This is a genomic window from Streptomyces sp. NPDC005195 (assembly GCF_040608315.1).
Classification (GTDB): Bacteria; Actinomycetota; Actinomycetes; order Streptomycetales; family Streptomycetaceae; genus Streptomyces; species Streptomyces kaempferi.
Genome location: NZ_JBEXHZ010000033.1, coordinates 1 through 57671 on the forward strand (window position 1 = coordinate 1; position 57671 = coordinate 57671).

Here is a 57671-nt window from a genome sequence, read left to right on the forward strand (position 1 = left end):
ACGTCGCCCGCGTCGGCCAGCCCGGCTGCAGCGTCGCCGCGGCCTCCCGGGGCCCCGCTGGACACCCCGGCCCCGCTCCGGCCGCCCACGGCCTCCCCGGGCGCCGCACAGCCCGACACCTGGGCCCCGCACACCCCGGCGGCCGGGCCCCCCGCCGCCGCTCCGTCGCCCACCCGCCCCGGCCTGTCCGTCCCCGCGCCGTACGAACCCGTGCCCGTCGCTTCCCAGGAGCGGCCCTCCGTGGCCCACCTGGGCTCGGGCCCGCCCACCTACGACGCCGAACCCACCGCGCTCCCGCCCGCCGACCCGGACGGCCTCGACGACCTGGTCTCCGACACCGTGCTGGACGGGGCGCGTTACGGGACCAGCACCCTGCGGGCGGTCTCCGTGCGCGGCGACTCCGCGCGCTACCGGGGTGAGCCGCGCCGCGACGCCCTGCTGACCGCCCGCTTCGGGACGGGGGAGGAGGCGCTGGTGCTGGTGGCGATGGCGACCGGGGCCCGTGCCACCCCCGGAGCGCACCGGGCGGCGGCCGAGGCCTGCCGGTGGATAGGACGGGCCGTCGGGCGCAGTCACGCACGGCTCGCCGAGGACATCCGGGCCGCCCGGCGCGGGGACCTGAAGTCGGGGCTGCACCGCCTCACCGACCGCAGTCTCGGCAAGCTGCGCGCGAGCGCGGCCGAGCAGGGCGTCGAGCCCGAGGACTACACGGCGAGCCTGCGCTGTCTGCTGCTCACCGCGGACCCCGAGTGCCGTACACGGGTCTTCTTCGGCGTCGGCGACGGCGGTCTCTTCCGGCTGCGGGACGGCGAGTGGCAGGACATCGAGCCGCGGACCGGCGACATCACCGGAGAGCCGGTGGTCGGCTTCGGGTCGCTGCCCCACGAGACCCCCGAGGGCGACCGGCTCACCATGGACCTGGGCATCACGACGCCCCCGAGCCCGTACGAGCCCGCCCCCGCCCCACCGCGTGCCCCCTTCCGTTTCCGTGCCTCCGTCGCCCGGCCGGGTGACACGCTCCTGTTGTGCACGGGCGGCCTCGCCGATCCCCTGCGCGGTGAACCGGGGCTCTGCGAGCACCTGACGACCCGCTGGTCCACGGGCGGCCCGCCGGGGCTGGCCGCGTTCCTGGCCGACACCCAGGTGAGGGTCAAGGGATACGCGGACGACCGGACCGCCGCGGCTGTTTGGGAGGCGTAACCGCGTTCCCTGTGAATTCATGGACCCCAGAGGACGGACTCAAGGGGTCCAGGACCACTGAGGGGTGCGTGCAGCATGGCCAAGCAGAACGTCGCCGAACAGTTCGTCGACATCCTCGCCCGCGCGGGGGTCAAGCGCCTGTACGGCGTCGTCGGTGACAGCCTCAACCCCGTCGTCGACGCGATCCGGCGCAATTCCGCGATCGACTGGATCCATGTCCGGCACGAGGAGACCGCCGCCTTCGCCGCGGGCGCGGAGGCCCAGATCACGGGCCGGCTCACCGCCTGCGCCGGCTCCTGCGGCCCCGGCAACCTCCATCTCATCAACGGCCTGTACGACGCCCACCGCTCCATGGCCCCGGTGCTCGCCCTCGCCTCGCAGATCCCCTCCAGCGAGATCGGCCTCGGCTACTTCCAGGCGACCCATCCCGACCGGCTCTTCAGCGAGTGCAGCCACTACAGCGAGCTGATCTCCAACCCGAAGCAGATGCCCAGGCTGCTGCAGACCGCCATCCAGCACGCGATCGGCCAGTCGGGGGTCAGCGTCGTCTCGCTCCCCGGCGACATCGCCGCCGCGCCCGCCCCGGAGAAGACCGTCGAGACCGCCCTCGTCACCTCCCGGCCGAGCGTCCGCCCCGGCGACGCCGAGATCGACAGGCTCGTCGCGCTGATCGACGAGGCCGACCGGGTCACCCTCTTCTGCGGCAGCGGGACGGCGGGGGCGCACATCGAGGTCATGGAGTTCGCGGAGAAGATCAAGTCACCGGTCGGACACGCGCTGCGCGGCAAGGAGTGGATTCAGTACGACAACCCGTTCGACGTCGGCATGAGCGGTCTGCTCGGCTACGGCGCCGCCTACGAGGCCACGCACGAGTGCGACCTGCTCATCCTCCTCGGCACCGACTTCCCCTACAACGCCTTCCTCCCGGACGACGTGAAGATCGCTCAGGTCGACGTCCGCCCCGAACACCTGGGCCGGCGCTCGAAGCTGGACCTGGCGGTCTGGGGCGACGTCAAGGAGACCCTGCGCTGTCTCACCCCGCGGGTGCGGTCCAAGGGGGACCGCCGCTTCCTGGACAAGATGCTGAAGAAGCACGCGGACACCCTCGAAGGTGTGGTGAAGGCGTACACCCGGAAGGTCGAGAAGCACGTTCCGATCCACCCCGAGTACGTCGCCTCGGTGGTGGACGAACTCGCCGACGACGACGCGGTGTTCACCGTCGACACCGGGATGTGCAACGTCTGGGCGGCGCGCTACATCACGCCCAACGGCCGCCGCCGCATCATCGGTTCGTTCTCGCACGGCTCGATGGCGAACGCGCTGCCGATGGCGATCGGCGCCCAGTTCAGCGACCGCGCACGCCAGGTCGTGTCGATGTCCGGCGACGGCGGTTTCTCCATGCTGATGGGTGACTTCCTCACCCTCGTCCAGTACGACCTGCCGGTGAAGGTCGTCCTCTTCAACAACTCGTCCTTGGGCATGGTCGAGTTGGAGATGCTGGTCGCCGGGCTGCCGTCGTACGGGACCACCAACAAGAACCCCGACTTCGCGGCCGTGGCCCGGGCCTGCGGCGCCCACGGGATCCGCGTCGAGAAGCCCCGGCAGCTGGCAGGCGCCCTCAAGGAAGCCTTCAAGCACAAGGGCCCCGCCCTCGTCGACATCGTCACGGACCCCAACGCCCTGTCCATCCCGCCGAAGATCAGCGCGGACATGGTGACCGGCTTCGCGCTGTCGGCGTCGAAGATCGTCCTCGACGGCGGAGTCGGCCGCATGCTCCAGATGGCCCGCTCGAACATCAGGAACGTGCCGAGGCTTTAGGGGCCCTGCCTCGCGGGGGTGTGGTGCCGACGCGGGTGACGGGCGGTCGGCCCGCTGCCGCGGCCGGACCACGTGTCCCTGTCGAGTACGGCCGGACACGCAGCCGAGAGTCGGTAGACGGGCCGAGCGCCCGCGCTCGGTACGCCGGTCCGCACAGGAGGCTCCGGGGGGCGCGCCGCCGTCAAACGCGCCGCTGTCGCGAGCCGTTCGCGCTCCGGCTCACTTCCCCCCTCACGCGCCCGACGGAGCGCGGCACGCGGAGAGGCCGCGCAGCGGTGAGGGAGGCCGGTACGGGGGCACCCCGGGCCTCGGCCGAGGCGGGCAGGACGTTCTCGTACGGAGAGCAGGGCGCCGCACCCGAGCGGGATTGCCGTCCGCCCGTGGCGGCATCCCGACCGCCCACCAGGGCTTTTTCGCCGAATCCGTGACGACCGCGACAGCCGCGACGCCCGCGGAGCGCTCGTACGCGGCCCGGAGCGCGGGCTCCACCGGTCGCCGCGTCCGGGAAGGTCCGCCGTCCCTACGACATCGACGGCGTCCGGCCCAGGCCTGTCGCCCGGCCGACCGGATCACCCCGGCGGGTGCGCGCCTCCCGAGGGTGACCGCCGGTCCCCGGAGCGCGGGCGGACCGGTCCCGGGGGCACCGGCCTGTCACGCCGGCACGCTTTCGCTCCCCCATGGCCGAGGGTTGACGAATCGACATGACTGCCGTCTCGCGTAGGAGGGCATGGATTCCCGTGAACATGTTCGATCACGAGGGGAATCGGCATCGGCATGCAGGCGGGGGTCATGAGAAGGCAGGTAAGAGGACGCGGTCCCGTTGCGATCGGGGCCTCCACGGCAAAGGCGATGATGGAGGAGACGTCCGGGAGTGCGGCGGATCATCCCGCCACCGCGCAACTCAGGCGCAGGCTGGCGAGGGCGGACCTACGGGCGGTGCCCGAGGCCCGCAGAGCGCTGAGGGAACTCTTACGGCACTGGGGGAGGCCGGGAAAGTCCGAGATAGCCGAGCTGCTGACCAGCGAGCTCGTCACCAACGCTCTCATCCACACCGATCACGACGCGGTCCTGACAGCCACCGTCCGGCCTTCCGGACTACGGGTGGAGGTACGGGACTTCGTGGGACGCAGGCCCAGGCCGCGGGTACCGGACGCCGACGACGGTACGCACGGCAGAGGACTCGTCCTCGTACAGTCCCTCGCGGACGCGTGGGGCGTCCGGGCCCACGGCGTCGGCAAGTCGGTCTGGTTCGAACTGGACGGCGGCGCGGTGTAGTCACCGCGCCGCCGTAATTCCTGTCCGGACGGAACTCCCGTCCGGGCGTCACCCTGGTCCGGGCGGAACTCCCGTCCGGGCGTCACTCGTGTCCGGGTCCGGCCGGATTCCGGCCGGACCACCGGGACTTGACCCGGGTCCCGCCAGACGGGACGTCAGCCGAACTGCTGCTCCAGGTCCTTGAGCTTGCGCTCCAGGGAGTCGAGCCGCGGCAGGGCCATGGTGTCGTCCTCCACCGTGAGGTCGACGGTTATCGGGTCAGCGCTCTTGCGGACCGGCTGCAGGGAGGGCCGCGAGCGTACGGGCAGCTCCGGCCCCGATAGAGCAGGCTCCGTAGAGGCCTGGGCGGGAGCGCGCTCCACGGTCGTCTCGAGCTGCGCCCGTGCGCTCGCGCGCCCCGGCAGGCCCCGGTGACCGCGGCTGAGCGCCTTCAGGTGCGCGCGCTCGACCCGCTCCTCGTTGCGGCGGCGCAGACGCGTCTGCTCCTTCTGGCGCTTGTCCTCGCGCACCTCGTCCACGGCCTCGTCCAGGGTGCGGACGTTCTCCAGGAGCATCAGCGACCAGGCGCTGTACGTCTCACGCGGAGCGCGCAGCCAGCGGACTATCCGGATCTGCGGCAGCGGGCGCGGGACCAGGCCCTGCTCGCGCAGCGCGGCACGGCGGGTCTGCTTCAGCGCCCGGTCGAACAGCACGGCGGCCGACAGGGACATGCCCGCGAAGAACTGGGGAGCGCCCGAGTGGTCCACGCCCCGCGGCGCGTGCACCCAGTTGAACCAGGCCGCGGCACCGGCGAAGGTCCACACGAGTATGCGGGAGCCGAGCGCCGCGTCGCCGTGACTGGCCTCGCGCACCGCGAGGACGGAGCAGAACATGGCCGCGCCGTCCAGACCGAAGGGGACGAGGTACTCCCAGCCGTCGGTCAGCCCGAGGTTCTGCTGGCCGAAGCCGACCAGGCCGTGGAAGGACAGCGCGGCGGCAACCGCGGCACAGCAGAAGAGCAGCACGTAGGAAGCCGTGCCGTAGACGGCCTCCTTGCGCCGGCGGCGCTCCTCGGTGCGCTCCCATGATTCGTCGTTACTGCTGCCCGCGCCGTCCCCGGACCGCTTGCCGCGCGCGAGCACCGCCACCGCCGCCAGCAGTCCCAGGAGCAAAACGGCGCCCGGAAGCAGCCAATTCAGCGATATGTCGGTCAGTCTCATCTGGGGTCCCTTGCATTGGGATAGGGCGTAACGCCCGCCATATTGGCCCAAGCCCGTCGCCCCTCAGGGGGTTTCGCGGCAAGAGGCCGCCAAGGGAGTGCCAAGGGATGCGCAGGGCGACATTCTGCTCGAACTGCCGCGCGAGGGACGGGAGCTGAGTGCGAATGAGATTACCCGTACGGATGGTTCAACGGAAAGTTCCTGCGACAAGTGAGGAAGTTGTGAAGTACCTGTGACCTGAGGGGTGTCTCCGTCGGAGTTGATCTTAGGGCACTCAGGACCCGGCCCGGTGACGGGGTGTCTCAACTGGCGAGGTCGGCCGTCAACTTGACGACCCGCTCCGCGTCGCAGACGCGCGGGCAGGTGGGGCAGGCGTCGTCGGGGCGCAGTGTGTAGAAGAGGCAGCAGCTCGCGCGGTCGCGGGTGGTCAGGGTTCCGCCGTCCGGGCCGGCCAGCTCACGGAACGCGGCGGACCCGACGTAGGGCCGGGTCGTGCCCGGCAGCAGGAGCTCCAGTTCGCGCAGCGCGCGCTCCTCCTCTCCGAGGAGGCCGGCGACGTACCAGAGGCCCTCGACGATCTCGTCGGTGGCCATGCCCCACAGGGCGCGGCCGCGGCGTCGCATGCGGGGGCCGAAACCGCCCAGGACCGGCTCCAGGTGCGCGGCCACCGCGGCCCGCACCTCGGCCCGCAGGGCCTCCTCGTCCGGTACGACGCGGGCGCCGGGGAGGGTGGCCGCGGGGTCGTCCGGCAGACAGGCGAACTCACCGGTCCGCACGGCCATCCGGCCGAGGGTGCGCTGGAATGTGACGTGCTCCACAGGGAACCGGGGCACGCGGCGATCCAGGAACCACGGGACGGTGATCAGGAGGCAGGCCGGCCAGGCGTACCGGTGCAGCCCGAACGTGGCGACGACGTCCGGGCGTGCCCGCCGGCCGTAGTCCCGGACGATCTGCGCCTCGTCCCAGGCGAGGAAGGCGTCGAGCTCCGCCCCGCCCGCCGCGAGCCGGTCCGCGCGGGCCCAGCCGAAGTCCTCGGGGGCCGTCTCGCCCGGGTCCAGCTCCGTGACGCTCAGCGCGGGAAGGACCTCGGTCAGCCGGCTGTAGGCGTCCGTGACTGCCGAGGGCGCCGGACGGGTGCCGGGGCGGGCCGTGGCGCCTGCGGCCAGGGCGGGAGCGGACATCCGGTGACCACCGCTTCACGATCGTTGACAGGTAAGGCTAACCTTACCCGTAATTCCGGATGTTTGAACTGGGGCCGTGTGCGCCTATGGTGCTTGACGGACGGGTAACAACCGCCGCATTGACTCCCAAGTACCACCAAGCCCGGAGGAGGCCCCCGTGGAGCAGGCCGGTTCGCTGGGCACGCACGGCTCCACCGGGCGCGGCGCCCCGGACATGCGTACGGCGGCCGTCCGGGTGCCCGCCCAGTCGCGGATGCCGGAACGGCGCCGGGAGGGCGAGCGGGACCGGGAGCGCGACGTCGCCGCGTCCACGGTCGGCGCGGCGGCCCGCGGTGAGCACACACACAGTGAGGTGCCCCTGCCGTGCCCTCCGGTGGAGAACCCGCAGCCCCGCGTGGAGGCCGCGCGCCCGGTGGTGCAGCGCGCCTCGGTCCGCGGGCAGGTCCTCGACGCCCTGCGCACCGCTCTCGTCGGGGGAGAGCTCGTCCCCGGCGAGGTGTACTCGGCGCCCGTGCTCGGCGAGCGGTTCGGTGTGTCCGCCACTCCGGTACGGGAGGCGATGCAGCAGCTGGCCCTGGAGGGCGCCGTCGAGGTCGTGCCGAACCGGGGTTTCCGGGTCGTCCGGCGCGGGACGCGCCAGCTGGCCGAACTCGCCGAGGTCCGCGCGCTCATCGAGGTCCCGGTGATGCTGCGTCTCGCGCGCACGGTGGCCGCCGCGCGCTGGGCCGAACTGCGCCCGCTCGCCGAGGCCACGGTGCGGGCCGCGTCCACCGGTTCCCGCGCCACCTACGCCGAGAGCGACCGCGCCTTCCACCGTGCCGTCCTCGCCCTCGCGGGCAACGACCAGCTCGTACAGATCGCCGAGGACCTGCACCGCCGCGCCCAGTGGCCGCTGGTCGGCGGTCCCGTCTCCCGCGGCCGCGCCGACCTGGTGGCCGACGCCGCCGAGCACGCCGCCCTCCTGGAGGCCCTGATCGTCCAGGACCTGCCCGTCGTCCAGTCCCTCGTGCGGGAGCACTTCGCGGGCTCCTAGGTGTATTGCCCTGTGAGGTTGCGAACGTCCTGCCCGCCCGCTCGCGGCCGGTATGTGGCGTTCCGGCCCTGGACGTAACGGCTTCGTACGGGCCCGGTCGCGGGCCGCGTCGGAGGGAACCCCGTACAGCCCGGTCCGCGTGCCCACCGGTACACGGCGCGAGCTGACCGAAACCGGGGGAGACACCGATGCCCGACCCGTCCTGGCAGGCGACGCAACAGGCCCAGCAGGCCCAGCGGATCCATCAGAACCATGTCCGGCACCACCGCGACCTGCACCACATGGCGCACGGCCGCCACACCGGCGCGCCGCATCCGTACCGTCCTGCGGCCCACGGCTCCGTCCAGGGAGCCCGGGGCGGCCGGGGCGGCCGCCTGAGTGGCCTCCTGCTCCTTCTCGTGGTCGTGGCCGCGGTCGTCTACGTGGCCCACGACCCCGAACTCCGCACCACCGTCGAGACGTTCGCCCGCGACCTGCTGTCGACGGTCCAGAGCGGCTAGCCGGAGCGCAGGTGGCGTCGGACGGCCTCGGTAGGGCGCGGGGAGCAGCCGCCCCCGCGCCCGCCGGCGGTGTCAGGCGGTGGCGGCTGGCGGGCTCAACTGCCGTGCCAGCCACGTCGGTACGCCCCCGAGGAGCCGGAACAGCCGTCCCGCCTCCGCGCGCAGCCGGGACGCCTCCGGCTCGGTCTCGGCGTCCGCGAGGGACGCCAGCGCCGGAGCCGTTCCCACCAGATAGCCCAACTCCTCGCGAATCCTGAGGGATTCCCCGAATCCGTGCCGGGCCTCCGCCAACTCGCCCTCCCGCAGGGCGAGTCCGGCAAGGTGCCGCCAGGTGAAGGACAGCAGCAGCGGGTCGCCCTGGGCGGAGGCGCCCGCGTGGGCGCGGCGGTAGGCGGCGCGGGCGGCCTGCGGGGACTGCGCGAGGTTCTCGGCGAGCAGCCCGCGCCGGAAGTCCAGGAGCGCGCGGCCCGGCGCCCCGGGCGCGATCAGGGCGGCGGCCCGGCCGAGCGCCGCCCGTGCCTCGTCCGCCCGGTCGCGTACCCCGAGCAGGGTGGCCGCGTAGGCGAGTTGTCCGCGCTCACAGGCCGCGGCGCCCCGCTCGTCGTCGCTGCGGGCCACCGCCTCGGCCGTGCGGAGCGCGTCCTCGGCCTCCGCCCAGCCCTGCTCGGTGTACAGACACCGCTCGACGAGGAGCGAGGCCCTCTGCAGCGACGCGTCAGCCGTCACAGGCTGGATCAGCGCGGCCGCGTCGACCCAGCAGGCGCGCGAGCGCAACCGCCATACCGCGGTCTGGAGTGGATCGTTCCCTGCGTTCGTTCCGGAACCAGACATGGCGGTATGCGCCACGTTGCCCTCCCCGAGCACGCCATTGAGCTGTTGAGTGGTGGCATCTCAGCACGGATCAAGGCACCCGGCCAAGGGGCTGGGTGAAGGATTTCACAAAGTCGTGCGACAGGGGTGCCACTTCGCGACACGCCCCGCACCGCCCCGTGACCTCAACTCATGCGCAGGGCCAGGAAGAAGTCGAGTTTGTCCTCCAGGCGGGAGAGGTCCCTGCCCGTCAACTGCTCGATACGCCCCACCCGGTAGCGCAGTGTGTTGACGTGCAGGTGGAGACGGGCGGCGCAGCGTGTCCAGGAGCCGTCGCAGTCGAGGAAGGCCTCCAGGGTGGGGATCAGTTCGGCGCGGTGGCGGCGGTCGTAGTCGCGCAGCGGTTCGAGGAGCCGTGCGGTGAAGGCCCGGCGCACGTCGTCGGGTACGAAGGGCAGCAGCAGGACGTGGGAGGCCAGTTCCTGGTGTCCGGCCGCGCAGACCCGGCCGGGGCGTGCGGCGGCGACCCGGCGCGCGTGCCGGGCCTCCTCCAGGGCGCCGCGCAGGCCCTCCGCCGAGTGCACCGCGGCGCTGACGCCGAGGGTGAGCCTCCCGTCGTCGTTCAGGCCCGCCGAGAGAGGTTCGCGGACGGCAGCCAGGAGCGAGTCCGCGAGCAGCCCGGTCTCCGGGCCGTCGTGTTCGGAGGAGACCGCCGGAAGGGGGACGAGCGCGATCGCCTCGCCGTCCGTGTGGGCGACGGCGATGCGGTCCGCGTACTCGGGGCCGGTCGCCGGCGGTTCGACGAGCATCTCCTCCAGGAGCGCCTGGGCGACCGGTCCGCCGTCCATCTCGCCGCCGTCCCACTCGACGCGGGCCACCACCACCTGCCAGTGCGGGGCCGCCCCGAGTCCGGGCAGCAGCACCGGCGCGGCGACCCGCAGCCGGGCCGCGATCTCCGCGGGCGCGGCTCCCGACTGCACCAGTTCGAGGACCTCCTGCGCGAGACGCCGGCGTACCGTGCGCGCCGCGTCCCGGCGGTCGCGTTCGACGGCGATCAGCTGGGTGACACCCTGGAGCAGGTCGAGCCGTTCCGCGGGCCAGTCCCCGGCGTCCGCCTCGACCGCGAGCAGCCAGTCGGAGAGCACGGTCTCACGCACGTCGCGCCCCGCCCCCGTGGAGCGTCCGGACGACCGGACCGGGAAGAGGGAGTACGGCGTCGTGCCCACCACGACCCGGTGCGGCCCGCGCCGTCCGGTGCGCACGGCCGCGAGGTGCTCGGCGGCCAGTCGCGCGCACACGTCGGCGGACAGCGCCGCCCCCGCCGGCTTCGAGCCCGCGACCGGCCGCCCGGTGGGCGACAGGACCCAGGCCCGCAGGTCCAGGTCGGAGCCGAGCAGGTCGAGGACCACGTCGGGGCCGCCCCCCGCCGGGCCGGACGTCATCATCCGCCGGTGCCGGTCCACCACGGCCGCCAGGTCGCCGGCGCGCTCGCCCGAGACCTGCCGTACGACGTGTTCGGTGATCGTCGCGAAGGCCACCGACTCGTTCACGGCGAACAGGGGCATCCGGTGCCGGGCGCAGGCCAGGACCAGGTCCTCGGGGATGTCACCGAGCTCCGCCTCGCCCGCGGCGAGGGCCGCGACCCCGGCGCCCGCGAGGATGCGCACGAAGGGCTCGGAGTCCGCGGCGGCGTGCCGCCAGGCGAGACCGGTGAGGACCAGTTCGCCGCCCGAGAGATAGCGGCTGGGGTCCTTGAGGTCGGTGGTCATCACACCGCGTACGGTGCGGTCGAGCTCGCCCTCGCCGCCGAGCAGCCGCAGGCCCAGCGCGTCGGTGTCCAGCAGTGCGCGCAGCCGCATTCTCGTCGCCGCCGTTCTTGTCTCGAAATCTACGATGGATCTGAAGGTGGGTAGCCGGGCGGACGCGCCCGTGAGCCGTCTTCCCAGGTCCCGGCATGTGCTGGGTGTTTCACTGGGAAACCGGAGAGGTTACTGACGCCTCCCGTTCATATGAATCTACAAGATGAGTGTCCTGGCCAGCCAACTCCTTCATGGTTTCGGTGACTGACCCCGGTGGAGGACGGCGCTGTGTACTGACCTCGATCCGCGTGAACAACTCATGAACGAGCCGGGGCCGCCGCACACGATCTGGCTTGATCGATACGACCTTCGACGAAGAAGAAGAGAGCCACTCATGGACTTCCTTCGCCCCGCCAGCTGGGAGGAGGCGCTCGCCGCGAAGGCCGAGCACCCCACCGCTGTGCCGATTGCGGGGGGCACCGATGTGATGGTCGAGATCAACTTCGACCACCGCCGGCCCGAGTACCTCCTCGACCTGAACCGCGTCGGTGAGCTGAGCGAGTGGGAGGTCGGTGAGGAGAGCGTGCGTCTGGGCGCCTCCGTCCCGTACACCCAGATCATGGAGAACCTGCGCGGCGAGCTCCCCGGCCTGGCCCTGGCCTCCCACACCGTCGCCTCCCCGCAGATCCGCAACCGCGGCGGCGTCGGCGGCAACCTCGGCACCGCGTCCCCGGCCGGTGACGCCCACCCGGCCCTGCTCGCGGCGGGCGCGGAGGTCGAGGCCGAGTCGGTACGCGGGACCCGGCTGATCCCGATCGACGCGTTCTACACCGGCGTGAAGCGCAACGCGCTCGCCGCCGACGAGCTGATCAGGGCCGTCCACGTCAAGAAGGCCGACGGCCCGCAGCAGTACTCCAAGGTCGGCACCCGCAACGCGATGGTGATCGCGGTGTGCGCCTTCGGTCTGGCCCTGCACCCGGCGTCCCGCACGGTGCGCACCGGCATCGGCTCCGCCGCGCCGACCCCGGTCCGCGCCAAGACCGCCGAGGAGTTCCTGAACGCGGCGCTCGAGGAGGGCGGCTTCTGGGACAACGGCAGGATCATCACCCCGTCGGTCGCCAAGCAGTTCGCGGACCTGTGCTCCGCCGCCTGCAACCCGATCGACGACGTCCGGGGCACGGCGAGCTACCGCCGCCACGCGGTCGGCGTGATGGCGCGCCGCACCCTCACCTGGACCTGGGAGTCGTACCGCGGCACCGCCGCGACGGAGGGAGTCGCGTAATGCGCGTCAATTTCACGGTCAACGGGCGTCCGCAGGAAGCCGACGACGTGTGGGAGGGCGAGTCCCTGCTGTACGTGCTGCGGGAACGGCTCGGTCTGCCCGGTTCCAAGAACGCCTGCGAGCAGGGCGAGTGCGGTTCCTGCACCGTCCGCCTCGACGGCGTGCCGGTGTGTTCGTGCCTGGTCGCGGCCGGTCAGGCCGAAGGCCGCGAGGTCGTCACCGTGGAGGGGCTCGCGGAGTACGCCCAGCAGCGTTCCTGCGGAACCGGCTCGTGCGGGACATCGCTGGACCAGGCCCGGCGGTGGGGCGCCAAGGGCCATGACTCGCAGACCGGCGAAGGCACCGAACTCTCCCCGGTCCAGCAGGCGTTCATCGACGCCGGCGCCGTCCAGTGCGGCTTCTGCACCCCGGGTCTGCTGGTCGCCGCGGACGAGATGCTGGAGCGCAACCCGAGCCCGAGCGACGCGGACATCCGCGAGGCGCTCTCCGGGAACCTCTGCCGCTGCACCGGCTACGAGAAGATCATGGACGCGGTCCGCCTCGCGGCCGCCCGGCAGTCCGAGGCGGTCTGACCATGGGAACCACCGGCACACCCACCAAGATCACCCAGGGTACCGAGTCCAAGGGCGGCATCGGCGAGTCCACGCTCCGCCCGGACGGCATCCTCAAGGTCACCGGAGAGTTCGCGTACTCGTCCGACATGTGGCACGAGGACATGCTCTGGGGCCAGATCCTGCGCTCCACCGTCGCCCACGCCGAGATCGTGTCCATCGACACCTCCGAGGCCCTCGCGCAACCCGGCGTCCACGCGGTCCTGACCTACGACGACCTGCCCACCGCGGTGAAGACCTACGGCCTGGAGATCCAGGACACGCCGGTCCTCGCCCACGGCAAGGTCCGCCACCACGGCGAGCCCGTCGCGATCGTCGCCGCCGACCACCCGGAGACCGCGCGCCGCGCCGCCGCCAAGATCAAGGTGGAGTACAAGGAACTGCCGGTCATCACGGACGAGGCGTCCGCGACCGCGCCCGACGCGATCCTCGTCCACGAGGGCCGCGACGACCACCACATCGGCCACGTCCCGCACCCGAACATCGTGCACCGCCAGTCGATCGTCCGCGGCGACGCCGAAGAGGCCGCGAAGAAGGCCGACTTCGTCGTCAGGGGCGAGTACACCTTCGGCATGCAGGACCAGGCCTTCCTCGGCCCGGAGTCCGGTCTCGCCGTGCCCTGCGAGGACGGCGGCGTCGAGCTGTACATCGCCACCCAGTGGCTGCACTCGGACCTCAAGCAGATCGCCCCCGTCCTCGGCCTGCCCGAGGACAAGGTCCGGATGACGCTCTCCGGCGTCGGCGGCGCCTTCGGCGGCCGCGAGGACCTGTCGATGCAGATCCACGCCTGTCTGCTGGCCCTGCGCACCGGCAGACCGGTCAAGATCGTCTACAACCGCTTCGAGTCCTTCTTCGGACACGTCCACCGCCACCCCGCGAAGCTCTACTACGAGCACGGGGCGACCAAGGACGGCAAGCTCACCCACATGAAGGCCCGCATCGTGCTGGACGGCGGCGCCTACGCGTCCGCCTCCCCGGCGGTCGTCGGCAACGCCTCCTCGCTGAGCGTCGGCCCGTACGTCGTCGAGGACGTCGACATCGAGGCCATCGCGCTCTACACCAACAACCCGCCCTGCGGCGCGATGCGCGGCTTCGGCGCGGTCCAGGCGTGCTTCGCCTACGAGGCCCAGATGGACAGGCTGGCGGACGCGGTCGGTATGGACCGGGTCGCCTTCCGGCAGCTCAACGCGATGGAGCAGGGCACCCTGCTGCCGACCGGACAGCCCGTCGACTCGCCGGCCCCGGTCGCCGAACTGCTGCGCCGCGTCAAGGCGATGCCGCTGCCGCCGGAGCGCCAGTGGGAGAGCTCCGAGGGGGCCGACGTACGGCAGTTGCCGGGCGGCCTGTCCAACACCACGCACGGCGAGGGCGTCGTGCGCGGTGTCGGGTACGCCGTCGGCATCAAGAACGTCGGCTTCTCCGAGGGCTTCGACGACTACTCGACCGCCAGGGTCCGCATGGAGGTGGTGGGCGGTGAGCCGGTCGCGACCGTGCACACCGCGATGGCGGAGGTCGGCCAGGGCGGTGTCACCGTCCACGCGCAGATCGCCCGCACCGAGCTCGGCGTCGCGCAGGTGACCATCCACCCCGCCGACACCCAGGTGGGCAGCGCCGGTTCGACGTCCGCGTCGCGTCAGACGTACGTCACCGGCGGCGCCGTCAAGAACTCCTGCGAGCTGGTGCGCGAGAAGGTCCTGGAGAGGGGCCGCCGCAAGTTCGGCACGTACCACCCCGCGTGGGCGACGGCGGAACTGCTGCTGGAGGGCGGCAAGGTCGTCACCGACGCGGGCGAGGTGCTCGCGGACCTGGCGGACGTGCTGGAGGACGAGGCCGTCGAGATCGAGGCGGAATGGCGGCACCGTCCCACGCAGCCCTTCGACCTGCGCACCGGACAGGGCTTCGGCCACGTCCAGTACTCGTTCGCCGCGCACCGCGCCGTCGTCGAGGTCGACACCGAACTCGGCCTGGTCAAGGTCATCGAACTGGCCTGCGCCCAGGACGTCGGCAAGGCGCTCAACCCGCTGTCGGTGGTCGGCCAGATCCAAGGCGGCACCACCCAGGGCCTCGGCATCGCGGTGATGGAGGAGATCATCGTCGACCCCGTCACCGCGAAGGTGCGCAACCCCTCCTTCACGGACTACCTGATCCCCACGATCCTCGACACGCCGACCATCCCGGTCGACGTGCTCGAACTCGCCGACGACCACGCCCCGTACGGGCTCCGTGGCATCGGCGAGGCCCCCACCCTGTCGTCCACCCCGGCCGTCCTCGCGGCGATCCGGAACGCGACGGGGCTGGAGCTCAACCGGACGCCGGTACGTCCCGAGCACCTCACCGGCAAGTAACCCCCGAGGGCCAGGCGGGACTTGTTCCCCCCTGCCACCCCTCCGTTCGTCTCGGGCCGTCCCCCGGGTCGTGCACCTTCCCAAATCCCGCAGCCGCAAAGGCGGTTGACCTCGGTCGCCATCGGCGGCCGACGCGGGTGCCCCTGTGAACCTTGGGAGTTGGCACCATGACCCACCAGTCCGTGGAGCCCAGGACCGTCGCCGACGACGCGGGTGCGGGTACCCGCGTCCCGGCCGGACGGTCCTGGCTCGACCGCTACTTTCACATCACCCTGCGGGGATCGACCGTCGCGCGCGAGGTGCGTGGCGGCGTCACCACCTTCATGGCGATGGCGTACATCCTCCTCCTCAACCCCCTGATCCTGTCCGGCAAGGACGCGGCCGGGAACACGCTCGGCCAGCAGGCGCTGATCACCGCGACCGCGTTCGCCGCGGCCTTCAGCACCCTCCTGATGGGCTTCGTCGGCAAGGTGCCGCTCGCCCTCGCGGCCGGACTCTCCGTCTCCGGAGTGCTCTCCTCCCAGGTCGCCCCGCAGATGACCTGGCCGCAGGCCATGGGTATGTGCGTGATGTACGGCGTGGTCATCATGCTGCTCGTCGTCACCGGCCTGCGTGAGATGATCATGAACGCGATACCGCTGGCGCTGAAGCACGCGATCACCATGGGCATCGGCCTGTTCGTCGCGCTGATCGGCTTCTACAAGGCCGGCTTCGTGCACCAGGGCAAGGCCACCCCCGTCACCCTCGGGGCGAGCGGTGAACTCGCCGGCTGGCCGGTCCTGCTCTTCGCGGTGACCCTGCTCGCCATCTTCATGCTCCAGGCGCGCGGTGTCCCCGGCGCGATCCTGATCGGCATCGTCGGCGGCACCGTACTGGCCGTGGTCCTCAACACCCTCGGCGTCATCGCACCCGGGCAGTGGGCGAGCGGCGCACCCGAACTGCACGGCGGCGCCGTCTCGATGCCGGACTTCTCGCTCTTCGGCCAGGTCGAGTTCGGCGGCTGGGGCGACGTGGGCGCGATGACGGTCGGCATGATCGTCTTCACCCTCGTCCTCGCCGGGTTCTTCGACGCGATGGCCACCATCATCGGCGTCGGCACGGAGGCGGGACTCGCCGACGCGCAGGGCCGGATGCCGGGGCTGTCCAAGGCGCTGTTCATCGACGGCGCGGGCGGAGCGGTCGGCGGGGTCGCCGGCGCCTCCGGCCAGACGGTGTTCGTCGAGTCCGCGACGGGGGTCGGCGAGGGCGCCCGCACCGGCCTGTCCTCCGTCGTCACCGGCCTGTTCTTCGCCGCCTGCCTCTTCTTCACCCCGCTGACGGCGATCGTCCCCGGCGAGGTCGCGGCGGCGGCCCTGGTCGTCATCGGCGCCATGATGATGATGAACGCCCGGCACGTCGACTGGGCCGACCGCGCCACGGCGATCCCGGTCTTCCTCACCGTCGTGATCATGCCGTTCACCTACTCCATCACCGCGGGCGTCGCGGCCGGAGTCCTCTCGTACGTCGCCATCAAGGTCGCCCAGGGCAAGGTCCGGGAGATCGGGGCGTTCATGTGGGGCCTGACGGTGATCTTCCTCGTCTTCTACGCCCTCCACCCCATCGAGAGCTGGATGGGCGTCCACTAGGCGCCCGCTGGACGCCCGCCGCGAGGCCCTCCCCGCAACCGCTGCCGAAGGAGACCGAGACATGCTGGACATCGCCGAGGAGCTGTACCGGTGGGCCGGGCAGGGACGCGACTTCGCCGTCGCCACCGTGGTGGCCGTCGGCGGCAGCGCACCCCGCCAGCCCGGCGCCGCCCTCGCCGTCGACACCGACGGCACGGCGATCGGCTCGGTGTCCGGCGGCTGCGTGGAGGGCGCGGTCTACGAACTGTGCCGGCAGGCGCTCGAGGACGGGGAGACCGTCCTCGAACGCTTCGGCTACAGCGACGAGGACGCCTTCGCCGTCGGTCTGACGTGCGGCGGCGTGATCGACATCCTCGTCACCCCGGTACGGGCGGGCGGCCGGGCCCGGGAGGTGGTGGCAGCCGCGCTGGACGCCGCCGTGAAGGGAGAAGCCGCGGCCCTCGCGCGTATCGTCAGCGGTCCCGCGGAACTGGTGGGGCGCGCGCTGCTCGTCCGCCCCGACGGCTCGTACGAGGGCGGTCTCGGCGCCCACCCGGAGCTGGACCGCACCGTGGTCGGCGAGGCGGGGGCCTTCCTGGACGCGGGCCGCACCGGGACCCTCGAGATCGGTGAGCGGGGCTCTCGTTGCGGAGCACCGCTCACGGTTCTGGTGGAGTCCTCGGTACCACCGTCCCGCATGATCGTCTTCGGCGCGATCGACTTCGCGTCGGCGCTGGCCCGCATCGGCAAGTTCCTCGGCTACCACGTGACGGTCTGCGACGCCCGCCCGGTCTTCGCGACCGCCGGCCGCTTCCCCGAGGCGGACGAGATCGTCGTGGACTGGCCGCACCGGTACCTGGAGCGCGCCCGGGTCGACGCGCGGACCGTCCTGTGCGTCCTCACCCACGACGCCAAGTTCGACGTACCCCTGCTCCGGCTCGCCCTGCGCCTGCCGGTCGCGTACGTCGGCGCGATGGGATCCAGGCGGACGCATCTGGACCGCAACGAGCGGCTGCGCGAGGTCGGCGTCACGGAGCTGGAGCTCGCCCGCCTCCGGTCTCCCATCGGCCTCGACCTGGGCGCCCGCACCCCCGAGGAGACGGCCCTGTCCATCGCCTCCGAGATCGTGGCCGGCAGGCGCGGCGGCAGCGGTGTCTCCCTCACCGGGGCGCACACGCCGATCCACCACGACGCCACGCCCGTTCCGGGCCGCCGGATCGGGTCGGTCGCCTGACCGGATCCGTCGTCCGACCGGGCCGGTGACGCGGGTGGTCATGGCGACGGTGGTCACGGCGGCACGGCGACGGCGGCACGGCGTCACGGCGACGGCGGCCGCGAGGGCTCCCGTGGGACGGGCTCGCGCAACAGCCCGTCCACCGCCCGCCCGAACATCCACCGGCCCGCCCATGCCAGCGGCCGGTCGCAGATCCCGGGCAGCCCGCGCACCCGCAGATCCTCCCGCCACAGCACCCGCGAGCCGCCGTCCGCCGCCGGACGCACCTCGATCTCGGCCCACCCCGTGACGAACGTGCCGTGCTTGACCAGCCGGCACCGGCCCACGTCCGCTCCCCGGGGCGGCTGCCACGTCACGACCTCCATCGGGTCGTCGAACGCCACCGGCCCCACACCCGACCGGGCGACGAAGACCGTGCCCTCCCGTGTCGGCGGCCGTGTGACCACTGTGACCCGGGTCAGCGGCACGACCTCCGCGTGCCGGGGCCACTCGGTGACGCGCCGCCAGGTCTCGGCGGGGGGAGTCGGGGACACGCGTTCCAGCAGGAAGAGGACCACGGACCGATCGTAGGCGGCCGAACGCCGGACGAATTCTCGCGCCGCCGGACGAAAGGGCATGCCACGGTCCTACCATTCCCCCATAGCACGGCCAACCGCACCGCACGCAGGGGGAGTTGACCGACATGCCACTGAAGGCCTACGGCGTACTGATCACCCGGGCGGTCGACGCCCGGCGCGAGGGCTCCACCGACACCCCGCACTACCAGATCCACCTGACGGACGACCGGGGGACGCACTACCGGGCGGCGGTCAACGTACGGTCCCAGGAGGAGCCCTCCGAGCTGCTCTACCTGGTGGCCGACGACCTCCGGCACCCGGTCACGGCACACCTGGAGGGCCTGGCGTCCGGCTGGAACACGCTGTCGCCGGGGCCGGGCGGCCCGAACCTGGACTTCGTGCGCGGCAACCTCTTCGACCCGGCGGCGATGCGTTCCCTGCCCCCGGACGCGCAGGGCCCCGACAACGACCTGGCCGACCTGCTCGACCACTACGTCCAGCGCGCGGTGGCCGACCCGGACGCCCGGATGTACGTGTTCGGCGAGCGCTTCGGGCCCGAGCCCGCCGTCCGTGACAAGGTCTTCGGCTTCCTGCCCGGCAACGGCGTCCACGACATCCACATGAACCAGGGCAACAGCGCGCGCTTCCAGGGCGACGACGGCGTCTGGCAGGACGGCGGACTGCTCCTCCACTTCCCGGCGCAGTCCCGGTGGGTCGGCATCTTCCTCGCCTTCCAGAGCCAGGCCTGGCACACCGACGACATCACCGGGCACACCCTTCCCGTCGACGGCTCCCGGCCCGATCCGGGCGGTCAGCCGGTGCGCGTCCTGGCGGCCCTGGTCAACCCGCGGGGCCCGGCCCCCGAGTCCGAGACGGTCACGCTCCTCAACGCCTCGCCCGATCCGCTCGACCTCACCGGCTGGCGCCTCGCCGACCGGCTCGACCACGGCTGCGCGGTGCCGCCCGGCCCGCTCGCCCCCGGCGCGTGTCTGGTGGTCCCGCTCACGGACGGCGTCCGGCTGGGCAACCAGGGCGGCCGGATCACCCTGCTCGACGCACACGGACTCAAGGTCCACGGTGTCTCGTACACGGCCCAGCAGGCTGGTCGCGAGGGATGGACCGTCGTCTTCTGACGGCTCCTCCGGTTCCCGTCCCCTCCGGTTCCCGTCCCGTTCGGTTCCAGCCCGGTTCGGCCCGTCCCGTTCGGCACGGGCCGAACCCGGGCTCCGTCAGGGGCGGTAGACCGTGCCGGGCTTCGGCTTCCCGGGCGCCAGCAGCTGGGGCACGGTCACGAACACGTACCCCCGCTCCTTGAGCGCGTCGATGATCCCGGGCACCGCGGGCACCGTGCCCGGGTAGAGGTCGTGCAGCAGGATGATCCCGTCCCGGGTCGACTGCTTCAGGACGCGCTCCCGTATCACCTTGGGGTCGTACGTCTTGTAGTCCTTGGCGGTCACGCTCCACAGCACCTCGGAGAGACCCATCTCCCGGCAGATCTTCTGCACGGTGTCGTCGGTCCGCCCCTGCGGCGGCCGCATCAGCGTGGGCCGGCGGCCGGTGAGCCTCTCTATCGCGTCGTTCGGCCGCCGCAGCTCCGCGCGTATCTCGTCGGGTTCGATCTGCGTGAGGATCTTGTGGTCCCAGGTGTGGCTGGCGACCTCGTGCCCCTCGGCGGCCATCCGCTTGACCAGTTCCGGGTACTTCTCGATGTGCCGTTTGCCGAGCAGGAAGAAGGTGGCGGGGACCTTCTTCTCCTTGAGAATGTCCAGCAGCTCGGCCGAGTGCTCGCTCGGTCCGGCGTCGAAGGTCAGCGCGATGCACTTGGCCTCACGGCAGTCCACGGTCCCGAACCGTCCGGCCGCCTTGGCGTCGGACGCGGTCTGCGCGCGGGCGGCCGCCGGTGCGGTGGTGTGGACGGTGGTGCACCCGGCGAGCGGCAGGGCGAGTGCGGCGGCCGTCACGAGGGCGGCCGCCGAACGGAACCCGGGGCGCGATCTCTTCGTCTTCCTGGTCAGAAAAGGCATGTCGCGACTATATAGAGGGTGTATACACCTCATTCATAGTGGGGTGGGTACGCTCGTCGAGGGGCGCTCGCCGCCGATATGCCGGCCTACGCACCGGCTGACGCCGCGCCGACCGGACCGGCCGGCGGACGCGCCGGGGGCTCGGCCGCCAGCAGCTGGGTGGCGGCCAGCTCGCGGTAGAGCGTGTCGTCGTCGACCAGCGAGTCGTGAGTGCCCACGGCGCGGACCTCGCCGTGTTCTAGGACCACGATCTGGTCGGCGTCGGTGACCGTGGACAGCCGGTGGGCGATCAGCAGCACCGTGCACCGGCCCGCGGCGCGCGCGACGAGCTCGCCCAGGGCCTGTTCGTTGCGGGCGTCGAGCTGGGCCGTCGCCTCGTCGAGCAGCAGCACCTGGGGACGGCGCAGCAGGGCACGGGCGATGGCCAGGCGCTGGCGCTCACCGCCGGACAGGGTCACACCGCGCGGGCCGACGGGCGTCTCCACACCTTGGGGCAGGCGTGTGACCAGACCGTCGAGACGGGTCAGGGCGAGCACCTCAGCGAGCTGCCCGGGGGTCGCCGCGGGGGCCGCGTACAGCAGGTTCTCGCGGAGCGTGCCGGCCATCACGGGGGAGTCCTGCTCGACGTACGCGATCCGGCGCCGCACCTCCGCGCGCGGCAGCGTGGAGATGTCCTCGCCACCGATCCTGATGGTGCCCGCGGTCGGTTCGTAGAAGCGCTGGAGGAGCGAGAAGAGGGTGGTCTTGCCGGCTCCCGACAGACCGACGAGCGCGGTCCGGGTGCCGGCGGGGACGGTGAAGCCGACACCGCGCAGGGCGGGCGCGCGGCCCGGGTAGGCGAACTCGACCCCGCTCAGCTCGACGGCGGGCGCGGCGGTGTGGTCCGGGACGGAGCCGGGCGGTGCCTCGATGTCGTCCTCGGCCGGCAGCCCGTACGCCTCCTGGATCCTGCCCACCGCGCCCAGTCCCTGCTGGAGCTGGGCGGCGCCGCCGACCAGTTGCGAGACCGGGCTCGCCAGGAAGAACACGTACAGCAGGAAGGCGATCAGTTCGGAGACGGACATGGAGCCGTTCGCGACGAAGGTGCCGCCCACGCCCAGGACGACCAGGAACGCCGTCTGGATGGCGGCGCCGCCGACCATGGCGACGAGGGCGCCGTAGCGGGCGCCGACCAGCCCGGCCGCGTACGCCTCCTCGACCGCGTCCTCGGCGGCGCGCGTCTCGCGGCCCTCGGCGCCGTTCGCCTTGACCGTGCGGGCCGCGCCGAGCGTACGGTCGAGGACGGCCCCGACCGCGCCGACGGACGCCTGCGAGCGGGCCACGGCGGCCTTGATCCGGGGCAGCACGACGGTGATCACGACCGCGACCAGGGTCAGTACCAGCAGGGTCACACCGAGCAGGCGCACGTCGAGCGTCGCCATCATGAACAGCGCCCCGGCGAGGGTCAGTACGCCGTTGACCGTCATGATCAGGCCCTCGGTGGCGGCGCTCTTGAGCAGGGTGCTGTCGGAGGTGACACGGGCGATGAGGTCGCCCGGGGCCCGCCGGTCCAGCTCGGAGACCCGCAGCCGGATCAGCCGGTGGACGAGACCGCGCCGCACCTGCCGGACCACCCGCTCCGAAGTGCGTTGCTGGAGACAGACGTTGAGGCCGGTGAGCAGGGCGCCCGCGACCAGGAGGGCGGCGAGCAGCGCGACCGGCGCGGCGACGCTGCCGCCGTCGTCCAGCCGGTCCAGGATCGTCTGCGCGAACTTCGGCTGCGCCAGCCCCGACACACCGGGCAGCAGGGTGAGGAACAGGGAGAACAGCAGCACGCGCCAGTGCGGTCTCGCGTAGCGGACAAGGGCGGACAGCGAGCCCGGGGGAGTGGCGGGCGGGATGTCGGCGGTCACGAGACGCGCACCTCACCGTCGTTGCTGCCGGTGGTCCCGGTGGTCCCGGCGGCTCCGGTGGAACCAGCCGCCACCGCTTCGAGGTGGTCCGCGGCGGATGCGCTGCCGCCCGCCTGCCGGAAGGACTCCCCGACGGCCTCGGCGGCCTTGCGGTGGCCCCGCGCCGGATCGAGCACGGCCTCGACGGCGGCGCCGATCCTCGCCGCGTCCGCGCGGCCGAACCGCAGCCGCACCCCGGCGCCCGCGTCCACGACCTGGCCGGCCACGATCGGCTGGTCGTCCCGGATCGGGGCCACGACCAGCGGGACGCCGTGCCACAGCGCCTCGCACACGGTGTTGTGCCCGGCGTGACAGATGACCGCGTCGAGCCGCTCCAGCAGGGCGAGTTGAGGGACGCGCGGGCGTACGAGGAGGTGGTCGGGGAGCCGGCCCCCGACGAGCCCGCCGGGATCGACGAGGACGGCCCGCACCCGGTCGGCCATCGCGCCCAGCGCCTGTGCGGCCGCGTTCAGGAAGCGGGCGCCGGCGTCGTTGTTGGCGGTGCCGAGACTGACCAGGACGGTGGGCAGCGGCGAGACGTCCAGCCACTCCCAGGGGAAGTCGTCGTCGCCCGCCGGGCGGGCGGCGACCGAAGGGCCCACCAGCCAGACCCGGCCGGGGAGTTCGACCGGCCCGAGCAGCGCGCGCGTGGTGTACGCGAGCACGCCGTGCGGCGAGAACCGCGGATCCGCCCCGCCCGCGGCGCCGCCGACCCTGGCGCGCAGTCCCGCGAGCAACTCGTCGAGCCAGGCGGCCACCTTGGGCATGGCGGCCAGCGGATCGACCAGTTCGGCGGAGGTGGTGGCCGACGTCACCCAGGTCCGCCCGAGCGACTCGGCGACCAGCGCGCCCGCCACCGCCTGCTGGTCGCAGACGACGACGTCCGGGTCGTACGCCCCGATCGCCGTACGCACCCCGGGGGCCATGGCCTCGGCCAAGGGGACGAGGAAGCTCTCCCAGAGGAAACGGAAGGCGGCCGGTCCCTTCAGCCCGGCGGGCCGGGGCGGCACGTCGCCGGGGAGCGCGCACGGGTGGACGACGGCGTCGGACCCCGCGAGGCTCCGGACCAGCTCGGGACGGCCCGCCCAGGCGACGTCGTGACCGCGGGCCGCCAGTGTCGCCGCGGTGCCGACGGCCGGGTTCACGTGCCCGACCAGCGGCGGCACCACGAACAGGAACCTGCCCATCTAGCGGGCCTCCCGCAGCGCGTGCGCCTCTTGGCGCAGCAGCCAGTCACGTACGAGGACGTACGTCTCCTCGGTGGCCTCCACCAGCACCGAGTGGCCGCGGTCGGGCAGCACGACCGTACGGCAGTCGGCGAGCGAGGCCTCCAGCATCCCGGTCTGCGCGCTGAGCCTGGACGCGCCGCCGAAGACGGCGAGGACCGGGCAGCGGATCGCGGACAGGTTCTCGTCGAGGAGTCCGCTGAGCGGGATCTCCCGGGCGAGCGCGGTCTCGTCGAGTACCCTGCCCGCCGCCCGGAACGGCCGGGCGTTGCGCTCGCCCGGGTTCTCCCGCAGCCACTCGGTGACCTCCTGGACGACCTGGCCGCCCTGCTCCCCGACGAGACCCTCGTACATGTTCTCCGCCCAGGCGCGGGCCGGTGGTTCGGCCTCGATCGCGACGACGCCGGCGACCCGTCCGGGGTGCGCGGCGGCCATGGCGTAGGCGACGGCGCCGCCGAAGGAGTTGCCGACCAGCCGCACCGGTTTCTCGACCGCCAGCGCGTCGAGCAGCTCGTCGAGGTCGCGGACGAAGTCCTCCATCCGGTATCCGGTCGGGGGCCGGGAGGTCCTGCCGTGCCCGCGCAGGTCGTACATGACGACGTCCATGCCCTCCTCGGCGAGCCGCGGCGCGAGGCTGAAGTAGTAGCTGGCGAGGCTGTCGATGAGCAGGCCGTGGATGAGCACCACGACCGGACGCGGGACGCCGGGGTCGTGCCCCAGCCGCTGGACGTGGACGTCGATGCCGTTCACCCGGATGGTCGCCACGGTCAGCGCACCTCCGCGACGGCGAGCGTGTCCACCACATGGCCGACGAGATCGCCGACGGTCAGTTCGATGATCTCCTCCAGTCCGCGGTCGGCGATGAAGGCGGCGAAGTTGACGCGCTCGCCGTAGAACTCGCGCAGCTGGGCGGAGAGGGTGACGAGGTCGATGCTCTCCAGTTCCAGGTCGTCGTGGAAGGAGGTCTCCATGGTGATCTCGAAGTCGTCGAGCCCGTACTCCTCCAGCACGACGCGCAGGATGGCCGAGATGTCCGCGAGGACGGTCGCCGGGTCCGGCGCCGGGCTCTGTGCCGGCTGTGTGTCCGCGCGGGGGCCTTCGAGTTCAGTGGTCATCTTCGCTCTCCTGGTCGTTGACGGCCGTCCAGGCCACGACGTACTCCGTGCCGGGCCCTGCGGACGGCTGGGGGGCGGTCAGCGCGCGGTACCGCACGCGGTGGTCCTCGCCGGCGGCGCGGACGGTCAGCCGGGTGTCGTCCGCCGCGGTGACCTCGAACCGTTTGGGCTCGCCGCCCAGTCCGGTGCCGCGTGCCTTCGCGACGGCCTCCTTGGCGGCCCAGAAGCGGGTGAACCAGAGCCGCTCGGCGCCGGCGCCGAGCTCGTTCCCGTTCTGGTTCGCGTTCTGGTTGTCGTTCTGGTTGTCGTGTCCGGTCGCGGCCACGGCCCGCTGGACGAGTGTCGCGAGCAGTTCGCGCTCGCGGGCGCCGAGCGCGACGGCGAGGGTGGCGGCGGGGCGGTCGGTCACTTCCTCGATGTCGATCCCGCAGGGGCCGTCGGTCCTGGCCATCGCCACGGCGGTCGTCCCCCGGTGGGCGATCGAGACGTGCAGCGGCGGCAGCGTCCTGCCGTAGCCGCCGGTCACGCGGGGGCGGCCGGTCGGCTCGTTGCCCACGCGTATCTCGGCCGGGTAGACAGGTCCGGTGCCGCGGTCCCACAGCAGATGACGCACCGCGTCCTTGACGGCGATCCTGCCGAGCAGCCACTGCCGGCGGCCGCGCGGTGCGTGCGCCGCGTACCGCTCGCGTTCCTCGCCCGCCAGGATGTTCCGCATGATCAGCTCGCGGGTGGCCAGATCGGGCCACTCCTCGTGGAGCAGGGCCCAGCCGCCGGGCTGCATTCGCGACAGCGTGTGCCGCTCGGGCTCCCGGTCGACCGCGCGGATCCACGGGTTGCTGTCGAAGCGCCGGTCCTGCCAGCCGCTGAACTCGGCCCACACCCTGCCCTGACGGACCAGTTGCATATCGGCTACGAGGGCACTGTCGGTGACGGACGTGATCCGGATCAGGCACTCCAGCCGCTCACCGGGTGCGGGATGCGGGCCGTGGAAGCGGATCTCTCTCATGCCCACCGGGAACACCGTGGTGCGCACCGGTAGCCGGGACATGATCCAGTAGCCGAGGAGCTGTCCCACGTTGTCCAGCAGGGCACCGGGCGCGGGCGGTGTGACGAGCACTCCGCGTACGTGCCGGTCGCCGACCGCGGTCAGTTCGCTCAGGCCCTGGAAGAGAGGACCGTGGAACATCCAGCGGCGCGTGTAGAGCTCCGCGGCGGTGAGTTCGGGCCCGGTCTCCTCGGCGGCCGGAAAGGTCCAGGGTCGAGGGGCAGTGAACTGCCCGTAATCCGAGGCGAGTTCGACGCTCGCCTGGGCGTAGGGGCCGAGCGAGGCGGTCACCCGGTCCGGGCTCTCGGGCACGATCCGTACGGGGATGTCGACCGCCGGGACGGCCGTGACCCACTGGTGCAGGCGTACGTCGCGGACGGCGACGGCACGGCGGCCGGGGGCGGCCCGTTCGGCGTGCTCCATGAGGTGGGCGATCACGGTGGTGCCGGGGACCACCGGCCATCTGTCGGCGGCGTCGGCCTGGGCGGGCTGTCTGAAGAAGCAGTGGTCGAGGAGGTACGGCATGGTGTCGACGGAGACGCGCAGGGTCGCTTCGAGCGGCCGGGGCCCCGGGAGCGGGGCGGTCGTACGGGGGGCCGGTGCGCCGGTGTCCCGGGCATCCGGCGGGGACCCTCGGCGTGCCGTGCGGCCCGCCGTCACCACGTCCGAGGCGAACGCCGTCGCGTCCCGCAGCAGCGCCGACAACTCGGTCCCGAGCGCCCCCTGTTCGTCCAGGACGCCGAACCGCGCGGGTACCGCGGCCGGGGTGCGGTGCGGGGCCAGTTCGGCGGCCAGCCGGTCGCGGGTCGCGGGGTCCAGGGAGATGTTCGCACCGCCGAGGTCCAGCCGGACCGGCCGGGCCGCCCGGCGGCCGGAGCGGGCCGGGGCGGGGGCGGTCGCCGGCGGGCCGCCGAGCAGCGGGGCGAGGTCCGGGGCCGCCCCGTCCGCCCACAACGCACTGGCCACACGGTGCAGTTGGGGAAGCCCGGAGCGGTGCGGGGAGTGCGCGGGGACCACCAGGTGGTCACGGCCGTGCAGGGTGTCGCCGATGAGGGAGCCGAGCTGTCCGGCGCCGAGCTGGACGAAGGCGCGGAAGCCCGCCGCGTACATGGAGTCCACGAGCGGCCGGAAGCGGACCGGCTCCAGCAGGTGGCGGACGAACAGCTCGCGGATCGCGGCCGGTTCGTCCGGGTACGGGGCGACGGTCGTCGCCGACCACAGCGGCAGCGCCGCCGGGCGCAGGGTGTAGGCCTCGGACGCCCTTCTGATCGGGTCGAGATAGGGCTCCAGCATCGGGGTGTGGAAGCCGGAGCGGAACGGCAGGATCTGCGAGACCACCGCCCGCGAGCGGAACGCGCCGACGAGTGCGGCGACGGCGGGCTCCGGGCCGCAGATCATCGACTGGTGGGGGGCGTTGTCGTGCGAGAGGACCACGTCCGTACGGCCGGCCAGTTCCGCCAGCACCTGACCGGCGGGGGCGCCGATCGCGGCGAACGCCAGTCCGGGCACGCTCAGCGCGTCCGGGTCGAAGCCGGCGAGGAAGGCGTCGACCTCGTCGGGCGGATGGATCCCGGCGACGGCCATCGCCGTCCACTCGCCGAGGCTGTGCCCGGCGAGGGCGTCCGGTACCACGCCGAGCCGGCGCAGCGCCGCGTCCAGGAGGCGCCCGAGCTCGAAGACACCGGTGCCCTGCCGGCCCACGTGCCCCACGGTCGCGTCGGTGACGGCCGTGGACCAGGGAAGCCCGAAGTGAGCCGCGACGTCTGCGGAGTTGGGCGCGAACTCGGCCTCCAGACCGGGGAAGACGAACGCGAGTCCGCCACCGCCCGGTCCCAGCAGCGGCCGTGGCACGAACCACACGTCGTTGCGGCCCCGCCACCCCTTGCCCTTGGTGACCGCCTTGCGGGCCAGCGCCAGTCGTTTGGCGGTGGGCCCGACCACGGCGAGCCGCACGGGATCGGTGGCGGGCGTGGTGGTCAGTTCGTCGAGGCCCAGGGCGAGCAGTGCGGAGTCGGAGCGGTCGAGGAGCTCGGCCATCGCGGCGGGTGTCGGCGCGGTGAGCCGCAGCACCCGTTCCGGTTCGCGGACCTCGCAGGCCGTGACCGGCTTTCGGGCCGTCGCCTGTTCGAGCACCACGTGCGCGTTGATGCCGCCGAAGCCGAAGGCGTTGACGGCGGCCCGGCGCACCGGCTGCCGGTCGTCGGTGTGCCAGGGGCGGGCGGCGCCGATGGGGGCGAACCGGGTGCGGGCCAGGGCCGGATGCGGTTCGTCGCAGTGCAGGGTCGGCGGCAGCACCCCGTGGTGGACGGCGAGTGCGGCCTTGATCAGCCCGGCGATCCCCGCGGCGGGCATCGTGTGTCCGATCATCGATTTCACCGAGCCGATGACGGCGGGCGGATCGCTGGGCGGGCCGCCCGGGAGGCCAACGGGCGTACCGCCGGGGGTTCCCGCGGAGGGTGCCCCCTCGCCGGCCGGTCCCGGGGCGGGCTCCTCGCCGGCCGGTCCTCTGCCGGTTCTCTCAGCGTCCCGCTCAGCCTGTGGTGGTCCGAACACCACAGCGAGGGTGGCGAGTTCGGTGCCGTCGCCGGCCGGGGTGGCGGTGCCGTGCGCCTCCAGAAGCCCGATCGAGCCGGGTGCCGCCGGGTCGAGCCCGGCCGCCTCCCAGGCCTGGCGGACCGCGCGGACCTGGCCGCCCGAGTCGGGCGCCATCAGACTGGTGGTCCGTCCGTCGGAGGCGACACCGGTGCCGGTGATCACCGCGTAGACCCGGTCGCCGTCGCGCTCGGCGTCGGCGAGCCGCTTGAGGACGACCACCCCGGTGCCCTCTCCGATCAGCACCCCGTCCGCGTCCTTGTGGAAGGGCCGGATGCGCTCGCTCGGGGAGAGCGCGCCGAGCTGGCTGAACACGCTCCAGAAGGTGATGTCGTGGCAGTGGTGCACCCCGCCGGCCAGCATCACGTCGCAGCGCCCGCTGCCGAGTTCGCGCACCGCGTGGTCGACGGCGATGAGCGAGGAGGCGCACGCCGCGTCCACGGTGTAGGCGGGGCCGCGCAGATCGAGCCGGCCCGCCAGCCTGGACGCGGCGAGGTTGGGCACGAGACCGATCGACGACTCCGGTGCCTCCGGTCCGAGCCGGTCGGTGAACGCCTGCCGTACCGAGTCCAGTTGGGCCGGGTCGAGGTCGGGCAGCAGCTCGCCGAGGGTCCGTACCAGCTGGCTCGCGGTCCGTACCCGCTGGTCGAGCCGGACCAGACCGGGGGTGAGATAGCCGCCGCGGCCGAGCACCACGCCGACCCGGTGCCGGTCCGCGGGCAGCCGGTCCGCGCCACCCGCGTCGGCGAGGGCCTGCGCGGCCACCCGCAGCGCGATGAGCTGGTCGGGCTCGGTGGCGGGCACCGCGGCCGGCATGATCCCGAACTCGGTGACGTCCAGCTCGGCCAGTTCGTCCACGAAGCCGCCGCGCCGGCAGTAGACCCGGTCCGCGCGGGGCTCCGCGCCGGGCGCGTAGTACTCGTCGGCGTCCCAGCGGCCCGGCGGCACATCGGTGATCGCGTCGACGCCGGAGACCAGGTTGCGCCAGTACGCGGCGAGGTCGGGGGCGCCCGGGAAGAGCACCGCCATGCCGACGATGGCGACGGGTTCGGCGCGCGTGTCCGTCACGCCGGTCACCAGCCCGAGGCGGTGTAGACGACGGCGGTGTCGGCCGCGGGCCCCCACGCCAGCTCGCGCAGCAGGCTCCCCGTGCCCTCCTCGGGGTCGATGAGCTGGATGCCGCGCCCCGCGTAGTGCCGCATCAGCTCGGGGGTGACCATCCCGTGGTTGCCGTCGCCGGTCGGCGCCCAGGGGCCCCAGTGGACGGTGAGGCCCCGGCGGCCCGTGCCGGACGCCGCCCAGCGGGCGCCGAGAGACTCCAGGGCGTCGTTGGCGGCGGCGTAGTCGCTCTGGCCGCGGTTGCCGAGGGTCGCGGCGATGCTGCCGAACAGCACGGCGAAGCGCGGTCCGTCGGGCAACTCGACGACCGCGTCGAGCAGTTCGCGCGCGCCGTCGGCCTTGGTACGGAACACCCGGTCGTAGGACGCCGGGCTCTTCTCCGCGATCAGCTTGTCCTCGATCACGCCGGCCGCGTACACGACACCGTCGAGTCGGCCGTGCTCGGCGTGGATCTCCTTCACCGCCCGGCGCACGGCGTCGCCGTCCAGTGCGTCCACGGCGCGGTAGCGGGCCTCGGAGCCGAGCGCGGTGAGCCTGCGCAGGGTGGTGCGGACCTCTCGCTCCGCCTGGATCCGGCCGATCGCCCGCTCGATCTCGGCGGGGACACGCAGACCACCCGCGATGAGCGCGGACCGCAGTTCGCCCGCGCCGTGCGCGGCGGCGACGGCGGGGTCCTCCTCGCCCTCGGTCAGGGCGGTGCGGCCGAACAGTTCGATCCGGCAGCGGCTCGCGGCGGCCAGTGTCGCGGCGAACCGCGCGGTGATGCCCCGGGCGCCGCCCACCAGCAGGACGACCGACGTGCTGTCGAGGCCGAGCGCGGCGGCCTCGGCCGCGCCGTCCCCGGCCGGGCCCGCGCCGGTGCTCCCGAGCAGGCCGAGTCCCTCCTCGGTCATGCGCAGTCCGCGCCGGGCACCGGGCGAGCGCAGCACGACCGGTTCGCGGTCGGGGGCGGTGAGTTCGGCGACGAGATCGGCGGCGAGGTCCGCGGGCGCGGTGCCGGGGGTGTGCTCGACGACCCGGGCCACGGTGTCGGGGTACTCACGCGCGAGAGAGCGGAAGAAGCCGCGCAGCCCGGCCGCGGCACCCGCGGCCAGGACCCAGCGCGGGTTGCCGGCCAGTACCTGCCGGTATGAGGGGTAGGCGTCCGGCAGGACGGGTGGGGAGTCCGGGGCGACGACGTGGATGAGACCGTCGAACTCCGTTCCGGGGGGCGGTTCTTCGGCGGTCACGGCGTGGGCGCCGTGCGCGGTCAGCCGCGCGGTGAGCGCCTCGGCGACCGGTCCGTGGCCGAGCAGCAGGAACATCCGCCCCACCAACTGATCTGCGGTGGCGCCGGGTTGCGCGGGGTCGAGGTCGAACTCCCGCATCACGTGACGCCTGGGCGCCACCACGACGGGCTCGGCGGAGGCGGGGTCACCCTCCGTGGGACCGGACCCGGCGCCCTCCACGGGACCGGGCCCGGCCACCTCGCCCCGGACGCCCGCGACCAGCGCGGCGATGCTCGCGGCCGTACGGGCCTTGACCAGTTCCTCGATGGTGGTGTCGGCGTTGGTGTCGGAGTCGCCGGTGGTGGTGAGTCCGAGGCGGGTGGCGAGTTCTCCGGCTATCTCGGCTCTCTTGATGGAGTCGACGCTGAGGTCGGCTTCGAGGTCGAGGTCGGGTTCGATCATGTCGACGGGGTAGCCGGTCCGTTCACCGATGACCTCCAGCACGACGGACAGCACCGAACCGCCCGCGGCCTCGAGCGCCTCGGCCGGCGCGGGGACGGCGACCGGCAGCACCGTCACCGTGACGGGAGCGTCGGCGTACGCGACCGGGACGGGGGCGGCGGGTCTCGCCCCCGGGGCGGCGCCCAGGTACCCGAGCATCACGTCCCGTTGCGCCGCGATCATCTCCCGGCTGGTCCGCAGGAATTCGCTGATCAGGGCCTCGGAGCCGGTCGCGGCCGCCGGTCCGTGCGGGGTACCGCTGCTGGTCATGAGTGCCTCCGGGACGCGCTCGGCGGGATGGAGTGCGGCGGCGGGGATCACACCGTCCGCGGTACGCAGCAGATGGCCGTCCACGGTCCAGGCGGCGCGCCTTGGACGCGTGGCGCGGGCGGCGTCGAGCGCGTCCCGGTCCTGGAAGAGCCACCCGGTCCTGATGTCCACCCCGGCGACGGCCAGCCGGGCGAGTGCGGTGAGGAACCCGGTGAGCCCCGTGCGGCGGCCGTCCTCCAGGGCGACCGTGCGGTGCGGCCGGTCGCCGAGCACCGCGCCCACCAGCCGGGTCAGCACCGACCCGGGACCGGCCTCGACGAAGACCCGGGCCCCGGCCTCGTACATCGCCTCGATCTGGTCGGCGAACCGGACCGGCGCGCCGATCTGGGCGGCCAGTTCGGACCGGATCGCCCCGGGTGTCCGCGGGTAGGGGGCGGCCGTACGGTTGGACCAGACCGGGAAGTCGGGTGCGCTCAAGTGGACTTCGGCGAGCGCCTCGGCGAACCGTTCGCCCGCGGCCGCGACCAGCGGACTGTGGAACGCGCAGGCTACCGGAATGCGCCGGGCACTCAGTCCACGGGCACGCAGCCGCTCCACGGCGCTGAGCACGTCCTCGGTGGGACCCGAAATGACCGTCTGGCGGGGCGAGTTGCGGTTCGCCGTCACCACCGTTCCGTCGAGGCCGGCCTCCGCCAGGGCCGTCGCGACCTCCGGTTCGGGCGCGGTCACGGCGGCCATGGTGCCGGGGTCGCCGCCGCCGGTGGCGCCCAGGATGGCGGCGGCCCGTTCGTGGCTGGCGCGCACCAGGGACCCGGGCTCCAGGACACCAGCCGCGGCGAGCGCCGCCAGCTCTCCGTAACTGTGCCCCGCGGCCATCGCCGGGCGCATCCCGGCCCTGCTCAGGAGCTGGAAGGCGGCGAGTGAGGTCAGCCCGAGCGCGGGCTGCGCGAGCGTGGTGTCGGTGATCCGCTCCCGCTGCTCCTTGCGGCTCGCCTCGTCGAAGGGGGCGGGCGGGAAGAGCACCCGGGCCGTCGCCTCGTCGAGCCGCAGATGACGTTGCAGCTCGGGAAAGGCCACGAACAGCTCCGCGAACATCCCGGGCCGCTGGCTGCCCTGCCCGGGGAAAAGCACCGCGACGCCCGCGTCACCCGGTACGGGACCGGTCGCGTCGCCGGCCGGCCCGGACGGGTCCGCGGTGACCCGCGGGGCGCCGGCGGAGTCCGGGGCCACGGGGAACAGGCCACCCGCCGGGGCGGTGACGAGCGCGCCGTCCTCCGGGGCGGCGGTGAACAGACCGTCCTCCGGGCTGTGTTCGCCCGCCACCGCCCGCCCGAGCAGGTCTCTCAGCTCGTCGATGGAGGCGGCGACCAGCGCGATGCGCACGGCAAGGCCGCGGGGCGCGGCGGCCTCGGCCCGCCGGGACGCGGCGAGGGCGAGGTCCCGCAGCCGCCAGGGCTCGTACGGACCCGGATCCGCCTCGGCCAGGGCGAGCAGTTCCGCCGCCGCGCGCTCGGCGGCAGCCCGGTCGGCGCCACGGAAGGTGAACAGCTCGGCGGGCCACTGCTGGGCGGCGGTGACCGGCGGCGGCCCGTCCTCGTGGGCCCGCAGCACGACGTGGAAGTTGGTGCCGCCGAAGCCGAAGGCGCTGACACCGGCGACGCGTCGTGCCGGGGCGGCGGCCCAGGGCCGGGCCTCGGTGTGGAAGGCGAAGGGGCTGCTGCCCGCGTCCCAGGCCGGGTTCGGCTCCGTGAGGTGCAGGGTCGGCGGTCGTACGCCGGTGTGCAGGGCCAGCGAGGTCTTGATGAGTCCGGCCAGCCCCGCGGCGCACTTGGTGTGACCGATCTGCGACTTCACCGACCCCAGCGCGCAACTCCCCGGCTCGGCACCGGCTTCCTCGAACACCTTCGTGAGGGCGCCGAGTTCGGTGCGGTCGCCGACGACGGTCCCGGTGCCGTGCGCCTCGACGAGCCCGACCTCGGCGGGCGAGACACCCGCGTTGCGGTACGCCCGGGTCAGCGCGTTGTACTGGCCCTCGGGCCGGGGGGCGGTCAGGCCCAGCGCCCGGCCGTCGCTCGCGCTGCCGACGCCCTTGATGACCGCGTACACCCGGTCCCCGTCGCGCTCGGCGTCGGCGAGCCGTTTGAGGACGACGCAGCCGACGCCCTCGCCGAGCGCGATGCCGTCGGCGGCGCTGTCGAAGGGCGCGGAACGGCCGGAGGGCGACAGGGCGTGGGCGGAGGCGAAGAGCAGGTAGTCGTTGATGCCGTTGTGCAGGTCGGCGCCCCCGCACAGCACCAGGTCGCTCGTGCCGCCGGTCAGTTCCTTGCACGCCACGTCGACCGCGGTGAGCGAGGAGGCACAGGCGGCGTCCACGGTGTAGTTGGCGCCACCGAGGTCGAGGCGGTTGGCGATGCGGCCCGCGATGACGTTGGCGAGGATGCCGGGAAAGGAGTCCTCGGTCAGGCGCGGCAACTGCGCGTCCAGCGCGGGCGGCACGGCACCGAGATAGGAGGGCAGCACGGACCGCAGGGTCATGGCGTTGGACAGGTCGCTGCCCGCCTCCGCGCCGAACACGACCGAGGCACGGGCCCGGTCGAAGGGCCGGCTCCCGTACCCGGCGTCCTCCAGGGCCCGGCGCGCGGCCTCGAGAGCCAGCAGCTGCACGGGCTCGATGGCGGGCAGCGAGGCCGGCGGAATCCCGTACCGCAGCGGCTCGAAGGGTATTTCGGGGAGGAACCCGCCCCACCGGGACGGGGTCCTCTCGCCCGTTCCGGAGCCGTCGGCGGAGTGGTACAGACCGGCGTCCCAGCGGGTCGCGGGCACCTCGGTGACGGAGTCCTCGCCCGCCAGCACATTGGCCCAGAAGGTGGCGAGGTCGGGGGCGCCGGGGAACATGCACGCCATGCCGACGACGGCGATGTCCAGCGGCTCGGTGGAGGGGACGGTGGCCGGTTCCCCGAGGCCGAGAGCTGCCAGCCGGTCGGCGAGGAAGGCGGCCGCCCCGGTCGTGACCGAGGCGTGCAGGGCGGCGACGGTGGTGACGGCCGAGCGCAGCACGGCCACCTCACCGGCCATGAACATGCCCTCGGCGAGCTGTCTCTCCTCACCCACCTCGCGCAGCTCGCCCCCGGCCCGCTCGATCCCCTTGCTGGCCAGCCGCAGCCGGCCCACGTTGAGCCGCTCCAACTGCTCCCAGGCCTCGCGGCCGGGCACGTCACGGGCGGCCAGTTCCTCCTTGACGGCGGCGAACTCGTCGGTGAACGGGCTGCGGACACAGCGGGTGGCGTGCCCCGGGGCGGTCTCCAGCAGGTCGGTGCGCTCGGCGGCGATGACCTGACGCTGGAACAGCGGCAGCACGGCGCCCGCACTGACCGCCTCCTCGGTGAACAGGTACGCGGTGCCCATCAGTACGCCGACGGCGGCGCCCCGGGCACTCAGCGGCGCGGCGAGGGCGGTGACCATCGCGGTGGACCGTTCGTCGTGCACCCCGCCCGCGAAGAGCAGGTGCAGTCCGGCCGCCGTGCCGTTCTTCGCGTCCGCCAGGAAGTCGTCCAGCACGCCGAGTTGTGCCTCCCACAGCGGGAAGCTGTTGCGCGGTCCGACATGTCCGCCGCACTCGGCGCCCTCGAAGACGAACTTGCGCGCGCCCGCTTCCAGGAACTGCTTCAGCAGGCCTGGGGACGGCACGTGCAGGAAGGTGGAGATGCCCGCCTCCTCCAGCGCGGCGGCCTGTGCGGGACGGCCGCCCGCGATGATCGCGTGGGAGGGACGGATCTCCCGTACGACGGCGAGCTGGGCGTTCTTGATCTCCTCGGCCGCGAAGCCCAGCACGCCGACGCCCCAGGGCGCGTCGCCGAGCGTGTCCCTCGTCCGCTCCAGGACGGCGCGGGTCTGCTCGGCGCCGGAGAGCGCGAGGGCGACGAACGGGAGCGCGCCGTGTCCGCTCACCTCGGCGGCGAACGCGGCCTGGTCGCTGACCCGGGTCATCGGCCCCTGGGCTACCGGAAGTTCGGTCCCGAGCGCACGGCTGCCGGCACTGGCGGTGGCGAGTACGGGACCGGCGTCCTTCAGGGCGTCGAGGACGGCGTCCCGTACGCCTCGCACGGCCGCGCGGACGGTGCCCCAGCGTTCCTGGAAGCGGGCCGCGAGGAAACCGTCCTGACCGATCTCGGGGGCCGGGGCGCCCTGGGGGGCTCCCCGGCGTCGTACGACCCGGCGGCCCGCCTCCAGGGTGGTCTCGGAGCCGTCGAGCCCGGCCAGCAGGGCCCGGGTCCCGGCGGGCAGCCCTGCCTCGGCCTCGCTGAGCAGGGCGAGCTGGGTGTCCAGGACGACCCCGGCGCCGCCGCCCGCGACGACGGCCGCCGCGGTGTACGGTCCGGCGCCGCCGCAGGCCCAGACCGGCAGGTCGAACGTCTCGTCGCCGAGCAGTTGTTGCACCAGGACGAAGGTGCTCAGTTCGCCCACCGGGCCGCCTGCCTCGTGGCCCCGGGCGATCAGCCCGTGGGCGCCGGCCGCGGCGGCCCGTAACGCCTGTCCCCGGCCGGTCACCTCGACGAGCACGCGACGGCCCGGGAAGTCCGCGGGGGCGCAGGAGGCGTCGTAGGTCAGCAGGACGGTGTGCGCGCCGGCGGGGAGTTCCCGCGCGGGAAAGGCGGCGTTGTCGCCGAGCCGTACGCCGAAACCGGCGGGCGACCATTCCCCGGCGAGCGCGAGTTCCTCGGCTGCCCGGCGCCCGCCCGCGGTGAGGTCCAGTACGCCCAGACCACCGGCGCGCACGGCGGCGGCGGTGACGCGTGCGGACGGGACGGCGAACGGGTTCACGGCGATGACGATGTCGTCGACAGCAAGCAGGCCGGAAGTATCGATATTCGGCACAGGCACGCGAACGCTCCAATATCACACGGGAGTGAGGAATGGTGGGGGAGAGCGGAGAGCGCTTGCGCTTCACAACAAGCCGCGGCCGATGTGAAGCACGGTCATGCTTATTGCGCATCCAGGTGAAAGTCAAACTCTCAAGGAGGCAGGTCTTACCCGACGTAACACTGCTGACATGGCGGCTTCGGATTCGCGTGTGGACGAGCAACAGGTGCTTTGTTCCAGGGCAGTTGAGCGGTTGGTCGACCACTGTTCGGGTGCTGGTCGCCCACTGGGTCGGCCTGCGGAAATGGCTCCTGACGAAAAGTCAAAGCAGGGCGTACGAAGGCTCGCGCGGAAACGTATTGTTTCCCTCGATGTAAATTGAATCCTTCAACAGTTCTGCCTCGCCTAATCAGAATTAGCGCCGGGCAAAAGGGTGGGATTCATCACTTGGGTGTGAATAGCCGCGATTCGTACTCGTCAGTAGGTTGGCCTGTTCGGCACCGTCCACGGCTGTGTGGATCATGTTCTTTCGGCAGCCCTGCCCGGCCGCGCGGGTGACCGGCCCCCGGCCGGGTCCGACGCCCGCCGGGGCGGCGGTGACCTGGGGGACGCGTGGGGCGTTCGTCGGCGGGTGCGCCACCGGCTGCCCGTCCGTCCGGCCGAGCGGACCGGTGGACCCGCACGCGTCCACCGTGCTCCGCACCCGTGGGACCAGCACACCCTCGTCGGCGAAGGGCGCCGGGGCCCGGACGCCGTCGAGTGAGGTGCTGCCGTCCGTCCGGACCGGACCGGACGCGTCCGCATCGCCGGTGCCCGGGGCGACTTCTGGTGCGGTCCACCGGGAGACAAGCCTGTGCGGGGACCTCGGCCCCCACGAAGAACGGCGCGAACTCGTTGCCGTCGAGCGGGCGGGGGATGGGGTTTCCGGTCATCGGACGGCGCGGCCGACGCCGGCGCGGCGCTGTCGACGTACGGACCGGGGACGCCCAGGTACGCGGCACCGTGGAGCGGCGGCGTTGCCGTGGCCCTGCCACGGCCGTGTACGACGTCCGGGGCGGAGGACCGGCTGATCGGCGCGCGCGAGCGGCAGCGCAGGGTAGCCCCGCGTTGTACGAGCCCTTCCCGGCCCGTGCCCGCCCGCGTCCCCGCCCGTGCGCGCGGCCGCCTCCCTGCTCCTGCTCCTGCCCCTGCTCCTGTTCCTGCCTCCCTCCTCGTCTCTGTCCTCGCCCTTGTCCGTGGCCCGCGCGTCCGGTGGGCTCGGTCGGCGACGGCGACGGCGACGGCGACGGCGGTCGGCCGACGGATGCGTTGCCGCAGGTCAAGGAGTCCTGTCGAAGATGACAACGGTGACCGGTGCAGCCTTTGCCGAATGCCCGGCCGTGCGTTTCACTTCGATCGAGGCACTCGACGCACAGGGGGAACACGGACAGCATGAGCGATCACGGTCATGACCACGGATCCGGGCACGCGCAGCGGCACGAGCACGGCTCGGGAAGTCATGCCGCCCACTCGCACGGTGTCTCGGCGGGCGCCGACCGCCGCTGGCTGGCGATCGCGCTCACCCTCATCACGGCGTTCATGGCGGTCGAGGTCGTCGTCGGTGTCCTCGCCGGTTCGCTGGCCCTCCTCTCCGACGCCGCGCACATGCTCACCGACGCCGCGTCCATCGTGCTCTCCCTGATCGCCATGCGGCTCGCCGCGCGTCCGGCCCGCGGCGGTTTCACGTACGGCCTCAAGCGCGCGGAGATCCTCTCGGCCCAGGCGAACGGCCTGACACTGCTCCTGCTCGGGGCCTGGCTGGCGTACGAGTCCGTGCGCCGGCTCCTCGACCCGCCCGCGGTCGAGGGCGGGCTGATGCTCGTCACGGCCCTCGTCGGCATCGCCGTGAACGTGGCCGCCACCTGGTGCATCTCCCAGGCCAACCGCTCCTCGCTCAACGTCGAAGGCGCGTACCAGCACATCCTCAACGACCTGTTCGCCTTCGTCGGGACCGCGGTCGCCGCGCTGGTGATCGTCCTGACCGGCTTCAGCCGCGCCGACCCGATCGCCACGCTGATGGTGGTGGCGCTGATGGCGAAGGCCGGGTACGGGCTGCTGCGCGATTCCGGCCGCATCTTCCTGGAGGCCGCGCCCGCGGACGTGGACCCGGACGCGCTCGGCGACCGGCTCGTCGCCCTGCCGGCCGTCGTCGAGGTGCACGACCTGCACGTCTGGCAGATCACCTCCGGTCAGGCGGCCCTGTCCGCACACGTCCTGGTCGAGCCCGCCGGTGACTGCCACGCCGTCCGGCGGGACCTGGAGGAACTCCTGCGCGACGACTACGGCATCACGCACACCACGCTCCAGGTCGACCACGCCTCGGAGCAGGTGTTCCAGGTGGCGCTCCCGGGGGAGCGCAAGTACCTCGACGACCCGGGGCACTGCGAGGACGCCCACGGGCCGGTCCACCGGGACGAGCCGCACGAACACTGAGCCGGCGGACACACCGGCCGGATCAGGCACCATACGACACGTGGTGTGACGATGTGTGACCGTCCGACGTGTAGTGCGCCGACGCGTGCCCATGCGACGTGTTCGGCGCCGACGTGTGGTGTGGCGACGTGTGGTGTGGCGACGTGTGGTGTGGCGACGTGTGGTGCGCCAGCGCCAGGTGCGGGTCGGCCTCGCCGGGCGCGGTCGCCGGATCTGCGTGCACCAGTGCGGCGTCGAGCTTCGGCACCGTGTGCAGCAGCGCGTGCTCGCACGCGACCGCGACCGCGTGTGCCGCGCGTACGGACAGTTCCCCGTCGACGACGACAGCGACCTCGGCGCGCAGCCGGTGACCGATCCACCGCAACCGCAGTTCGCTCACCTCACGTACGCCGTCGACCGTCAGCAGCGCCGTCTCCGCCGAGTCGACGAGTGCCGGGTCGACGGCGTCCATGACCCGCCGGAAGACCTCGCGGGCGGCGTCCCGCAGCACGAGCAGGATGGCGGCCGTGATCAGCAGCCCGACGATCGGGTCCGCCCACTGCAGGCCGAGCGCCGCGCCACCGGCACCGAGCAGGACGGCGAGTGAGGCGAACCCGTCCGTACGGGCGTGAAGACCGTCGGCGACCAGGGCGGCGGAGCCGATCTCCCGGCCGACGCGGATACGGTAGCGGGCCACCCACTCGTTGCCGACGAACCCGGCGACGGCCGCGGCGGCCACCACCGGGAGGTGCCGGATGTCCCGCGGATCGAGCAGCCGGTCCACGGCGGCCCAGGCGGCGAAGGCCGCGGACGCGGTGATCGTCAGCAGGATGGCGATGCCGGCCAGGTCCTCGGCGCGTCCGTAGCCGTAGGTGAAGCGGCGGTTGGCGGCGCGGCGGCCCAGGACGAAGGCGATGCCGAGGGGTACGGCGGTGAGCGCGTCCGCGGCGTTGTGCACGGTGTCGCCCAGCAGCGCGACCGACCCGGAGAACACCACGATCACCGCCTGGACGAGCGCCGTCGCGCCGAGCACGGCCAGCGAGACCCACAGAGCCCGCATGCCCCGGGCGGAGGACTCCAGCGCCACGTCCACCTTGTCGGCGGCCTCGTGCGAGTGCGGCGTCAGCAGATGCCGCAGCCTGTGCCCGAACCGCCGCCGCCGACGGGCCTCCGGATCTGGAGCGACAGGAGCGTGCGGGTGCTCATGGCTGTGTCCGTGTTCTTGCCGGTCGTCTTGCCCGTGCCCGTATTCGCCTTGGCCGTGGCTGTGCGGGTGGGCGTGACCTTGACCGTGTGCGTGGTGGTGACTCACGTGGGTCCCCTTTCCGGGCCGTCCGGTGCGCGGGCGGGAAGGCGGCGCGGCAGCGGTGGACACGGTGGTGCCCACCGCTCCATTATGTGCGTATGAGCGCACGCATGCATCTGTCACCTGCCACCGATGCGCACCCGCGCACGCCCGGCGAGGAACAGTTCGCCCTCGCCGCCGAACTGCTCGCCCTGCTCGGTGACCGCACCCGCCTGGTGCTGTTGCACGCCCTGGCCGAGGGCGAGGCCGACGTCACCACCCTCACCGCGACCTGCGGGGCCGCCCGCCCGGCCGTCAGCCAGCATCTGGCCCGGCTCCGTCTCGCGGGACTCGTGACCACCCGCAAGGAGGGCCGCCGGGTCGTCTACGCCCTGCGCGACGGCCACCTGCGCCGGGTGGTGGACGAGGCCCTCAACCTGGCCGACCACAGGATCAGCGACCGTCCCACGCACGACTGACGCACCGGGCACGACCCACTCGGGTGAGGCGTCCGAGGTGCCGGAAGCGCCGGCCGTCGCGTGCCCTTCCCGCCGGGACCCCGTAGGTTGCCGCCACCGACGCCTGCTCGAAGGGAAGGGAAGATGTCCGAGGCCATGGGCACCGAGGTGAGGGAGAGCGGACTGGAACTGGCCGACGGGCGCAGACTGCACGTCTACGACACCGGCGCGGACGGGCCCGATCTCCTCACCGTCCTCTGGCACCACGGCACGCCCAACATCGGAGCGCCCCCCGAGCCCCTCTTCGCCGCCTCCGGGCGGCTGGGCATCCGCTGGGTGTCGTACGACCGCCCCGGCTACGGCGGATCGAGCCCGCTGCCGGGCCGGAACGTGGCGTCGGCCGCCGCCGACGTCACCCGGGTCGCGGACGCGCTGGGCATCGGCCGTTTCGCGCTCATGGGTCACTCGGGCGGCGGAACACACGCGCTGGCCTGCGCGGCCCTGCAGCAGGATCGGGTGCTCGGCACGGTGAGCGTGGCGGGGCCGGCCCCCTTCGGCGCCGAGGGACTCGACTGGTTCGCGGGCATGAACGCATCCGGCCGGGCATCGCTGACCGCGGCCGTCGCGGGCCGCGAGGAGAAGGCGCGCCACGAGGCGGAAGCGACGTACGACCCGGACATGTTCACCGCGGCCGACCACGCCGCCCTCGCCGGTGAGTGGTCCTGGTTCCACGAGGTCGTCGGCCCCGCCGTCGCAGCGGGCCCGGGCGGCCTGATCGACGACGACCTGGCCTACGTCGGCGCGTGGGGATGCGATCCACGGTCGATCACGGGCCCGGTGCTCCTTCTGCACGGCGGCGAGGACAGGATCGTCCCCCTCTCCCACAGCGAGTGGCTCGCGAGCCGGTGCCCCCGCTCGGAACTCCGCCTCCACCCGGCCGACGGCCACATCTCCGTCCTGCGTCATGCCGTCGCCGCGCTGGAATGGCTCGGTCGCCTCCGTCGCTGAACCGGGTTCGCCGCCCTGGGAAAGATGCCGCTGGGCCGGCGCGTGTCACGGGCTCCGCGGCCGGGGCGGCGCGTCGGGCTCCGCGGCCGGGGCGGTGCTCGTGTCGCCGCCGGTCCCGGCGGACGGGCAGGCAGGCGCGTCCGCCGATTCACACGCCCGCCCTCGTGGCGACACCCCCGGCTCGCGGTGAGTTCTCCGATCGTTCGTCATCGCGCGCCATCACCTGTGATGATGTGGATCAGGGGAACGACCGGTGAGGTCATGAGGTCCGGGGGGATCGATGAGCAGTACGGCGTCGGCGCTGATACGGCTGAAGTCCGCGCAGAAGAGCGCGAAGGGCGTATCGCTGTATTCGCGGTTCGTGAACCGGCCCGCGGGCCGGTATCTCGCCGCCGGGGCGTATCGGCTGGGGCTGACGCCCAATCACGTCACCATGATCAGTGCGGCGTTCAGCTTCACGGCGGTCGCGGTCGCGGCGCTCGCCGTACCCACCGTGGCCGCCGGCCTCGTGGTGTGGCTCGGGCTCGCCGTGGGTTTCGCCTTCGACTCCGCGGACGGGCAGCTCGCCCGGCTGCGCGGCGGCGGCAGCGCGGCGGGTGAATGGCTCGACCACGTGGTCGACTGCGCCAAGATCACCGCCCTGCACACCGCCGTGCTGCTCACCTTCTACCGACACCCCGGTCACTTCGGGACCGCGGCCGACGGCTGGCTGCTGGTGCCGCTCGGTTTCCAACTCGTCGCCGTCGTGACGTTCTTCGGCGGACTGCTGACCGAGCAGCTCAAGCCCAAGGCGGCCCCGGGCGCCGGCGGCCCGCCCTCCGCGGCACGCGCGGTGGCACTGCTCCCGGTCGACCACGGGGTGTTCTGCCTGGTCTTCCTGCTGCTCGGCGGCGGCAGCGCCTTCCGGTGGGCCTACACCGTCCTCGCCGTCGCCGCCGCGCTCTTCCTCGTCGCCTTCCTCACCAAGTGGTTCCGGGAGCTGTCCGCAGTTCGTCGTTGAACCGCGTCCCGTCCAGGGCGTCGATGGCGCGCCGCAGTTGGGTGCTCGACGTGTGCACGGTGTACGGGAAGTAGACGACGTCCACGCCCACGGCGGCGAAGTCCCGCTCCAGCCGCTCCCCCTTCGGCGTGTCCCTCCAGTCGTCGCCCTTGAACAGGACGTCGAAGCGGACCTGCTTCCACGTCTCCAGCTTGTCCGGCACGGTCTCCACGAACGCGGCGTCCACGTACTTGATGCTCCGGACGATCTCCAGCCGCTCCACCAGCGGGATCATCGGCAGCCTCCCCTTGGCGTTCTCGGCCATCTCGTCCGAGACCACGCCTGCCACCAGGTAGTCGCACTGGGCACGTGCGTGCCGCAGGATGTTCAAGTGCCCGATGTGGAAAAGATCGTAGGCGCCCGGCGCGTAGCCCACGCGATACGGCTTGCCTGATGGCACAGATGCCCCCCTCGATCGATGCTGTCCCCCAATGCGCACCCCTTTGCGGGGATGCACGGACTTTGACGATAGCGTTCATGCTAGGTGCAGGAAGGGTGAACAATTAGGGTGCGTCCTGGTTCACTTCTGATGAAGGTGTGGGCCCCGGGGCCCACAGGGCGCGGACGTACAGGGGAGGCCGCGCAGGTGGCCGGGGGGAAGGTTCCGTCGCGTGACAGAGACCCACGACGAGCGCAGTCGTCGGCATGGGCGCGGGGCCGCTCGCGCGGCGGCCTCCGTGCCGGAGCAGCGCACCACCGGGCCGGACGGCCGCGCACTGGCCGGCAGGAAGAGCGAACTCGCCACATCCAGGCGCCGGCTGCTCCTGGTGTCCACCAACTACGCGCCCGAGCACACCGGTATCGGACCGTACGCGACCGGCATCGCCGAGCACTGGGCGAGCCGCGGGCATGACACCCACGTTCTCGCGGGGCTCCCGCACTACCCGTCCTGGCGCCTCGACCCCGCCTACCGTGGGGTGTGGCGGGCCACCGAACAGCGTGCCGGAGTCACCGTTCACCGTCGTCGGCACAGCGTCCCGCCGCGGCAGAGCGCCCTGCGCAGAGCCCTGTTCGAGAGCTCGATACTCGCCCACGGCCTGGTCGCGCCACCCCGCACCGGCCGTGTCGACGCCGTGCTCGCCCAACTGCCCAGCCTTGCCGGGGGAGTGCTCGGCGCGCGTATCGCCGCCCGGTACCACGCCCCCTACGTGCCGGTCGTGCAGGACCTGATGGGCGCCGCCGCCGCACAGTCCGGCATCCAGGGCGGCGGCCGCGCCGCCGAGCTGGCCGAGCGGGCGGAGGCGTGGGTCCTGCGGCGTGCCACCCTCGTCGGCGTCATCCACGAGACGTTCGTCGAGCGGGTGCGTGCCATGGGAGTGGATCCCGGACGCATCCGTCTCGTGCCCAACTGGTCCCACATACAGGCTCCTTCGGCTCCGCGTGCCCGCACCCGTGAACGCCTCGGCTGGCGGCCGGGGCAGACCGTGGTGCTGCACTCCGGCAACATGGGCCTCAAGCAGGGGCTGGACGTGCTGGTGGAGGCGGCCCGCCGCGATCCGGCCACCCGGATCGTGCTCATGGGCGACGGCAACCAGCGCGAGCACCTCGCCCGCCGCGCCGGAGGGCTGCCCAATCTGGAGTTCCTGCCCTCGGTGGCCGACGCCGACTTCCCCGACGTGCTGGCGGCGGCCGACGTGCTCGCCGTCACCCAGCGTGCCTCCGTCCTCGACATGAGCGTCCCCTCCAAACTCACCTCGTACTTCGCGGCCGGCCGCCCGGTGGTCGCCTCCGTCGCGGCCGAAGGGGGCACCGCCCGCGAAGTGCTGCGCTCGGGCGCCGGGATGCTTGTGGAACCGGAGAATCCTGATCAGTTCCTGTCGGCAGTGCGTACACTCGCCGAAGATCCGGTGACGGCGGACGAGTTGGGCGCGGCGGGACCGCGCCATGTGGCTGCTCATCTGTCACGGGAGGCGGGTCTCGCGCGGATCGACGCGCTGATCGACGAAGTTTTGGGGGGACCTGGAAGGTGAGCGACACACACGTTCCCATACGGGGTGAGGACGAGCCGGAGCAGTTGCGCGAGCAGTTCCGCCAACTCCTGCGCTACCGCTGGCTGATCAGCGGCGGTGTCGGTGTCGGACTGCTGGCCGGCGCCTGGCTAGGCATCACCGGTGCCGACAGCTACGCCGCCACCACCGACATCGTGTTGCGCGCCCCCACCAGCGATCCCTTCGCACCGACCCTGTCCAGCGACAAGGCGATCAACATGGGGTCCGAGCGGCAGACGGCGCTCAGCCGCAAGGTCGCCGAAGGCGCCGCGAAGCGACTGGGGATCGGCGCCGACGGGGTCGACCGGCTCCAGCACGGACTCCAGGTCACCAACCCGCCGCAGACCCTCGTGCTGCACTTCACCTACACCGCCTCCGACCCGAAGCAGGCCGCCCGCCGCGCCAACGCCCTCACACAGTCCTACATCGACCTGCGCAAGGAGCAGTGGGAGGCCGTCCGGGGGTCGATGCTCAAGAGCCTGCAGGACCAGCTCAATCCCGTCGCCAAGCAGAACGACGAACTCGCCAGGCAGATCAAGGCACTGCCCAACGGCTCCGCCGCGGACTCCGCCTACGCGGTGCAGGCCAACCTGCTCAACCGCATCACCGACCTGCGCGGCAAGATCACCAGTCTGAAGGCGCTCGACATGACGCCCGGCAACGTGATCCGCAACGCCACCGTTCCCCCCTCGTCCGACGGGCCGGGCCTGCCACTCTCGCTCGGACTGGGAGGACTCGTCGGCGTCGGCCTGGGCCTGCTCGGTGCCTGGGTGCGGCTGGTCTTCGATCCCGCGCCGCGCTCGGCGGGCGACGTGGCCCGCGCGGTGCGCGGTCCCGTCCTCGGCGCGCTGCCGCGCGGCTCGGCGGGGACCCTGGTGGTCGGCCACACCGACTCCCGGGCGGCCGAGGAGTACCGCTCGATCGCCTTCCGGCTGGCCTACGACGAGAGGTTCGCCGACCGGCGCCGCCTGCTCGTCGTCGCCCCGCGTGGCTCCATGGAGTCGAGCGTCGCCGTAGCCGTCAACCTCGCCGCCTCCTTCGCGGAGACCGGCAAGAACGTGCTGCTGGTGGAGGCCGATCTGCGCACCCCGTCGCTCTCCGAACGGCTCGACGTGTCGGCCGCCTTCCGGCCCCATTGGAGCCGCACCGGTGAGCACGCCGAGGGGGAGTGGCCCGGCCGCGGCCAACTCGTCGTCGACGCGGGGGAGTCGGGGGCCTTCGGCCTCGTCGCCGGCGAGCGGGTGCGCAACGTCCCGCGCGCACTGACCTCCGCGCGGACCACCCGGCTGATCGCCGAGGCCGACGATCCGGACGCCACGGTCGTGGTCGTCGCCCCGCCCGTCCTCGCCTACGCCGACGCCCTCGCGCTCGTCGACCGTGTCGACGGGGTGCTCATCGTCTGTGACCCGCGCACCGTGCACCGCGCCGACCTCGTCCGCATCCGCGAACTGATCGTCGGTGCGGGCGGCACTGTGCTGGGCGCGGTGACACACACCGAGGTGACACACACCGAGCCGAAGCGGAGCGCGGCGGAGACCTCCGCCCGCCGCGGCAACGGCCGCCGTGCGGAACAGAACCCGGCGGCCAGGACGGCTCCGTCCAGCCCCCGGCCCGAACCGGAGCGGCACCTCGACGGAGACGGCAGCGACACGGTCGCGCTGCGCACGCTCCGCTCGGGGGACCGGTGACCACGCCGGGGCAACAGCCTCCGACGTCCGACCCGCCTCGCATACCACGGCGTTCGACGGCCGCTCTCGCCTCCGTGCTCGACCAGGCGGCGTCGAGCCTCACCAACATCGCCGTACTGGTCATCGCCGCCCGGGTCTCCACCACGCACGGGTTCGCCACCTTCTCGATGGTCTACCTGACCTTCACGGTGCTGCTCGGTCTCAACATGGCGTACGTGGGGCAGGCGGTCGTCCTGACCCGGGGTGACACCGCTGCCGTCGGGGCCGCCTGCCGGTCCGCGACGGCCTTCACCGCGCTGGCCGCCACCGTCGGCGGCGTACTGCTGGCCGGCGTCGGCGCGGTCGCCGCCGTCGTCACCGGCGGCTGGGCCGGTCCGGGCGGAGCCTTTCTCGCCCTGGGTCTCGTCCTGCCGCTGGTGCTGGTGCAGGACGAGCTGCGGTACGCGTTCTCCACCCTGCAGCGTCCGGGCCTGGCACTGGCCGCCGACACCCTGCGCCTCCTGTGCGTGGTGCCCGCGCTGCTGTTCCAGCCCCGGCATGCCGCGCCGGGGACGCTCGTGGCCGTCTGGGGACTGTCGGCCGTACCGGCGCTGCTGCTGGGCCTGCGCCTGCTGTGGCCCCATGTGCGCGGCGCGCGAGCCGACCTGCTGCCCTATGTACGCCGGGGCCATCTCGGACAGCGCTTCGTGGTGGAGTTCGCCGTCGGCAACGCCTCCAGCCAGCTCGCCGTGCTGGGCCTCGGACTCTTCGCCGCCCCGCTGGCGGTCGGAGCGCTGCGCGGGGCCACCACGCTCTTCGGTCCGCTCAACGTCCTGTTCAACTCGGTCAACGCGTTCGGCCCGCCACTGCTGGGACGTCTCGGAGGCCGCCGGGCAACGGCCCGTGCCGCCGCCGCGCTCGGCCTGGTGCTCAGTGCCGTCGGCCTCGCCTGGGGCCTGGTGCTCTACGCGCTGCCCGACCACGTGGGACGCCAACTCCTCGGCGCCACCTGGCAGTCGGCCGCCACGCTGCTGCCCGCGTCAGGTGCCCAGTACGCGGTGATGGGCCTGGGCACCTGTGCCCTGGTGACCCTGCGGGTGCTCAGCCCTCGCGCCACCCTGTCGGTGCAGGTGGTGTTCTCGCTGCTCTCGGTCGCCCTCATGCTCGCCGGCTACCTGCTGACCGGATCGGCACTGGGCGCCGCCTGGGGGCTGGCCGCGGGGTCCGCGCTGAAAGCGGTGGCGGCCTGGACACGTGTCGTGCGCCTGCGCGTGGAGGAGCGGTCCTCGCCCGCGCCCGTCCCGGCGGTGCCCGCCGGCTGAGAGCCGGCAGGCCCAGTGGCCCGGTTCAGCGCAGTCCGCTCGCCCGGTCCTGCCGGAACGTGGTGATCAGCGCGATGCAGCACGCCGCGATCGCCACACGCCCCGACGCCTGCAGCAACGGCCCCCGCAGCAGGATGAAGGAGTACCCGGAGACCAGGGGCACGGCCAGGGCGATCAGGCTGCCCGGTGGGGCCCGGCGCACCGCACGGCGCGCGTAGCGGCGGTCCACCCGCGCCGCCGCGTACCCCAGGGCCGCGAACCCGGCCGTCATGCCGATCGGGCCGAAGTCGATCCACAGCTCGGCCCACACCGGGGACGAGAGGTTGGTGTTGGTCGCTCCCATCCACTGGCCGACGACCACGCCGGTGTCCATCGGCTTGCCCGGCCACACCGACCGGGGCACCGCGAACAGCACCGAGCCCGCCAGCTGGCGGCCGTAGGTGTGACCGCGCCCCGACCGGACGTAGGTGAGGGTGTTGGCGAACATGCCGACCTGGTCGTAGTCCTTGAGAGCCAGGGGTTCCAGGGGGGAAGTCGTCTGCACCGGGCGGTAATTGGCGTCGTCGTAGCGGAACCGGTCCGCGAACGGGAAGACGATCAGTGCCACCACCACACCCAGGCTCAGCGCGATCCTGTACAGCGCGGCGCTCACCGGGAAGACGGTGAACAGCAGCGAGAAGAGGACGGTGAGGAACCAGAAACGCGGATTGGAGATCGGGTTGTTGACCACCGCGTTCAGCGCGGCCAGCGCCAGCCACACCGTGATGATCACCGCAGAGCGGCGGGCCCGCCGCGAGGTCACCAGCCACCGTGTGTACACCAGCCAGGCGATGAGGGCCGGCACGGTACCGAAGCCGCGCACGATGGCCTGGCCCGCCTGCGAGTCCGCCTGGGAGAGGCCCGCCTCCTGGACGCTGCTGATGATCTCCTGGCGGCTCGTGAAGAACACCGCCGGGCCACCCAGCTTGACGACAAGGAGCGCCGAGCCGACGAAGGCGACCACTGTCAGCAGATACAGGCGCCGTCGGTGCACCAGCGCCGGGCGCAGCCCCTCGTCCCGCTTCCGTTCGGGCCGCTGACGTGCGAGCAGCGATCCGATGTCGAAGGCGACACAGCCGATCAGGACGAGCGCGACGGCTTCGGTCAGATCGGTGCGCGCCCCCACCACCGGTGTCGGAGTGCGCCCGAGCACGGCCTGGGCGAGCGGCGCCACCCCCATCGCCATGTAGACGAACAGCCAGAACGAACCGGCGAGCAGCTTGCGGCGGCTGGTGAGGATCATCGCCGACAGCCGGATGCCCGAGTACATCGTCAGCGCCAACTGCAGCCACAGCGCCGAGTCGTGCGGACCGGTGCCCGGCTGGACCAGGACCAGGAGGGGCAGGAACACCGAGAATCCCAGCACGAGCGGGACCGACAGGGCGCGCGAGAGCAGCGTGCGTGGCGAGAAGGCGGGCAGCGTGGCTCGCTCCTGCCAACTCGGTGGCGGCGTCGCGGGTTCCGCCGCCGCGCTCCGGTCCGTCTGCTGCGTCATGGCGCCCCCGCCCCCGAAAGAGATCCCCGCCGCAGTCTACTGAGGCTTGGCCTGCGGTGAACGCTCAGCTACTAGAGTGTGGCGAACTAGCGTCTGGGGAGACGCTGTCAGGGGGATGGATCGATGCGTGATCTCCCGGCCTTCACACTGGCCGGATACGACAAAGGGCGCGGGATGGTCGTCCAGGCGCTCTGGTTCGCGGTGATGAACACGGTCTTCATGGCGTGGTTCACCCCGGCCCGTGTCAGGACCGCCCTGCTGCGCGCCTTCGGTGCCGAGATCGGTACGGGGGTGCTCGTAAGGCACCGGGTGCGGGTGCTGTGGCCGTGGAAACTGACGGTCGGGGACCACACCTGGATCGGTGAGGGAGCCTGGATCCTCAACCTGGAACCGGTCACCCTCGGCGCCCATGTATGTGTGTCGCAGGACGCCTTTCTGTGCACGGGCGGCCACGACCACCGCGCAGCCGACTTCCGCTACCGCAACGCGCCGATCACCGTCGACGACGGCGCGTGGATCGCCGCCCGCGCCACCGTCCTGGCCGGAGTGAGGGTCGGCCGCTGCGCCGTCGTCGGCGCGGGCGCGGTCCTCCACAAGGACCTGCCCGAACTGACGCTGCACACCGCGGACAACCGGCGCCGACCCGTCGAGGAGCCGGCGTGAGAGTGCTGCACGCGGTCACCCTGCACAGCACCACCCATGCCTTCGGCGGTCCCGTCCGGGTCGCCCTCAACCTCTGCCGGAGTCTGCGGGAACGAGGACACGACGTCCGACTCACCGCTCTCGCGGACGGCTTTCGGCGCCCCCTGCCGGAGGAGGTCGAGGGTGTGCCCGCCCGCCTCCATCAGGCGCGCAGGGTCCTGCCGTTGGGCTTCAGCGGTCTGACCTCGCCGTCCCTCCTGGCAGGCGCCCACCGCCTCGTGCGGCAGGCCGACGTCGTCCATGTGCATCTCGCCCGCGACCTGGTGACGCTGCCGGTGGCGCTCGCCGCGCTGCGCGCCGGGCGGCCCCTGGTCCTCCAGACGCACGGCATGGTCGACCCGAGCGAGCGGCTGTCGGCCCGGCTCCTCGACGCGGTCGCGGTACGCCGGGTGCTGCGCGGCGCCGCCGCCGTACTGCACCTCACGCCGCACGAACTCCGCGACCTGGAAGCCGTGGTGGGCGGAGCGGGCCTCGACCGTGCCGTCCGCCTGGTCAACGGCGTACCCGCCCAGCCCGAGGGCCCCGCCCCCGAGGGCCCGCCGCGCATCCTGTTCGCGGCCCGGCTCCAGGCCCGCAAACGCCCCGTGGACCTGGTGGACGCGGCTCCCGCGATCCTGGCCCGGCACCCGGAGGCGACCTTCGTCGTGGCCGGACCCGACGAGGGCGAACTCGCCGCCGTGCGGCGCCGGATCGCCGAACTGGGGCTCGCGGCGAAGGTGAGCTGCCCGGGCCCGCTCGACGGGACGCGCATGACCGAGGAACTGCGCAGGGCGTCCGTCTACGTCCTGCCGTCGGTGGACGAGCCGTTCCCGATGTCGGTCCTGGAGGCGATGGCCGTGGGCACCCCGGTCGTGGTGACCGACTCCAACGGCCTGGCCCGCGACGTGGACCGGGCCGCGGCCGGGCGCGTGGTGACCGGCCGGGACGGGATCGCCCCGGCCGTGCTCGACCTGCTGGAGCCGTCCGTACGCAGGTCCGCGTCGGCGGCGGCCCGCAAACTCACCGCCGGGACGTTCGCGATGGACGCGGTCCTGGGCACGCTGCTCGACGTGTACGAGCGGGCCTACACCGGAAGCCAGGCGTAGCAGCCGGACGAGACGAACGTGAGGGTTCCGGCCGGGATCCTCGCGGTCACGTTCTTGTGGTTGCCCGGGCCGGGGCCCGACGCCACCACGTTGTCGTCCGCGCCCAGCGCCCGCCAGGTGCAGCCCTTGGCGGTGGTCAGCGACCGGTACGTGCCCGGCTGCGGCTTCTTGCGCGTGCCGTCGGGGAACCCGGTCGCGGCGGTGTCCAGCAGAGGCTTCTGCTTCGGGCACAGCTGGGCGATCGCGTCGTCGGCGGACGGGAGGTCCCCGGCGATGAGCGCGCCGATCGCGGCGTCCTTGTCGTGGGCCGCGGTGCGTTCGACGCGCTGGCAGGTCTCCTGGCCGACCTGGAGCACGGCGGCCGGGTCCATGTTCTTCGGCACACGCCCGTGCAGGTACTCCTTCTGCCTGGCGGTGAAGGAACCGGTCGCAGGGGTGAGCTTCGCGTTGGGCAGGACCGGGCCCGCGGAGGGGGTCGCCGAGCCCTCGCCGGCGGGGCTCGCCTGGTCGTCGGGTACGGCGGCGGCCTGGTCGTCCGAGACGTGCTGCGGGGACTTCGGCTTCGCCTCCGAGGCGCCGTCCGAGCTGCAGCCGGAGAGCGCGAGGAGCGCGGTGAGGGCGCCGGCCGCGGCACCTCGCCGAAGAGAACGAAGGGTACGAGTGTGCATGGTGGCTCCTGCGGCCCAGCGGGCCTGGGTATGGGTGCGGGCCCGCACAGGGTGCGGGCCCGAGCGGGGTGTCCGGGGTGCCGGGCCGTGGTCCGGCACCCCGGACGGGGCGCGGTGAGGGTTACGGCGCCCCGAAGGTGAGCACCAGCTGCGGGGTGTTCTCCGCAGTCGGCGCTTCACTGGACCAGAGCCACAGCGCGTCCGCCCCGGTGCTGGTGAGCGCCAGGCCGTAGCTGCTCCCGAGGGCCGGGGAGAGCGCCCCGGTGTCGAGTGCCGCCGAGTAGAGCGTCGACAGGTCGGTGGCACCGCTGAGGGTGCCGACCGCGGTCGAGGACAGCGTGGGCCTGGAGGTGTAGGTGGTCCCCGCCTCCGTCCAGCTTCCGGTCACCGGCCGCACGGCGAAGTCGTCCGTGCTGCCCGCGCTGCTCAGCGTGGTCGTCTTCACCGCGAGCCGCGCGCTCTTGAGCACGGTCCCGGCCGGCGCCGCCGGCAGGTCGAAACGCAGGTACGTCTCGTACGCCGCGCTGCCCCGCACCGCCAGCGAAGTGGAGGTGCCGTAATTGGTGCCGGCGGCACCGGCGTTGACGTACGTGTCGTCCGACGCGCGGACGGTCTGCACGCTGTCGGCCGGAGCCGAGGCCAGGGTGTAGTGGCTCTGCACCTGGGCCGCGCTCAGCACCGACGGGTAGATCGCGGTCTCGTCGATCTGCCCGGCGAAGTAGTTGCTGGAAGGCTGGTTCGGCCAGCCGTTGAGGTTGTCGCCGCCGACGTGCCAGTAGCCGCTGTAGGCCTGGCTGTTGGACTCGGCGAGCGTTCCGGCAGGGTTGCCGTCCACGTACAGCGCCATCCCGGAGGAGCCCTGGGTGGCGACGACGTGGTGCCAGGCGCCGTCGTTGTAGCCGGCGGACGAGGTGATGGTGCGGGCGCTGCCCGTCCACACGCCGAAGACCAGGCGGCCGTCGTTGCGCATGTAGACGTGCTTGTCGTAGTTGCCGCTGGCCTGGGTGGTGTTGTTACCGAAGCCGACGAGCTTTCCGCCACTGGTGGTGGTCGTCTTGAACCAGGTCTCGATCGAGTACTGACTCGGCACCGTGGTGCGCTTGTCGCTGTAGACGATCTGGTTGCTTCCGTTGAGGCCGATGGCGGTCGACGGACCGGTCACGGCGGCCGGAGTCTGCCGCAGCGAGGGCCCGTTGAGGTGGATGCCGCTCTGGTCGCCCGGCGAGGAGTCGCCGACGAACGGGGTGGCGGACTCGTCATAGCGCCAGTAGAGACCGGCGCCGTCGTCGAGCACCTTCGCCGCGTACTTCAGGGCGGAGGTGGGCACCGTCACCGTGGCCGTGGACGACAGCGCGGAGGCGTTGCCGGCACCGTCGGTCGCGGTCACCCGGTAGCTGTACGTGGAACCGGCGGTGACGTTGGTGTCGGTGAACGACAACTGCGGACGCGACCACTCCACGGAGTCGCCGTCGACCGTGTAGACGGGCGTCGAACCGCCGTTGCGGTAGACCTTGTACGTCAGCCTGGTGTCGTCCGTGTCGAGGCTGGCGCGCCAGCGGACGTGCGCCTCGGTCGGCTTGACGGACTCGGCTCCGGCCGAGGGAACGGTCGGCGCGCCGACGTCCGGGGACGACGCGAAGTGCGTCAGGCCCTGGGCCGCCGAGCCGTTGACGGTGGTGAACTCGCCCCCGACCCACATGTACTTGTTGTCGGAGGTCTCGGAGATCGCCATGGCGCGCGGGCCGATGCCCTCGCCCAGACCGTCGTTGGTGTCCGGGAACCAGCCCAGCTTGTTGGTGCCGCTGGTCGGCTCCGCGAGCAGGTGGTGACGGCGCCCGTCGGGGTACTCCCCGACGCTGGAGCAGTCGTGCGCGTGCGAGGCGCTGTACACCACGTTCTGGTACGACTTGACGGCCTGGGTGGCGCCCAGGCAGGTGTCGCGCCACCGCTGGTCCAGGGTGGACAGATCGAGTGCGATACGGCCGTCGAAGACGCCGCCGCCGGTGCCCTCGTTGCCGGTGTAGAAGCCGGTGGCGTCGGTGTCGAGCGCCTTGACCACCGAGTTGTTCTCGATGAACCCCGGGTAGGTGCGGACGTTGGCACCCGTTCCGGCGTCGACGACGGCCAGGGCGTGCGAGTTCGCGCCGTTGACGGTGAAGAAGTCGCCGCCGAGGATCACGTCGCTGCCGTCCGGGGTGACCGCGACGGCCCGGCCGGGCTCGTCGACGTCGGCCTGGAACGGCTTGACCGCGCCGCTGGTGGCGTCGACCGCCGCGTACCGCGCGTGCGCGCTGCCTCCGACGGAGGTGAAGTCTCCGCCCAGGTACACGGTGTCGTTCGTGACGGCGAGCGCCCGCACCGTGGCGGAGACGCTGGGGTGGAAGTTCGCCTTGGGCGTGCAGGTGGCGATGTCGATGGCGGCGAGGCTGCTGACCTGCGTGCCGTTGACCGCGCCGAAGTAACCGCCCGCGTAGAGCGTCTTCTTGTCCGGTGAGACGGCGAGCGCCCGCACGGTCGCGGTGCCGCTTCCGATGGTGAAGGACAGGTTGCAGGACGTGGGACTGCCGGTCGCCGCGTTCAACGCGACGAAGTTCACCGCGTTCTGGGCGGTGCCGCTGCCCCCCTCGGGCGGGCGCACCTGGGAGAAGGTGCCGCCCGCGAAGACCGTGCCGCCCGCCTCCGCGAGCGTCCACACGATGCCGTTGGTCTGCCAGGTCGGCAGGTCGTCGGCGGTGAAGGCGACGGGCGCGGTCAGCGCGACCGCCGGTTGCGGCAGGGCCACCAGGCCCAGGCCCGCCGCGGTGGAAAGGACAAGGGCGGCGCTGAGCCCTCTGGATCTGTGCATGAACCCCCCGGCTTCCGGGCCCGGTTGCGGACCCATTGCCTCGGCGTGCCCGTCCGTGTTTCCCCTGATCCGCACGGGCCGCGTGAACTGTTTGCTCGCGAACCATACGAGTACATGACACGTCATGGAACGCACTTGACTGATCTAGTGGGAAATTTCGATGTGTTCACGGTCATCCTGTGATGTCCGGCGGTCGAATCCGTTGGCGCGTCCGCCCTTCCGCGGTCGGCCGGTGTCAGCGGTCGATGCGCACGACGGCACCCGCGAGCTCCTTCTCCACCTGCCGCACATCGGAGTCGACCATGATCCGCGCCAACTCCTCCACCAGGACGGTGGGACGCCAGCCCAGCCTCTCGCGCGCCTTGGACGCGTCACCGATCAGTGCGTCGACCTCGCTGGGACGCTCGTACTTGGGGTCGTAGCGCACGTGCTCGTTCCAGTCGAGGTCGGCGTGGGCGAACGCGGTCTCCAGGAACTGCCGCACCGTGGCAGGGACTCCGGTGGCGACCACGTAGTCCGTCGGCTCGTCGTGCTGGAGCATCCGCCACATGGCCTCGACGTACTCGGGTGCGTACCCCCAGTCGCGGACGGCGTCGAGATTGCCCAGGTAGAGACGGTCCTGGAGGCCGGCCTTGATCCGGGCGACGGCGCGGGTGATCTTTCGGGTCACGAAGGTCTCGCCTCTGCGGGGCGACTCGTGGTTGAACAGGATGCCGTTGACCGCGAACATGCCGTACGCCTCGCGGTAGTTGACGGTCGTCCAGTACGCGAACACCTTCGCGGCGCCGTACGGGCTGCGCGGGTGGAAGGGAGTGTCCTCGGTCTGCGGGGGCGGTGTGGAACCGAACATCTCCGAGGACGAGGCCTGGTAGATACGGGTCTCCACCCCGCTCGCCCGGATGGCCTCCAGCAACCGCAGCGTGCTCAGGCCGGTCACGTCGCCGGTGTAGAGCGGCGCGTCGAAGGAGACCCGCACATGGGACTGGGCACCCAGGTTGTACACCTCGTCCGGCTGTATCTCGCGCAGCAGGTTCACCAGCGCCACGCCGTCCGCGAGGTCGGCGTGGTGCAGCACGAAGCGCCGCTCGGCCTCCTGCGGGCCCTGGTAGATGTGGTCGATCCGCTCGGTGTTGAAGCTGGACGACCGCCGCACCAGGCCGTGCACCCGGTATCCCTTCGACAACAGAAGCTCCGCCAGGTACGAGCCGTCCTGCCCGGTCACGCCGGTGATCAGCGCGGTCTTGGTCATGCGGGGTTCCCCTCCCTGCCGGACCCGCCGAGGGGACGGATCCGGTCCGTACGCCCGCGAAGCACGGGTCGCATGTCATGAACTGTTGGAAATATCACCCGAGTTGGCGTTACGGGCGTGCTGATCGCGCGGTCCCTGGCATGATCCGGCTCATGACCGCATCGCTCCTGCCCGAACGCGCCCGTGTCTTCGTCGCCGGCCACCGTGGCCTGGTGGGCTCCGCCGTGGCCCGCCGGCTCGCCGCCGATGGGCACGAGGTGCTCACCCGTACCCGCGCCGAACTGGACCTGCGCGACGCCACGCGCACCGCGGCCGACCTGGCCGCCCTGCGCCCCGACGCGGTGGTGCTCGCCGCCGCGAAGGTCGGCGGCATCATGGCCAACAGCACCCAGCCGGTGCAGTTCCTGGAGGAGAACCTCCAGATCCAGCTCAGCGTGATAGCCGGGGCCCACGCCGCCGGAGTGGGCCGCCTGCTCTTCCTCGGGTCGTCCTGCATCTACCCCAAGCACGCCCCTCAGCCGATCAGCGAGGACGCGCTGCTGACCGGTCCTCTGGAGCCCACCAACGAGGCGTACGCACTCGCCAAGATCGCGGGCATCGTCCAGGTGCAGTCCTACCGGCGCCAGTACGGAGCGTCCTACATCAGCGCCATGCCGACCAATCTCTACGGGCCGGGCGACAACTTCGACCTGGAGACGTCGCACGTCCTGCCCGCGCTCATCCGCCGCTTCCACGAGGCCGCGGCCGAGGGGCGCGAGGAGATCGTCCTGTGGGGCAGTGGCACCCCGCGCCGGGAGTTCCTGCACGTGGACGACCTCGCCGCGGCCTGCGCCGTACTGCTGCGCTCGTACGACGGCGACGCGCCGGTCAATGTCGGCTGCGGCAACGACCTCACCATCGCCGAACTGGCCGCGACGGTCGCCGCGGTCACCGGCTTCACCGGCCGGATCGCCTGGGACACGAACCGGCCCGACGGCACCCCTCGCAAGCTGCTCGACATCTCGCGGATCGCGGAACTCGGCTGGAAGCCGGAGATCCCGTTGCGCGACGGCATCGCCGCCACCTACGCCCACTGGCGCGACGGCGTCGACGGCTGACGGACCCTGCTGGTTCACGGGCCCCGGCACGCGGCGCGCGCCGGGGCACTGTGCGGTCACGGGCGGCGCTCTCAGTAGGCCCCGCGGCCGTCGACGACGGCGCGGAACGTGCGGGCCATGACATCCACGTCACTGGTGAACGACCAGTTGTCGACGTAGCTGAGATCCAGCTGAATCGTTTCGTCCCAGGAGAGGTCCGAGCGTCCGCTGATCTGCCACAGACCGGTCATGCCGGGTCGTACGGACAGCCGGCGCCACTCGACGGGCGTGTAGTGCGCCACCTCGTCGGCGAGCGGCGGACGTGGACCTACCAGGGACATGTCACCCTTGAGGACGTTGACCAGCTGGGGCAGTTCGTCCAGCGAGGTGCGGCGCAGCAAGTGCCCGACCCGGGTGACCCGGGGGTCACGGCGCATCTTGAACATCAGCCCGTCGTTCTCGTTGTCCGCGGCCAGTTCCGCCTTCTGGCGGTCGGCGCCGACCCGCATGGTGCGGAACTTCCACATCACGAAGGGGTGTCCGGCCCGGCCGACGCGTTCGTGGAGGTAGAGCACCGGCCCGGACGAGGACAGTTTCACCGCGGTCGCGACCACCAGCAGCACCGGCGCCAGCGCGAGCAGGCCCAGCAGGGCGATGCTGCGGTCGAGGATCCCCTTGAGCAGCGGCTGCATGCCCTCCCGTACCGGCGGGGCCACCCGCAGCAGTGACATCCCGCCGGCGGATCCGGTCTCCAGACGCTTGACGGACACCTCCACCAGACCGGGCGCCACGAAGAGTTCGATGCCGGCGTCGTGCAGGCCCCAGGAGAGACGGCGCAACCGCTCCCCGGAGGTCGCGGCGCCCGGGACGACCAGTACCAGATCGGCGCCGAGACGGTGCACCGCGCTGATGACCAGGTTGGCGTCCTCCCCGGGGGCCTCCGGCTGGGTGGCGG

Annotated in this window: 41 protein-coding genes (1 of these 41 running past the window's edge); 22 read left to right on the top strand and 19 right to left on the bottom strand. The window is 72.6% G+C overall.

Annotated features, from left to right (window positions below; genetic code table 11):
- The first annotated feature begins 183 nt into the window (after nt 1–183).
- From ABZV34_RS26760 to ABZV34_RS26770, 3 genes are all read left to right on the top strand, one after another.
- Entirely contained in the window at nt 184–1200 is a 1017-nt protein-coding gene (locus ABZV34_RS26760; RefSeq protein ID WP_356281730.1) for a PP2C family serine/threonine-protein phosphatase, read from the top strand.
- Nucleotides 1201–1275: 75 nt separating this feature from the next.
- Nucleotides 1276–3018, top strand: coding sequence for a pyruvate dehydrogenase (locus ABZV34_RS26765; protein ID WP_356281614.1), 1743 nt, complete (start codon nt 1276–1278; stop codon nt 3016–3018).
- Nucleotides 3019–3870: 852 nt separating this feature from the next.
- A complete protein-coding gene (locus ABZV34_RS26770; RefSeq protein ID WP_356281733.1) occupies nt 3871–4293 on the top strand; it encodes an ATP-binding protein in 423 nt (140 codons plus the stop codon).
- 155 nt (nt 4294–4448) lie between these two features.
- Here ABZV34_RS26770 and ABZV34_RS26775 read toward each other — a convergent pair whose 3' ends face one another.
- Both ABZV34_RS26775 and ABZV34_RS26780 read right to left on the bottom strand, forming a co-directional pair.
- Nucleotides 4449–5492: a DUF2637 domain-containing protein gene (locus ABZV34_RS26775; RefSeq protein WP_356281616.1), complete on the bottom strand. Its 1044-nt coding sequence runs from the start codon at nt 5490–5492 to the stop codon at nt 4449–4451.
- 302 nt (nt 5493–5794) lie between these two features.
- Nucleotides 5795–6673 (bottom strand): (2Fe-2S)-binding protein, encoded by an 879-nt coding sequence (locus ABZV34_RS26780; RefSeq protein WP_356281619.1) that lies wholly within the window; start codon nt 6671–6673, stop codon nt 5795–5797.
- Nucleotides 6674–6887: 214 nt separating this feature from the next.
- Here ABZV34_RS26780 and ABZV34_RS26785 point away from each other — a divergent pair, with 214 nt between their 5' ends.
- A complete protein-coding gene (locus tag ABZV34_RS26785; RefSeq protein WP_356281736.1) occupies nt 6888–7706 on the top strand; it encodes a GntR family transcriptional regulator in 819 nt (272 codons plus the stop codon).
- Nucleotides 7707–7894: 188 nt separating this feature from the next.
- Nucleotides 7895–8206 (top strand): hypothetical protein, encoded by a 312-nt coding sequence (locus tag ABZV34_RS26790; RefSeq protein ID WP_356281622.1) that lies wholly within the window; start codon nt 7895–7897, stop codon nt 8204–8206.
- A 72-nt stretch (nt 8207–8278) separates the two neighbouring features.
- On the opposite strand, the gene ABZV34_RS26795 is transcribed toward ABZV34_RS26790, so the two are convergent.
- Together ABZV34_RS26795 and ABZV34_RS26800 are read right to left on the bottom strand one after the other, a co-directional pair.
- The gene (locus ABZV34_RS26795; RefSeq protein WP_356281624.1) at nt 8279–9052 is read right to left on the bottom strand and encodes a hypothetical protein; all 774 of its coding nucleotides are present in this window, start codon (nt 9050–9052) and stop codon (nt 8279–8281) included.
- Between the two features lie 149 nt (nt 9053–9201).
- Nucleotides 9202–10875 (bottom strand): PucR family transcriptional regulator ligand-binding domain-containing protein, encoded by a 1674-nt coding sequence (locus tag ABZV34_RS26800; protein ID WP_356281627.1) that lies wholly within the window; start codon nt 10873–10875, stop codon nt 9202–9204.
- 334 nt (nt 10876–11209) lie between these two features.
- Between ABZV34_RS26800 and ABZV34_RS26805 the strand changes: the two genes are divergently transcribed.
- From ABZV34_RS26805 to ABZV34_RS26825, 5 genes are all read left to right on the top strand, one after another.
- Nucleotides 11210–12097, top strand: a complete 888-nt coding sequence (locus ABZV34_RS26805) for an FAD binding domain-containing protein (protein ID WP_356281630.1) — start codon at nt 11210–11212, stop codon at nt 12095–12097.
- Nucleotides 12097–12669 carry a (2Fe-2S)-binding protein gene (locus tag ABZV34_RS26810; protein ID WP_356281633.1) on the top strand — a complete coding sequence of 191 codons (573 nt, stop codon included), beginning with the start codon at nt 12097–12099 and terminating at the stop codon, nt 12667–12669. The genes ABZV34_RS26805 and ABZV34_RS26810 overlap by 1 nt, the downstream gene beginning before the upstream one ends.
- 2 nt (nt 12670–12671) lie before the next feature.
- Nucleotides 12672–15053, top strand: coding sequence for a molybdopterin cofactor-binding domain-containing protein (locus tag ABZV34_RS26815; protein ID WP_356281636.1), 2382 nt, complete (start codon nt 12672–12674; stop codon nt 15051–15053).
- 167 nt (nt 15054–15220) lie between these two features.
- Nucleotides 15221–16678: an NCS2 family permease gene (locus tag ABZV34_RS26820; protein ID WP_356281639.1), complete on the top strand. Its 1458-nt coding sequence runs from the start codon at nt 15221–15223 to the stop codon at nt 16676–16678.
- 61 nt (nt 16679–16739) lie between these two features.
- A complete protein-coding gene (locus ABZV34_RS26825; RefSeq protein ID WP_356281642.1) occupies nt 16740–17891 on the top strand; it encodes an XdhC/CoxI family protein in 1152 nt (383 codons plus the stop codon).
- Between the two features lie 83 nt (nt 17892–17974).
- Here the strand turns inward: ABZV34_RS26825 and ABZV34_RS26830 are convergent, their stop codons facing one another.
- Nucleotides 17975–18448, bottom strand: a complete 474-nt coding sequence (locus ABZV34_RS26830; RefSeq protein WP_356281645.1) for an SRPBCC family protein — start codon at nt 18446–18448, stop codon at nt 17975–17977.
- 125 nt (nt 18449–18573) lie between these two features.
- On the opposite strand from ABZV34_RS26830, the gene ABZV34_RS26835 reads away from it, so the two are divergent.
- Nucleotides 18574–19581 carry a DUF2278 family protein gene (locus ABZV34_RS26835; RefSeq protein WP_356281648.1) on the top strand — a complete coding sequence of 336 codons (1008 nt, stop codon included), beginning with the start codon at nt 18574–18576 and terminating at the stop codon, nt 19579–19581.
- Between the two features lie 96 nt (nt 19582–19677).
- Here ABZV34_RS26835 and ABZV34_RS26840 read toward each other — a convergent pair whose 3' ends face one another.
- The 7 genes from ABZV34_RS26840 to ABZV34_RS26870 all read right to left on the bottom strand — a co-directional run bounded on the left by ABZV34_RS26840 (nt 19678) and on the right by ABZV34_RS26870 (nt 36360).
- Entirely contained in the window at nt 19678–20472 is a 795-nt protein-coding gene (locus ABZV34_RS26840; protein ID WP_356281651.1) for a polysaccharide deacetylase family protein, read from the bottom strand.
- An 86-nt stretch (nt 20473–20558) separates the two neighbouring features.
- Nucleotides 20559–22364, bottom strand: a complete 1806-nt coding sequence (locus tag ABZV34_RS26845) for an ABC transporter ATP-binding protein (protein ID WP_356281654.1) — start codon at nt 22362–22364, stop codon at nt 20559–20561.
- Nucleotides 22361–23590, bottom strand: coding sequence for a glycosyltransferase (locus tag ABZV34_RS26850; RefSeq protein ID WP_356281657.1), 1230 nt, complete (start codon nt 23588–23590; stop codon nt 22361–22363). The genes ABZV34_RS26845 and ABZV34_RS26850 overlap by 4 nt, the downstream gene beginning before the upstream one ends.
- A complete protein-coding gene (locus ABZV34_RS26855; protein ID WP_356281660.1) occupies nt 23591–24394 on the bottom strand; it encodes an alpha/beta hydrolase in 804 nt (267 codons plus the stop codon). It lies immediately after the preceding gene.
- A 2-nt stretch (nt 24395–24396) separates the two neighbouring features.
- On the bottom strand, nt 24397–24744 hold the full coding sequence (locus tag ABZV34_RS26860; protein WP_356281663.1) for a phosphopantetheine-binding protein: 348 nt from the start codon (nt 24742–24744) through the stop codon (nt 24397–24399).
- Nucleotides 24734–29410, bottom strand: a complete 4677-nt coding sequence (locus ABZV34_RS26865) for a beta-ketoacyl synthase N-terminal-like domain-containing protein (RefSeq protein WP_356281738.1) — start codon at nt 29408–29410, stop codon at nt 24734–24736. The genes ABZV34_RS26860 and ABZV34_RS26865 overlap by 11 nt, the downstream gene beginning before the upstream one ends.
- Before the next feature lie 44 nt (nt 29411–29454).
- Entirely contained in the window at nt 29455–36360 is a 6906-nt protein-coding gene (locus ABZV34_RS26870; protein ID WP_356281666.1) for an SDR family NAD(P)-dependent oxidoreductase, read from the bottom strand.
- A gap of 493 nt (nt 36361–36853) precedes the next feature.
- On the opposite strand from ABZV34_RS26870, the gene ABZV34_RS26875 reads away from it, so the two are divergent.
- Nucleotides 36854–37102, top strand: a complete 249-nt coding sequence (locus tag ABZV34_RS26875; RefSeq protein WP_356281669.1) for a hypothetical protein — start codon at nt 36854–36856, stop codon at nt 37100–37102.
- 668 nt (nt 37103–37770) lie between these two features.
- Nucleotides 37771–38811 carry a cation diffusion facilitator family transporter gene (locus ABZV34_RS26880; RefSeq protein WP_356281672.1) on the top strand — a complete coding sequence of 347 codons (1041 nt, stop codon included), beginning with the start codon at nt 37771–37773 and terminating at the stop codon, nt 38809–38811.
- A 22-nt stretch (nt 38812–38833) separates the two neighbouring features.
- Here the strand turns inward: ABZV34_RS26880 and ABZV34_RS26885 are convergent, their stop codons facing one another.
- Complete coding sequence (locus ABZV34_RS26885) at nt 38834–39877, bottom strand: cation diffusion facilitator family transporter (protein ID WP_356281675.1); 1044 nt, start codon at nt 39875–39877, stop codon at nt 38834–38836.
- Between the two features lie 317 nt (nt 39878–40194).
- Between ABZV34_RS26885 and ABZV34_RS26890 the strand changes: the two genes are divergently transcribed.
- The 3 genes from ABZV34_RS26890 (at nt 40195) to ABZV34_RS26900 (ending at nt 42541) form a co-directional block, all read left to right on the top strand.
- Nucleotides 40195–40554, top strand: coding sequence for a metalloregulator ArsR/SmtB family transcription factor (locus tag ABZV34_RS26890; protein ID WP_356281678.1), 360 nt, complete (start codon nt 40195–40197; stop codon nt 40552–40554).
- A 123-nt stretch (nt 40555–40677) separates the two neighbouring features.
- The gene (locus tag ABZV34_RS26895; protein WP_356281681.1) at nt 40678–41541 is read left to right on the top strand and encodes an alpha/beta hydrolase; all 864 of its coding nucleotides are present in this window, start codon (nt 40678–40680) and stop codon (nt 41539–41541) included.
- Nucleotides 41542–41821: 280 nt separating this feature from the next.
- Nucleotides 41822–42541, top strand: coding sequence for a CDP-alcohol phosphatidyltransferase family protein (locus ABZV34_RS26900; protein ID WP_356281684.1), 720 nt, complete (start codon nt 41822–41824; stop codon nt 42539–42541).
- On the opposite strand, the gene ABZV34_RS26905 is transcribed toward ABZV34_RS26900, so the two are convergent.
- The gene (locus tag ABZV34_RS26905; RefSeq protein ID WP_356281687.1) at nt 42501–42980 is read right to left on the bottom strand and encodes an adenylyltransferase/cytidyltransferase family protein; all 480 of its coding nucleotides are present in this window, start codon (nt 42978–42980) and stop codon (nt 42501–42503) included. The two genes, ABZV34_RS26900 and ABZV34_RS26905, sit on opposite strands and share 41 nt — an antisense overlap.
- A 364-nt stretch (nt 42981–43344) precedes the next feature.
- On the opposite strand from ABZV34_RS26905, the gene ABZV34_RS26910 reads away from it, so the two are divergent.
- The 3 genes from ABZV34_RS26910 (at nt 43345) to ABZV34_RS26920 (ending at nt 47557) form a co-directional block, all read left to right on the top strand.
- Nucleotides 43345–44550 carry a glycosyltransferase family 4 protein gene (locus tag ABZV34_RS26910; RefSeq protein ID WP_356281741.1) on the top strand — a complete coding sequence of 402 codons (1206 nt, stop codon included), beginning with the start codon at nt 43345–43347 and terminating at the stop codon, nt 44548–44550.
- A complete protein-coding gene (locus ABZV34_RS26915; RefSeq protein WP_356281690.1) occupies nt 44547–46256 on the top strand; it encodes a lipopolysaccharide biosynthesis protein in 1710 nt (569 codons plus the stop codon). Before ABZV34_RS26910 ends, ABZV34_RS26915 begins: the two co-directional genes overlap by 4 nt.
- A gap of 74 nt (nt 46257–46330) precedes the next feature.
- Nucleotides 46331–47557 (top strand): hypothetical protein, encoded by a 1227-nt coding sequence (locus ABZV34_RS26920; protein ID WP_356281693.1) that lies wholly within the window; start codon nt 46331–46333, stop codon nt 47555–47557.
- 25 nt (nt 47558–47582) lie between these two features.
- On the opposite strand, the gene ABZV34_RS26925 is transcribed toward ABZV34_RS26920, so the two are convergent.
- Entirely contained in the window at nt 47583–49091 is a 1509-nt protein-coding gene (locus ABZV34_RS26925) for a hypothetical protein (RefSeq protein ID WP_356281696.1), read from the bottom strand.
- Between the two features lie 123 nt (nt 49092–49214).
- Between ABZV34_RS26925 and ABZV34_RS26930 the strand changes: the two genes are divergently transcribed.
- Together ABZV34_RS26930 and ABZV34_RS26935 are read left to right on the top strand one after the other, a co-directional pair.
- Nucleotides 49215–49754 carry a WcaF family extracellular polysaccharide biosynthesis acetyltransferase gene (locus ABZV34_RS26930; RefSeq protein WP_356281699.1) on the top strand — a complete coding sequence of 180 codons (540 nt, stop codon included), beginning with the start codon at nt 49215–49217 and terminating at the stop codon, nt 49752–49754.
- Nucleotides 49751–50878 (top strand): glycosyltransferase, encoded by a 1128-nt coding sequence (locus tag ABZV34_RS26935; protein ID WP_356281701.1) that lies wholly within the window; start codon nt 49751–49753, stop codon nt 50876–50878. Before ABZV34_RS26930 ends, ABZV34_RS26935 begins: the two co-directional genes overlap by 4 nt.
- Here the strand turns inward: ABZV34_RS26935 and ABZV34_RS26940 are convergent.
- From ABZV34_RS26940 to gmd, 3 genes are all read right to left on the bottom strand, one after another.
- A complete protein-coding gene (locus ABZV34_RS26940) occupies nt 50857–51546 on the bottom strand; it encodes a hypothetical protein (protein WP_356281704.1) in 690 nt (229 codons plus the stop codon). The genes ABZV34_RS26935 and ABZV34_RS26940 overlap by 22 nt on opposite strands.
- A gap of 121 nt (nt 51547–51667) precedes the next feature.
- On the bottom strand, nt 51668–54391 hold the full coding sequence (locus tag ABZV34_RS26945; RefSeq protein ID WP_356281705.1) for a LamG-like jellyroll fold domain-containing protein: 2724 nt from the start codon (nt 54389–54391) through the stop codon (nt 51668–51670).
- A 235-nt stretch (nt 54392–54626) separates the two neighbouring features.
- On the bottom strand, nt 54627–55640 hold the full coding sequence (gene gmd, locus ABZV34_RS26950) for a GDP-mannose 4,6-dehydratase (protein ID WP_356281708.1): 1014 nt from the start codon (nt 55638–55640) through the stop codon (nt 54627–54629).
- A 152-nt stretch (nt 55641–55792) separates the two neighbouring features.
- Between gmd and ABZV34_RS26955 the strand changes: the two genes are divergently transcribed.
- On the top strand, nt 55793–56737 hold the full coding sequence (locus tag ABZV34_RS26955) for a GDP-L-fucose synthase (protein ID WP_356281710.1): 945 nt from the start codon (nt 55793–55795) through the stop codon (nt 56735–56737).
- Nucleotides 56738–56808: 71 nt separating this feature from the next.
- Here ABZV34_RS26955 and ABZV34_RS26960 read toward each other — a convergent pair whose 3' ends face one another.
- On the bottom strand, nt 56809–57671 hold the 3' portion of the coding sequence (locus ABZV34_RS26960) for an exopolysaccharide biosynthesis polyprenyl glycosylphosphotransferase (protein WP_356281712.1). It continues 541 nt past the right edge of the window; the window shows 863 of its 1404 coding nt (coding positions 542–1404); its start codon lies off the right edge, out of view; its stop codon occupies nt 56809–56811.

Coding starts and splice junctions, on each gene's coding strand:
- ABZV34_RS26815 (WP_356281636.1), top strand. CDS start 12,672: ATGGGAACCACCGGCACACCCACCAAGATCACCCAGGGTACCGAGTCC.
- ABZV34_RS26785 (WP_356281736.1), top strand. CDS start 6,888: ATGCGTACGGCGGCCGTCCGGGTGCCCGCCCAGTCGCGGATGCCGGAA.
- ABZV34_RS26800 (WP_356281627.1), bottom strand. CDS start 10,875: ATGCGGCTGCGCGCACTGCTGGACACCGACGCGCTGGGCCTGCGGCTG.
- ABZV34_RS26780 (WP_356281619.1), bottom strand. CDS start 6,673: ATGTCCGCTCCCGCCCTGGCCGCAGGCGCCACGGCCCGCCCCGGCACC.
- ABZV34_RS26840 (WP_356281651.1), bottom strand. CDS start 20,472: ATGCCTTTTCTGACCAGGAAGACGAAGAGATCGCGCCCCGGGTTCCGT.
- ABZV34_RS26775 (WP_356281616.1), bottom strand. CDS start 5,492: ATGAGACTGACCGACATATCGCTGAATTGGCTGCTTCCGGGCGCCGTT.
- ABZV34_RS26835 (WP_356281648.1), top strand. CDS start 18,574: ATGCCACTGAAGGCCTACGGCGTACTGATCACCCGGGCGGTCGACGCC.
- ABZV34_RS26770 (WP_356281733.1), top strand. CDS start 3,871: ATGGAGGAGACGTCCGGGAGTGCGGCGGATCATCCCGCCACCGCGCAA.
- ABZV34_RS26850 (WP_356281657.1), bottom strand. CDS start 23,590: ATGGGCAGGTTCCTGTTCGTGGTGCCGCCGCTGGTCGGGCACGTGAAC.
- ABZV34_RS26945 (WP_356281705.1), bottom strand. CDS start 54,391: ATGCACAGATCCAGAGGGCTCAGCGCCGCCCTTGTCCTTTCCACCGCG.
- ABZV34_RS26820 (WP_356281639.1), top strand. CDS start 15,221: ATGACCCACCAGTCCGTGGAGCCCAGGACCGTCGCCGACGACGCGGGT.
- ABZV34_RS26810 (WP_356281633.1), top strand. CDS start 12,097: ATGCGCGTCAATTTCACGGTCAACGGGCGTCCGCAGGAAGCCGACGAC.
- ABZV34_RS26890 (WP_356281678.1), top strand. CDS start 40,195: ATGAGCGCACGCATGCATCTGTCACCTGCCACCGATGCGCACCCGCGC.
- ABZV34_RS26765 (WP_356281614.1), top strand. CDS start 1,276: ATGGCCAAGCAGAACGTCGCCGAACAGTTCGTCGACATCCTCGCCCGC.
- ABZV34_RS26865 (WP_356281738.1), bottom strand. CDS start 29,410: ATGGCGGTGCTCTTCCCGGGCGCCCCCGACCTCGCCGCGTACTGGCGC.
- ABZV34_RS26805 (WP_356281630.1), top strand. CDS start 11,210: ATGGACTTCCTTCGCCCCGCCAGCTGGGAGGAGGCGCTCGCCGCGAAG.
- ABZV34_RS26930 (WP_356281699.1), top strand. CDS start 49,215: ATGCGTGATCTCCCGGCCTTCACACTGGCCGGATACGACAAAGGGCGC.
- ABZV34_RS26900 (WP_356281684.1), top strand. CDS start 41,822: ATGAGCAGTACGGCGTCGGCGCTGATACGGCTGAAGTCCGCGCAGAAG.
- ABZV34_RS26925 (WP_356281696.1), bottom strand. CDS start 49,091: ATGACGCAGCAGACGGACCGGAGCGCGGCGGCGGAACCCGCGACGCCG.
- ABZV34_RS26860 (WP_356281663.1), bottom strand. CDS start 24,744: ATGACCACTGAACTCGAAGGCCCCCGCGCGGACACACAGCCGGCACAG.
- gmd (WP_356281708.1), bottom strand. CDS start 55,640: ATGACCAAGACCGCGCTGATCACCGGCGTGACCGGGCAGGACGGCTCG.
- ABZV34_RS26880 (WP_356281672.1), top strand. CDS start 37,771: ATGAGCGATCACGGTCATGACCACGGATCCGGGCACGCGCAGCGGCAC.
- ABZV34_RS26790 (WP_356281622.1), top strand. CDS start 7,895: ATGCCCGACCCGTCCTGGCAGGCGACGCAACAGGCCCAGCAGGCCCAG.
- ABZV34_RS26895 (WP_356281681.1), top strand. CDS start 40,678: ATGTCCGAGGCCATGGGCACCGAGGTGAGGGAGAGCGGACTGGAACTG.
- ABZV34_RS26940 (WP_356281704.1), bottom strand. CDS start 51,546: ATGCACACTCGTACCCTTCGTTCTCTTCGGCGAGGTGCCGCGGCCGGC.
- ABZV34_RS26825 (WP_356281642.1), top strand. CDS start 16,740: ATGCTGGACATCGCCGAGGAGCTGTACCGGTGGGCCGGGCAGGGACGC.
- ABZV34_RS26955 (WP_356281710.1), top strand. CDS start 55,793: ATGACCGCATCGCTCCTGCCCGAACGCGCCCGTGTCTTCGTCGCCGGC.